A 56,243-nucleotide genomic window follows, 5' to 3' on the forward strand; every position below is an offset into this window, starting at 1 on the left:
GGCCACGCCCGCGCCCAGCGTGCCGGCCACCGGCGCGATCGCGGCGAAGACGTCGGCGCGGTCGCAACCGAGCCGGTTGGACATGAAGCCCCCGTTCGACATGCCGGTGGCGAAGACGCGCCCGGGGGCGATGTTGTAGTCGGTTTGCAGCTTGCCCGCCAGCGCGACCAGGAAGCCGACGTCGTCGACGTGGTGGCGGTCCGCCGGGGACGCGCCCCGCCCGTCGGCCCAGCTCTTGTCGTACCCGTCGGGATAGGCCACCAGCAGGTTGTTGGCGTCGGCGACGGCGTCGAAGTCGGTCAGGCCCTGCTGGCCCGTTCCGGTGCCGCCGCCGCCGTGCAGGCTGAGCACCAGCGCGACGGGATCGCCGGGCGGCACGTGCAACGTGTACGTGCGGTCCATTCCGCCGGAATGCAAGGTGCCGGGCAGGTCCCGGGCGCCGGCCGCCGAGACGTGGCGCACGTCACAGCCCACGACGCTCACCGCGCACACCGCCAGGACGACGAGCCAGAACCAGCGTGGGTACGCCGTGCGCGAACCATTGTTGCGTTGTTCGCAATATCCGCGATGATTAGATGACGGCGAGCTGTAACCTGCTTGCAACGTTGGCGGCCGAACCTTCAGTCGTCAAACAACGGAACTTCAGAACCTTGGGGGTATTAGAAATGACGAGTACCGGTACCCGCAAGCCTCGCCGGCTGCTCCCGCTGTTGGCCGCCGGCTTCATACCGGCGGTCGCGCTGCTCGGCCCGGTGACGGCGGCCCCGCGGGCTTACGCGGACGGCACCGACGACGCCTTCATCACCGCGCTGCACAACCACGGCATCGAGCACGAGTCGCCCAAATCCGCCATCGCGGCCGGCCATTTGGTGTGCCACCAACTCGATATGGGTAAGACTCAGGAACAGATCGCGACCGACGTGATGAACAGCAGCGGCATCGACGGCGACGACGCCGGATTCTTCGTGGCCCTGGCCGAACGCGCGTACTGCCCGCAATACGCGGACGTGCCGTCGTAACGGCGGAACACCGGGGTAAATCGCGGAATCCGGCCGGGCGAACGCCTTTCGTGTCGCCCTGATTTGAATTCGTTGATCGCCGCATTGTGCAAAGCTGTAAGGTGCGAAATTCCCGGCTCCGGCAATGGCGCTGACGAGGGAGGAGGCGAGATGACGATCACCCGGATCGCCCGGCTGGTCGTGCTGGCCGCGCTCGCCCCCCTGGCGGCGACGGCCGCGATCGCGCACGCCGACGCCGGCGACGACGCATTCCTCGCGGCGCTGACGGCGAAGGGCATCCACTTCGGTTCGCCCGAAAAGGCCTTGATCGCGGGCCACGAGGTCTGCGACGAGCTGGACACCGGCCGGACGGTGAACCAGGTCGCGTCCACCGTCATGAGCAACAGCAGCCTGGACGGCTACCACGCCGGCTACTTCGTCGGGGCCAGCATCCGGGCGTACTGCCCCAAGTACGCGTCCTGACCTCACAGCGAACGTGCTTTTTTCTTAACCTGACGGCAACGCGCGCGGTGGCTCTCACGAGATCTGCCGGTCATACACTCCCGCTATCACCTACCAGCTCGGAGAACTGATTACGTGGTATCGAGAATTTTAACCGGCGCCGCCCTCGCTGTCGGGATGGCGATTTCGATCGCGGCACCGGCCGGCGCTGACCCAAGCGTGTTCAACGACCTGTCCTGCAGCTGCCCGCAGACGGTCTCCAACGGCGGGTCCACCGTCGCGGACCAGATCAACCGCGGCATCCAGTCCGGCCTCGCCGGCGGCAACGTCGCCCGGGCCCAGCAGTAATCAGCGGCCTTCAGCCCGCGGCGCCCCGCCCGACGGCCTGCACCGCCGCGTGCTCGTGCAGCGCCTTCTCGGCTTCCGGGTGAACGGGTTTGAGGTCGAACACGACCTCCTTGACGGTGCCGGTGAACGCGTAGGGCGCCCGGTCCTCGTAATCGCGGTCCACGACCAGGCCGTTGTCGCGCCCGATGTCCATCCCCGCGTACGACGTGAAGGCCAGCGGCACGGTGTTGGCCATCGCGCCCTCGCCGATCAGCCGGTCGCCGGCCCACAGCGTGACCCGTCCGCCCGAGCCAGGCACGGGCTGATCGGATTCGAAGAGCATGCGCACCGTCACGTCCCCGGAGGGAATCGGCTCGGTGGACACCTGCTTGTAGGTGTCCACGCCGAGGAACGAATACGTGTGGCGCAGCCGCCCGCCCTCGTCGACCCATAGCGCGAACCCGCCGATGAAGTCGGCGTCGGCGACGATCACGCCCTGCGCGCCGCCCTCGGGAACGACCAGCCGAGCCTCGATGGCATACGAGCGGCCGAAGATCCGGGGCACCATGCCGCGCTGGATGTTCTGCACGTCCCCCTTGAAGGTGAAGCGTGTGGTGGTCGGCAGCGGCGGCAGGCTGCCGAACATCACCGCGAGCCCACCGAGCAGGGGCAGCGCCCGGTTTCGTTCGGCCTCCTGCCACCACAGCCGCGTGAGCTCGGCGACCTTGTCGGGATGCTCGGCGGCGACGTTGCGCGCCTGGGAGAAGTCGTCGGGCAGGTAGTACAGCTCCCAGACGTCGGCATCCGGGTCGTAGGTGCCGGGCGCGAACCGCGCCAGCGTCTGCGGGGATAGGTCCCACGGCGCCTTGTCCAGCCGGGTGCACGCCCACCAGCCGTCCTGGTAAATGGCCCGGCTGCCGAACATTTCGAAGTACTGCACGGTGTGGCGCTCTTCGGCCGCCGCGTCGTCGAAGGTGTGCGCGAAGCTGGTCCCGTCCATGACTTCCTGGTCGAAGCCGTCGACACTGACCGGCTGCGGTAAACCGATGGCTTCCAACACCGTCGGCGCGATGTCGATGCAATGGGTGAACTGGCCGCGAATGGCGGCGTCGGGCTTTATCCGGCTCGGCCAGGCGACCACCATCGGGTCGCGCGTGCCGCCCAGGTGGCTGGCCATCTGCTTGCCCCACTGGAACGGCGTGTTGTTGGCGTGCGCCCAGGCGCTCGCGAAATGCGGTGCGGTGAACTCGTTTCCGAGCGCCTCGATCCCGCCGTACTGCTCGATAAGCTCCAGTTGGTGGTCGGCGTCGAGCAGCACCCCGTTCAGGAAGGTCATCTCGTTGAACGAGCCGGTGACCGTGCCCTCCATGCTGGCGCCGTTGTCGCCCCAGATGTAGAAGACGAGCGTGTTGTCGGACTCGCCGAGGTCCTCGATCGCGTCGAGCAGCCGGCCGACGTTCCAGTCCGCGTTCTCCGAGAACCCGGCGAACACCTCCATCTGGCGGGCGTAGAGCTTCTTCTGGTTGTCCGACAGGCCGTCCCACGCCGGGAACAGGTCGGGGCGCTCGGTGAGCTCGGCGTCGGGCGGAATGACGCCGAGCTGCTTTTGCCGTTCGAATGTCTTGCGCCGGTAGGCGTCCCAGCCCTCGTCGAACTGGCCGCGGTACCTGTCGGCCCATTCGGCGAACACGTGGTGCGGCGCGTGGGTGGCGCCCGTCGAGTAATACATCAGCCACGGCTTCTCGGCGTCCTGCGCCCGCACGCCATGCAGCCACTCGACGGCCTTGTCGGTCAGGTCGTCGGGGAAGTAGTAGGGCCTGCCGTCCTCGCCCCGGGGCACGCCGGTGACGGAGTTGTCCTGGGTGATGATCGGGTCGTACTGGCCGGCGGCGCCGGACAGAAAGCCCCAGAAATGGTCGAAGCCCCAGCCCACCGGCCAGTTGTCGAACGGGCCCGCCGCGCCCTGGACGTTGTCCGGGGTCAGGTGCCATTTGCCGAAACCGCCCGTCACGTAACCGTTGTCGCGCAGGATGCGCGGCAGCGCGGCGCAACTGCGCGGCTTGACCGAGGAATAGCCGGGGAAGGGGCCGGGGAACTCGGTGACCGACCCGAACCCGACCCGGTGGTGGTTGCGCCCGGTGAGCAGGGCCGCACGGGTCGGCGAGCAGACCGCGGTGACGTGAAAGCGGTTGTAGGTCAACCCGTTCTGCGCCACCCGGGTCAGCGTGGGGGTCCGGATGGCGCCGCCGAAGGTGTCCGGGCCGCCGAACCCCGCGTCGTCGATGAGTACGATCAGCACGTTCGGCGCGCCGTCGGGCGCCTTGGCCCCGGGCACGATCGTCCAGTCGCCGACCGAGTCCGCCATGGTGCGGCCGATGGTGCCGCCGAAGGTGCGCTGCGGCAGCGGGAGCCGGGTGCGGTCGGGGTTGAACTTCCCCATCGCCTCTTCCAGCGCCGCGCCCAGGCTGCGCAGCGTCGAACGGCTCAGCTCGGCAACGGATTTCATCGGAGAGCCGGCACACGCCTGCTCCACGCCCAGGCGGCCCTCCGCCGGTGTCACGGCGATGATCAGGCCGCTGCCCGCGGCCAGCGCCTGCCCGATCTTGTCGCCCAGCCCCGTCTTGATCCGATGGTCGGCGAACGTGCCAGCCAGCGCGCCGGCCGCGGCACCGATGGCCGCGGTGGCCAGCAGCGCCGGCGAGAACAGCCCGACCGCCAGGCCGGCGCCGGCCCCCCACGCGGCGCCCCGGCGGCCCAGCCGGTTGCCCGTGTCGAGCAGTACGGCGCTGCCGTCGGCGTCCTTGCCGACGAGCACCGCGCCGCGCAGCGCGACGTCCTTGGCCTTGGTTCGCTCGGTCAGGGTTTCGAAATCGCGGCGTGCCGTGTCGAGGTCCTGGTAACCGGCCACAATGACCAGCGCTTGATCTTCGCTCATGACCTCGGAGCGTAGTGGAAGCGCGCGGCGCGGCGGCGGATTCGGTGGGCGTCCCCGCGGGTGCGGTGCGGCTGCCCGTTGTGGTTCATCGGCTCGGCGTAGAACATCAGCTTGGCGAGCTCGACCAGGACCAGGTAGACGCCGACGAACCCGCCCAGCACGGCGAAAAACTGCCACGGCAGCGTCGTGAATCCCAGCGTGTGGGCCAGCGGCGAAATGGTCAGCACGACGCCGACGGCGACGACCGTGAGGCTGGTGATGGTCAGCGGGACGCTGGCCCGGCTGCGGAAGAACGGCACCTTGCGGGTGCGGATGGCGAAGATGATCAACGTCTGCGTCGCAAGCGATTCCACGAACCAGCCGGTGCGGAATTCGACCGGGCCGGCGCCCAGCACGCCAAGCATCAACCCGAACGTCAGGAAGTCGAACAGCGAGCTGATCGGCCCGAAGATCAGCATGAACCGGCGGATGAACGCGACGTTCCAGTGCGACGGCGCGTGCAGCTGTTCCTCGTCGACCCGGTCGGTCGGGATCGCGAGTTGCGAGCTGTCGTAAAGCAGGTTGTTCAGCAGGATCTGGCTGGGCAGCATCGGCAGGAACGGCAACAGCGCCGACGCGGCGGCGGCGCTGAACATGTTTCCGAAGTTGCTCGAGGTGCCCATCAGCACGTACTTGATGGTGTTGGCGAATATCCGCCGGCCCTCGGCGACGCCGGTGGCCAGCACGCCGAGGTCCTTTTCCAGCAGCACCACGTCGGCCGCGTCCTTGGCGACGTCGGTGGCGCTGTCGACGGAGATCCCGACGTCGGCGGCGTGCAGGGCGAGCGCGTCGTTGACACCGTCGCCGAGGAAGCCGACGGATCGCCCGTGGCGGCGCAGCGAGACGATGAGGCGCGCCTTCTGCTCGGGGGAGATGCGCGCGAAGATCGTGTTGTTCCGGGCGGCCTCGACGAAGGCGTCATCGTCGAGGGCCTCGAGGTCGCCACCGGTGACCGTGCCCTTGGACGCCAAATCGAGGTCGGCGCAGACCTTTTCGGCGACCCGCGGATTGTCGCCGGTGGCGATCTTCAGTTCGATGCCCAGGGCCCGAAGCTGCGACAGGGATTGGCGCGCAGCAGGTTTGGGTTCGTCGGCGAAGACGAGGAAGCCGGCCAGGGTGAGGTCGCGTTCGTCGTCGGCGGTGACGGCACTCAGCTCGCCCGCGAGCCGGACGGCCACGGCCACCACCCGCCGGCCGGCGGCGAACAGGCCCGCCAGGGTCTCGTCCGCCGCCGGTGGGGTCGCGTCGCATCGGGCCAGCACCTGTTCGGGCGCGCCCTTGACCACCAGGACGCGTTTCCCGTCGTCGTCGACCAACACCGACGTCGCCCGGCGCTTGTGGTCGAACGGCAGGATCGCGACCCGGCGCACGGCGTCGCCGACCAACTCCTGCGCCTGCGGGGACTCCCACAGCGCGGCGTCGAGCGGATTGGCGCTGACGCCACCGGAATCCGGGTCGACGTCGGTGGCCAGCAGCCCGAGCCGGCGCACCGGGTCGGCGTGCGCGCCGGCCGGGTCGATCGCGTCGACCAGGCGGAGTTGGCCCTCCGTCAGGGTTCCGGTCTTGTCGGTGATCAGGATGTCGATGTCGCCCAGGTCCTCGATGCACACCAGCCGTTTGACGAGCACCTTCGACTTGGCCAGCTGCCGCGACCCCGTCGCCAGGCTGGTGCTGACCACCGCGGGCAGCAGCTGGGGCGTGATGCCGACCGCGATCGCCAGCGAGAACAGCACCGAATCGATGATCGGCTTGGCCAGCAGCAGGTTGCTGGCAAGGATGATGACCATCAGTGCGATCGCGACCTGCAGCAGCAGGTAGGAGAACTTGCGCAGTCCCACCTGGAAGTCGGTTTCGGGCTGGCGCTGGTCCAAACCCGCTGCGATGCGCCCGAATTCGGCGTTGCGGCCGGTGGCGTAGACCACGCCGACGCCCTCCCCGGCGCTGACGATGGTGCCCATGAAGGCCAGGTCGGACGATTCCGCCAGCGCGGCGCCGGGGGGCGCCGGCTGCGGCGACTTCTCCGAGCCCGTCGACTCCCCGGTCAGGATGCTTTCGTTGCATTCCAGGCCGGTGACCTCGATCAGCCGGACATCGGCGGGCACGGCCTCACCCAGCGACAGCCGGATCACGTCGCCGGGCACCAGGTCGGTGACGCTGACCGTGACGAATTTGGAGTCGCGGCGCGCCAGGGCGTTGTGGTGCACCCGGCCGTGCAGGTCGGCGGCGGCTCGCTCGGCGCGATACTCGTTGACGAAGCCCAAACCGATGCTGGCCGCCAGGATTACCCCGATGATGACCGCCTGCATGCTGTCGCCCAGGAAGTACGACACGATCGCGGTGCCGGCCAACAGGATCAGCACCGCGGAGCGCAGCTGGCGGCCCAGCACGGCGAGCGCGTTGACGTGATGGGTCCGCACGGCGTTGGGGCCGTGCCGCTCCAGCCGGGCGGACGCCTCGGCGCTCGACAGCCCGGCGGCCGAGCTGTCCAGCCATTCCAGGACCGCGTCGACGGGGGCCTCGGCGACCCGTTTGGCGGTCAGCGGCGCCGTGTCCGGCACATTGGTGACGGTCATCGGGTGCCGTCCTCCGCGGGCAGCACGCCGGTCTCCATGAAGACGACCCGCCGGCCGATCTCCACGGCGTGATCACCGAAGCGCTCGTAGAAGCGGCCCAGCAGCGCCGCCTCCACCCCGACGGAGATGCTGTGCTTCCACTCGTGATTCATCAGCACGGAGAACAACCGGCTGTACAGGTCGTCCATCGCCCGGTCTTGTTCGCGAAGCTGGCCGGCCTGCTGCGGGTCGCGGGAGATGAGTACCTGTTTTGCGCTGGCGCCCAATGCGATTGCCACCTTGCCCATTTCGGCGAAGCAGTCGCGGACCTCCCCGGGAAGCACGTGCCTCGGGTACTCGCGCCGGGCGATGTCGGCCACGTGCACGGCCAGGGCCCCCATTCGCTCGGTGTCGGCGATGATCTGTATCGAGCTGAAGATCGCCCGCAGCTCGCCCGCGACGGGTTGCTGCAAGGCCAGCAGGTCGAACGCGTCCTTTTCGGCCGCCGCCCGCATCGAAACGATCCGCTCCTGGCCGCGGATCACCTGTTCGGCGGCGTCGAAGTCCGCCTCCAGCAGGGCCTGGGTCGCGCCCTTCATCGCCACCCCGGCCAGGCCGCACATCTCGCCCAGGTGTGTCGCCAAATCGTCGAGTTGCTTGTGGTAGGCGGTTCGCATGCGGTAATCATGGCCAGGGCGGCGCCGATGCGACAGGGGCTTAAGTCGTCTCGCCGAGTTTGTCGATCCCCAAACCGGTTGGCGCTACCCGCCGTTCACGTCCGGTACACGCCGCGGTTACCTGCGGGCTCCGAGTCGCGGGCTGGTCGCTTTGGCCGTACCGTGGTCGCGTGGAGCACGAAAATCGCTTGCAGCTCAAGCCCTATCGGTCCGCGTCGGAGCATGTCGACGGCGCCTGGTGGCCGCGGTCGGCTCAATTGGCCGACGAGCTGCCGGACTTGGTGGCCTCGGTGTCCGACCGGCTCGGGCGGGTCGTGATGGTGGGCTACCGCCGCAACGGCTGGCACGAGACGCCGACGCTGGTCGAGATCGCCGGTCAGCCGGTCGAATTGCTGGGCTTCACCTCTGACGAGCCCACCAGCGTCATCCTGTTCGGCGAGGACGGCCATCACCTCACGCTGCATGTCATCCGGCCGGACACCGGCGAGGACGCCGCCCGCGAGGCGCTGCAGCAGGCCGCGGCCGCCGAGGCCGACGCCGTGCCCGCCAGCGCTTCGGCCGTGGCACGGTCGGTGGCCGAAGTCGCCGACAAGCTGGCCCGCCACGAGGGCCTCGGCGACGAGCAGCGCACCACGCAGATCAAGGACTGGTGCGAGCAGGCCGCCCAGCAGTTCGTCGACGCGCCCGTGCAGACCTTCGTCCCGATCCTCGTCGAGCACATCGTGCGCAACCGGATGATCGAGTCGCGCGCGGCGGCGTCCGCGGCGGCGGCCGGTTAGCCCATGAGTTCCGTGATCGCCGCGACGTCGGCCGGGCCGGGCACGCCCCAGCCGGGCCGGTAGTCGAGCAACTCGTCGGCCCGCACGGTCTTGAGGTCGACGTCGAGCAGCTCGATCGCGTCCAGCGGCACCAGGGCCGGGTGCACCTGGCCGCACGCGCGCGCCAGGCACAGCAGCTCGAAGCGCAGGGTGGCCAGATAGTTGGCGCAGCGCACCGATTTCAGCGCCGGGTCGAGACCGTGTTGCAGCCACGCGGACTGGGTGGCGACGCCGGAGGGGCAACGGCCGGTGTGGCAGCGCTGGGCCTGGATGCAACCGATGGAGAACATGGCGGTTCGCGCGACGTTGATCATGTCGCAGCCCGCGGCCAGCGCCAGTAGGGCGTTCTCCGGGATGCCCAGCTTGCCCGAGCCGATGAACACCACGTCGTGGTGCAGGCCCGCCTCGGCGAAGGCCCGGTAGACGCGGGGCAGCGCCCACTTGAAGGGCAGGGCGACGTGGTCGCTGAACACGAGCGGGGCCGCGCCGGTGCCACCCTCGCCGCCGTCGACGGTCACGAAGTCGACGCCCCGGCCGGTGCGCGCCATGCGCCCGGCCAGCTGGAGCCAGAACGCATCCTCCCCGACCGCCGACTTGATGCCGACCGGCAGGCCGGTCTCGGCGGCGATGGTCTCCACCAGGTCGAGCAGCCCGTCGACGTCGCGGAACGCGGAGTGGCCGGCGGGGCTCTTGCAGTCGACCCCGACCGGAATGCCGCGGATGGCGGCGATTTCGGGGGTGACCTTGGCGCCGGGGAGCATGCCGCCCAGGCCGGGCTTGGCGCCCTGGCTCAGCTTGATCTCGATGGCCCGGATCGACGGCGTGGCGGCGACCCGGTCGATCAGGCGGGGCAAGCTGAACGTGCCGTCGTCGTCGCGGCAGCCGAAGTAGCCGGTGCCGACCTGCCAGACCAGGTCTCCCCCGCCCAGGTGGTACGGCGACACCCCGCCCTCGCCGGTGGTGTGCAGGGCGCCGGCCAGGGCCGCGCCCTTGTTGAGGGCGGTGACGGCCGCGCCCGAGAGCGAGCCGAAGCTCATCGCCGAGACGTTGACCAGAGACGACGGCCGGAAGGCCCGCGCCCGGCCGCGCGCGCCGCCGAGCACCTTTCCGGCCGGCAGCGGCACCGACGGGTCCGGATGCTCGGATTCGCCGGCGGGGGTGGGCACCGGGAACGCCGCGTGCTTGATGATCGGGTAGTTGTGCACCCGCTCCAGGTCGTTGTCGGTGCCGAACCCGAAGTAGCGGTTGGTCAGCTTCGACGACGTGTACACCCAGCGCCGCTGGTCGCGGCTGAAGGGCCGTTCGGCGTCGTTGTCGGTGACGATGTACTGGCGCAGCTCGGGGCCGACGGCCTCGAGGAGGAACCGCAGGTGTCCGACGATCGGGTAGTTGCGCAGGATGGTGTGGCGGCGTTGCAGCAGGTCCCAGGCCGTCAGGCCGGCCAGGCTCCCGCCGACGAGGCCGGCCAGCCGGGATTTCACGCGCCGTAGGCGCCGTAGACGCCGAGCAGGTCGCGCGCCGAGACGATCCCGGCCAGCGCGCCGTCGCGCTCCACCAGGACGTGGCGGATGTAGTGATCCATCATCCGGGCCGCCACGTCGTCGACCGTCGCCTCGGCGTCACACCACACCAGCTTGGTGCTGGCGACGTCGGAGGCGAGGACGGTCGCCGGATCCTTGCCCGCGGCCACCACGCGGACGACGTCGCGCTCGCTCACCAGCGCCGCGGGCCGCTCGTCGTCGCCCACCACGACCGCCCCCACGTCGCAGTCCGCGATGGCCATGGCCACGTCGGCGACGGTGGCGTCGGCGGCCACGCGCGCCACCGGGTCGCCGGTGATGGTGGAGATCGGGAGCGAGCCGGGGGTGAGCCCCGGTGCAGAAAAGCCAGTCACGCCAGCAATGTTCACCGGAAGTTACCCAACCTTTCTAGTGACCTGAGTCCCTAGTTCAGGGACACCCGGCCCTATTTAACGAGGCGAGGCCGGTTCAGGCTGACTGCAGACCCGTCTCCCGAAGGGAATGGTGTGGGCGGTAGGGGATCTGCGATTTTGGTCGCGGGCAGCGTCGGCGCGCTGGCGTCGGGCGGGATCGCCTGGCTGGCCGGCGCGCAGCGCGTCGCCGATGGCTGCTGGATCGCCGGCACGGTGGTGGCGCTCGTCCCCGCGGTGGTCTGGGTGGTGGCCGGGCTGCGCCACGGCCGGTTCGGGGTCGACCTGATCGCGGTGCTGTCGCTGATCGGCACGCTGGCCGTCGGCGAGTACCTCGCCGGCGCACTGATCGCGGTGATGCTGGCCGGCGGGCGGGCGCTCGAGGCCGCGGCCGAGCGGCGCGCGTCCCACGACCTGCGGGCCCTGCTCGAGCACGCCCCGCGGTTCGCCCGCCGGCGCGTCGGATCCACGGTCGCCACGATCGGGCTGGACGAGGTCGCGATCGACGACCTGCTGGTCGTCGGCCCCGGCGAGGTGGTGCCCGTGGACGGGCGCGTGGTCGGCGCGGCCGCGGTGCTCGACGAGTCGGTGCTGACCGGCGAGCCCTTGCAGGTGGAGCGCGGCGCCGGCGAACCGGTCCGCAGCGGGGTGGTCAACGCGGGCGGCGCGTTCGAAATGCGCGCCACCGCCACCGCCGAGGCCAGCACGTACGCCCAGATCGTGCGGCTGGCCGCGGAGGCCGGGGCGCAGAGCGCGCCGGTGGTGCGCCTGGCCGACCGGTACGCCGCGTGGTTCCTGCCGTTGGCGCTGTCGGTGGCCGGCGCGGCATGGCTGGCCAGCGGGTCGCCGGTGCGGGCCGTGGCGGTGCTGGTGGTGGCGACGCCGTGCCCGCTGCTGCTGGCCGCGCCGGTGGCGATCGTGTCCGGGCTGTCGCGCGCCTCGCGGCACGGCGTGGTGATCCGCAGCGGCGCGGCCTTGGAAAACCTGGGGCGCGCAACGACTCTGGTGATGGACAAGACCGGCACGCTGACCATGGGGCGCCCGGTCGTCATCGACGTCGCGGCCGCGCCGGGGCGCGACGCCATGGAAATCCTGCGGCTGGCCGCCTCGGTCGACCAGCTGTCCCCGCACGTGCTGGCCGAGGCGATCGTCACCGAGGCGCTGGCCCGCGGCCTGCGGCTGGAGCTGCCGACCGACGTGGTCGAGGAACCCGGGCGCGGCGTCACGGCCACCGTCGGCGATCGGCGCATCCAGGTCGGCAAGCTGGGCGGCGACACCTCGACGGAATGGGCCCGGGCCGCCGCGAACCGGGCCCTGCTGGACACCGCCGCGATCGCGTGGGTGTGCGTCGACGGGCGACCGGCCGGTTCGGTGCTGCTGCGTGACCCGCTGCGCCGCCACGCCCCGCGCACCGTGCGGCGGCTGCGCGCCGCCGGCTTGCGGCGGTTGGTGATGCTCACCGGCGACCGCGCCGGGCCCGCCCGCGAGGTCGGCGCCGTGCTGGGGCTGGACGAGGTTTACGCCGAACAGAGCCCGACGGACAAGGTCGCCGCGGTGCGCGCCGAACAGGAGCGCGCGGTCACCGTGATGGTCGGCGACGGGGTGAACGACGCCCCCGCACTGGCCGCGGCCGGCGTCGGGGTCGCGATGGGTGCGCGCGGCGCCACCGCCTCCTCGGAGGCCGCCGACGTGGTGCTGACCACCGACCGGCTGGAGCGGCTGGCCGACGCGATGGACATCGCGCGGTGGTCGCGGCGCATCGCGGTGCAGAGCGCCGTCGTCGGCATGGGCCTGTCGCTGGTCGCGATGGCCGTCGCCGCGGTCGGCTGGCTGCCGCCCGCCGCGGGCGCGCTGCTGCAGGAAGGCATCGACGTCGCCGTCATCCTCAACGCGCTGCGCGCCCTGCGCGGCAACCCGGCGGTCGAGGTCGACCTGCCCGAGCGAACCGAACGGATGTTGCGCCGCTTCGACGCCGAACACGACGAACTGCGCGACGCCATCGGGCTGCTGCGCGAAGCGGCGGACCGCCTCGCAGAAGCACCCGATCAGGCTGCGCTGCAGGCGATTACCCGCGCACACGGCTTGCTGGTCGAGCGCGTTCTGCCGCACGAGCGCGCCGAGGAAACCGAGCTCTACCCCGCGTTGGCCCATCCTCTGGGCACCGGCGAGGCAACCGCGACCATGAGCCGGACCCACGCGGAGATACAACGGCTGTCGGACCGGATCGGCGCGCAGGTGGAGCTTGCTGCGGCCAACGGCTCCATCGGAGGAGACCAGGTCGACGACCTGCTCGCCTGCCTGTACGGGCTGTACGCCCTGCTGCGCCTGCACTTCGTGCAGGAGGAAGAGAACTACTTCACCCTGGCCGAGGACAAAGCCTCAGCCGGCTGAGGGCGGGCGGGTCATGAAGGTGCCCTTGATCTCCAGCCCGTATTCGATGTCGTCGTAGTCGCGGCCCCCCCGCTTGCCCTTGTCGCGCGCCGCCACCGGCGGCATCATCGGCGGCGGCATGAAAGGGAAGCCGGATTCGTCGGCGGCCAGCGGGGACACCGCCGCGGCGAGCGCCACCGCCGGCTTCGACGCGGACAGCAGCCCCACCATGGCGGGCGGCGCGGTCAGCTTTCCGAGCGAAACCCCGACGCCCACCGCCGCCGTCGGCGCCGTTCCGGCCGCCCGGACCGCGTCGGCGAGGCCGGCCTCCACCCCGCCCAGCGCGGCCTCCCCCTCCGCCAGGCCCTGACCCACGTCGGCGCCCACGCTCTGCAACGCCTGGGCCGACGTGTACTGCGCGAGGTAGCTGAGCAGGTTGATGGGAATGCCGCCCGCGATGAACTGGTCGCCGTACGCGTTGAGCAGGCCGAACCAGCCCTTCTGGGGGTTGAAACCGAAAGGAGTGCTGAGGACATTCGTCAAGAAATCCCCGAGCGGGGTCGACGCGGCCGGGGTGGCGGCGGCCGCGGACGTGGCGGTGGCCTGCGCGGCCGCCGCCGTCGGGCTGACGATCGCGGGTGGCGGCGAGAACTGCGGCAGCCGGGTGGCCTGCGCCGACGTCGCCGCGTAGCGATACATCGCCGCCGAGTTGTTCACCCACATGCCCTCGTACTCGGCGTCGGTCTCGGCGATCGCCGCGAAGTTGGTCCCGAGCCAGTTGGTGGCGATCAGCTGCGCCAACCGGGTCCGGTTGGCCGCGACCTGGACCGGGAAAACCACTGTGCGGCGGGTCAATTCGAATGCCGCCGCGACGGCCTGCATCGAGGAGCCGACCCGCTCGCACTGCTGCGCGGTGGCGGCCAGCCAGGTGAGGAAGGGGTCGACGGCCTGGGCCATCGCCGCCTCGGACGGGCCGCCCCAGGCCTCACCCAGCGTCGAGAGCACCGAGCCGTAGCCGGGCAGGGATTCCTCCAGCTCGACGCCCAACAGCTCCCACGCGGTGGCAGCCTCGATCAACGACTCCGCACCGGGTCCGGAGTGGATCAGCGCCGCACTAATTTCTGGGGGCAGCGTCCCGAAGTCCATGCTTTCATCCGGCCGATGGCGGTGTGCGGATCACTTTGCCCTTGACTTCGGCGCCCACCTGGAGGTCTTCGAGCTTGGTCTGCTTGCGCTTGCGCCAACCGCTGCCCGCCGAGACCGGCGGGGGCATCAGCGGCGGAAGCATGCCGAACCCGGCGTCGGCGCCGTCGAGCGGCGAGGCCGCCGAGGCGAGTTGGACCGGTGTCTGCGCGGCGGGCAGCAGCCCGACCACGGCGGGCGGCGCGGTCAGCTTGCCCATCGACACGCCGACGGCCATCGCCCCGGTGGGCGCCGATCCGAGCGACCGGACCGCGTTGGACAAGCTCGCCCCCGCCGCTCCCAGTGCCGACTCCCCCTCGGAGAGGCCCTGGCCGATGTCGCCGCCCACGCTCTGCAGCGCCTGGGCCGACGTGCTCTGCGCGAGGTAGCTGAGCAGGTTGATGGGGAACCCGGACGAGATGAACTGGTTCGCGTAGGTGTTCGCCAGCCCGAACCAACCCGCGTTGGGGTCGAAGCCGAAGGGGGTGCTGAGGACGTTCGTCAGAAAATCACCAATGGCCGATTGCGCTGGAGTCGCCGCGGCGGTGGACGTGGCCGTGGCCTGCGCGGCCGTCCCGGCCGGGTCGGTGATCGCCGGCGGGGTGGTGAACTGCCGCAGGTCGAGCGCCTGCGCCGTCGCCGTCTGATAGCGCGTCAGCGCCGCGGAGTTGGTCGCCCACATGGCCTGGTACTGCTCTTCGGTCGCGGCGATCGCCGGAAGGTTGCGACCGAACCCGTTGGTGGCTATCAGCTGTGCCAGCCGCGTCCGGTTGGCGGTCACCGTTGCGGGCAGGACCACGGCCGACTGGGCGGCGGTGAACGCCGTCGCGGCGGTCTGCGTCGAGGAGGCCAGCTGCTGGGCCTGCTGGGCGGTGTCCCGCAGCCAGGTGAGGTAGGGCTGGACGGCCTGAACCATCGCCGCGGCGGACGGGCCGTCCCAGGAGTCCACCAGCGAAGACAGCACCGACGTATAGGTGCTTACCGAGCTGTCCAGCTCGTTGCCGACGCGCTGCCAGGCGGCCGACGCCTCGATCAGCGAGCCCGCCCCCGGACCGGTATGGACGAGCGCCGAGGTGACCTCTGGCGGCAGCGCTAAAAAATCCACGACATCTCACATCCCTTATTCGGGAAACCACCCAGCAAAGTTGCGCTGACTGCGCCGCGACCAACGCGGAAACATTGCACGTCGACGCGTTTAACGTGCGGCCGGGGTGCTGCCCCGTTCACGTACCGCATGACACGAACAATACCGCTGGCGCTGGTCAGCGAAGAATTCCCCGCACAAGGCCGTCGGCCTTTTCGGGCAGCTAGGGGGCCGGTTTGAGGGCCACCGGCGTTGGTCGGTGCTAGGGACCGCCGCCGGTGCCGCCGTGGCCGCCGAGCAGGAGGGTGATCGGGGTGCCGAAGGCGCTGGCGAGGCCACCGCCGCCCCCACCGCCGATGCCGGCGGTGCCGCCCACGCCGCCGGGCGGTGACGGCAGGGCAGTACCGCCGGCCGTGCCGGCAGTGCCGCCTTGACCGGCACCGCTGTCGCCGCCGCCCGTTCCGCCGGTGCCGCCGGTGCCGCCGGTGATTCCGCCGCCGCCGCCACCCCCGCCCTCGCCCGAGGCGATTGTGCCTGCCGTCCCGACGACCGTCGCGCCGCCGCCACCACCGCCCCCGCCGGTCGGGTTGCCCTGACCGGACTGGCCCAGGGCGCCAGCGGCCGACTCGTTACCGAAGACGGCGGCGGCACCGCCTCCACCGCCACCGCCGGGGCCCCCGGTGGCACCGGCGGGACCGCCGCCATCGCCGCCGCCACCGCCGCCGGCCGAGGCGGTGGTAGTGGCGCCCACGGCATCGGCGTTCCCGCCGCTGCCGCCGCGGCCGCCGGTGCCGCCGGGACCACCGCCCGTGCTGTTGCCGCCGGCGCCGCCACCCCCGCCAGCACCACCGGACGCGCCGGCATCGGTGGCATGGACGATGGCCACACCACCGGCCCCGCCGGTGCCGCCGTCGCCGCCGATGACCCCGGTGCCGCCACGGCCGCCGGTGCCACCGTCGCCCCCGTTGAACGCGGCGGCGCCGCTACCAACGGTGAAGTTGGCGAAGCCGCCGTCGCCGCCCCGGCCCCCGGTGCCGCCGATGCCGCCGGGGCTGTTGCCGCCGGCGCCGCCGTTGCCGCCGGTGCCGGCCGTGCCGGTGGCGCTCGAGGCGCCCGCGCCGCCGCCCGTGCCGCCGGTGCCGCCGGTGCCCCCAGTCCCGGCGTGGCCGACCAGCAGCGCGTGGTTGGCGCCACCGTCCCCACCGGTGCCGCCAAGCCCGCCGTGCCCGCCGTTCACGGATGAGGCCCCGCCAAGCCCGCCGGTACCACCGGCCCCGCCGGACCCGGCCTGACCGCCGAACAGGTGCATGTTGGCGCCGCCGGCCCCGCCGTTGCCACCGGTCCCGCCGGTCGCGCCCGTCGGACCGACCACCAAACCGGCGGACCCGCCGTTGCCGCCTCTCCCGCCGGCGCCGCCGTTACCGCCGCCGAGCAGCCCGTTGGCCCCACCATTGCCACCGTTGCCGCCGCTTGCGCCCGTGCCGGCGAGGGCGTTACCGCCGGCCCCGCCGTTGCCGCCGTGGCCCCACAGGCCCGCCGACCCCCCGTTCCCGCCGTTTTGGCCCGTCGCACCGTTAGCGCCGTTGCCGCCGCTGCCGAACAAGATGCCGCCGTCCCCGCCGTTGCCCCCGGGCGTGGTCGCGTTGGCGCCGTCGCCGATCAGCGGGCGATTCAACAGCAGCTCAGTGGGCGCGTTGATCGCGCCCAGCACGTCTTGCTCGATAGTTTGCAGCGGCGAGGCGTTCGCCGCCTCGGTCAGCGAATACGCGTTCCCCGCACCGCTCAAGGCGCGCACGAACTCGCCATGAACCGCCGCCGCCCGCGCACTCAACGACTGGAAGGCCCGGGCGTGGCCGGAAAACAACGACGCGATCGCCGCCGACACCTCGTCATCAGCGGCGGCCATGACCGCGGTGGTCGGGGCCACCGCCGCCACGTTCGCGGCGGTCACCGCCGAGCCGATGTTTGCCAGATCCGTCGCCGCCCGAGCCAAGGACTCGGGGGCCGCCACCACATACGACATCGCTACCCTCCCGCCACGTCGTTGACGTCTCGATTAATTGGACGAGTTGAGGGAGGTAAAAGTTCACGCCGGTTCCGGCCGATAGTTCAGGGGTCCGGCAAACGTTCACGCCGTCAGAGGTGGGGCGGGTCACCGTCGGGAACTGCGGCGCACCACCCGGCTCGTTGAGGTCAGGATCAAGGCGCCGTCGCGCACGCTTTTAACCCACCTCAATCCCGAAGAGGTCCGCGCGGCCCCGACCTAGTTAGAGGTTCGGCAGATCAGCGAGAACCACCGCCAAACGCGGATCGGACACTTCAATCCTTCCGAAGAAGGCCAGTAGCAACTCGTCGGGTTCCGCGTCGATCGGCTCGTCACCGGCAGGTAGGGATCCGGAGGATGCCACGAATTCGACAGTGTCGTCTTCTCCCAGATGCACCCGATGCCGGGTCGAGGTCTTGCTCTCAACCTGCCGATTCATCGACTCAGCAGGGCCACGAATTGCCATGGATGCCTCCGCGGCCGGTATCGCCCACTCGTTTCCGGTTGCAGCGGCGATGTCGTAGCCGTGGACGAGGAGCTCGCACAAGATCCATCGCGCCCCACCGCCGGCGGAGATCGTTGATCCACCGTGGAAGGGATACAAACGGTCGAAGTCGACTTTGGGATAGACGTGGTCGATCACTGCACGCAGATTTGCCTCGAGCCGGTCGGCGATATCGTTGATTTCTCGGTCGGTGTACTCCGAGAGGCAAGTCGCATTCAGCTCGGCAACCCCCTCGTTTGTGGCGGCGCGTCGACGATCGCCAAGCAGCCTGCCGAGCACGGTTACCACGTGCGCCGCAGTCTCCACGGCCGTCCAGGCAAGCCCGGGCACCGGTCGCGCGGCGCGATCGGCATCGAGTCCCCGGACGATCGAGACGAGCCGCTTCCCTCTGTCATCCAGCGCGGCGAGGATGTCCGCTTTGGTCGCCTCTTGCATCCGCTAAGCGTACGGCGGGCCAGTACTCGGATTTCGCGGCCAACGGCCGGTACCTTTCGGTGTTCCTGGTAGGTTGACCCGCGGTCAAAATGGCGGCGGTTCGTCGTCGTCGCGACCGGGCGGGGCGACCCCAAAGTAGCTGGGCCACTCGACTTTGCGGGCCAGGAGGGTCTCGCGGTTGTGGCGGCGTTCGGTTGCCACCCGGTAGGCGCGGTCTTGGGCGCGGGTGCGGCGGCGTCGGGGCATCATCGCGGCGCGTTGGTCACAGTAATCGAGCGGCGGTTCCGCTTCGGGGGTCGGGAAGACACCGCCGACCCCGCGACACAAACTGGGCAACAGCAACGCACTGCCCGGGGTGGTGACATAGGTGCGCCCGGCCGGGGTGGCCTGCCGAAAGATTACCCACCGTACCGGCCCACGCGAGTTTTAGAACCGGGTGTGCCTAGCCATAAGACAGCAGATCAGGCGGCGGTGGCCTGCATCCGACGTTTTTGCCTAAGCATGGCTTTTGCGACGAGCATCGACAACGCGGGCGAGAACCGCTCCAGGTACCAGAATGCCTTCCACCACGTCGGCAACACAATGATCGCGTCTCCCTGCAACACGGCACGAAGGGCGCGCTCGGCGAACCGTTCGGGTGTTGACGTTTCTAGAAAGCGTTCTATTGGTCCTGGTGCCATCCCCCGATGTCTCTCCGTTAGCACCATCGGAGTCGAGACCATGCCAGGACACAGCACCGACACCTGCACGCCGTGGCGCTCGGCCTCGATGCGCAACGACTTGGAGATCCCGACAACGGCGTGCTTGGTGGCGGCGTAGCTTGCCGGCACTGCGCCGGTGGCGAGACCGGCGATCGAGGCTGTGTTCACGATGTGGCCGGAGTGCTGCCCGATCATGATCGGATAGACCGCCTGGATGCCGTGCACCACACCGCGCAGGTTCACATCGAACACGTCGTTCCAGTCATCGAGCGTGTACGAGTCGACCTCACCGTCGACCAAAATGCCTGCGTTGTTAAACAGGTAGTCGATCCGCCCGGACTGCCCTACCGCCTCGGCGACGGCACGCTCAAACGATGGGTAGCTGCGCACATCCAGCTCAATCGCGTGCGCCTTTGCGCCACCCCTGTCGAGGCGTTGCGCCAGATCCTGCGCGGGGCCGATCTGACGATCGGCGATCCAGACCTCGGCGCCCCCATCGACCAACTTGGTCGCCAACGCGGCGCCAATGCCGGACGCCCCGCCGGTAACGAATGCAACCTTGCCCGACACGCTCGATGCCATTGACGACCTTGCAGGGTAATTGCAAGCCTGTCCGTCAGATAGTGGCACCGTCGGCGGCCTCTCGTCCGAAGTTCACGATTCAGCGCACCTGTCCGGCTCGATGTGCTCGTCCGATGATGCGTGCCGTTCGTGGACCGGCAACGACGTCATCCGTGGATAGAGGATCGCTGGACCGAGCCATCGCGCAACAAAGCGGCGTAGTGCGATTCCGTCGCGCTGCCGCTGCCCTGGATCGGTCAGGAGAGAATGCACTGTGCGCAAGGTCATTTCGGCAAGCTCATTGAGCGCGGTGGTGTCGAAGCCGTGAAGCTTCCAATCGACGTCGAGGCGGTGGAAGGCCGACAAGCAGAAAATGATCGCTGTGTCGGAGGTGAGCGAGATGGCAGCTTCGCCCTCAGGGGTCTGGGTAAGCAAGCTCTCCAACTGTGGATCGCCGGTGAGGTTCTCGACCGCGAACGAAATTATTTCGACGATCGCAGTGACCGGGTCATTGAGGCCGCTGACGTGGTCTACAACTTGGTCGATGAAACCGTTGACCGCACGCATCGCGCTGGCAATGAGAAGCGCGTCGGCGTTGGGAAAGTACCGGTACACCGTCTGACGAGTGACTCCGAGCCTTCGGGCGACGTCGGCAAGTCGTAGCGCCGGTCCGTGTTCAGCGATCACGTCGTCTACCGCATCCAGAATGCGGGCGATTGCCTCCTCATCCGAGGCGGGTGTGACACCCGCCCAGCCGCGACTACGCATCCGCTGCCACAAGCTTTTCGCTGTCGAACTCGATCTCAAGCGTCGTCGGGCCGGTCATACCGAGCAGAGATTTCCACGGCACAGGAGCGATGCGATGGGGTGCGGTGAGACGTCGGGTGAGGACTATGAGTGCTTCCGCCAATTCCCGGCGTGCGAGGTTCGCCCCAAGGCAGTAGTGCGCACCACCACCGAAAGTCAGAATCGCAGGTGAGTCGTTGCGGGCGATGTCGAAGCGATCGGCATCGTCATAAATCGCTGGATCACGGTTGGCCGCAAAGGTGTTCACGACGACCAAGGTCCCCGCCGGGAACGTGTAACCACCGAACTCGGCATCCTCTGTGGCGGCTCGCACCGCGATACAGACCGCGGGCGAGTGCCGCATGCTCTCCTCAACCGCCTGCATCGCAAGCTCTGGTTGCTCACCGAGCTTCGCCCATTGATCCGGATGCTCGCACAGCACCTGCACCGACGCGGCCAGTTGGTTTCGCGTCGTGTCCGTCCCCGCCATCAAGAAGCCAGCCACCAGCATGCGCAGTTCATCCAGATTGAGCCTGTCGCCCTCGCTTTCGGCGAGTATGAGCTCAGACAACAGATCATCAGTCAGATGCCTCCGGCGTACGGCGACCATGTCATCGACGTAGGCGTCCAGTTCGCTCCACGACCGCATGATCGCGGCTTCATCGAAGGTGACGTCGGGCTGAAAGTTGAAAGCCTTGAAGATTTGGTCGGTCCACTGTGCGAAAAGATGCCAGTCTTCCCGAGGCGCACCGATCAGCGCACACATGATCGGGGTGGGATAGGGCCGCGCGATGTCGGTCACCACGTCGCAACGACCGGCCTCTACTACTTGATCGATTAGCTCGTTCACCACCTCATGAATCGTGTCTTGTAAAGGTGACGTCGCGCGGGGAGTGAACGCCCTGGACACCAGCTTGCGTAAGCGAGTATGTGGCGGACCTTCGAGACCGAGAAGGCTGCTCATCAGCTTGTCGTATAGCGGACCTGATGTGACGCCCTGCGCTGCCAGCGTGAGGCCGGGTGGCAACCGAAACCTGCTGTCGCGCAGGATATCCCGAGCCAAATCGTAAGCCAGTATTTCCGGACCGAGAGGGCCAATGGCAATGGGCGCACGCGATTGCGCAGTTCGAACGTCTTCGAGAATGTCCTGCGGAGTGGCGGCAAAGTCGTAGCTGAACGTGGGAAGGCCAGCTTCGAAGACGCTGGGAGCGGCAGTGTTCACGTTCATCGCGATGTCTCAGCTTCCACTAGGCCCTCGTTGCGAGCGTTCCCGACATACTTTCTAGAAGCGTATGACCATCACCTCAAACTAGTCAATGAGTAGCATATTTATGCAGTTAGGACAATGCGCCGCCTATGGTGATCATACAATTCATGTGGATACGTCCGTATTGCAAGCAGCGGTTCTAGCGAAGGGATCTAGCCGCAAGACACCGCCGAAGCGAACACAGCACTGGATACGGACTAGCATTGATCGAGTCTGCGTGGTCCTTGAATTGACGAGCGTGTGAGCGTATCGACTAGTTCCCTGGGCACCAGGTGAAGTGGTTGAGCGGCGCGGGGGCGGGTTGGGCGTGGGCGGCTCCCGCGGCGAGGCCGACGCCGGCCACGGCGAGGCCGCCCGAAAGGAGCGCCCCGGCAACGGCTTTCTTCAGTGTCTGCATGACGGCAGGCTAACCACGCGCGCATGCGAAATCCCTGCGCCTACGGCCCCGGCCGCCGGCTGACGAACTCGCGGCGCACACCCGACCGCGGGTCGTCGAACTCGATGCGCTGCGCCAGCAACCGCAGCGGCGTGCTGAAGTCGTCGGGGGCCACGTCAATGATGTTGGGGTACAAGGGATCACCCTCGATCGGCACGCCGAGCGAGGCCATGTGCACCCGCAACTGATGCGTGCGTCCGGTGCGCGGCGTCAGCCGGTACACGCCGTCGGCCAACAACTCCACCAACGTCTCCGCGTTCGGCACACCGGGCTCGCAAGAGGCCTGTAAAACCCCGCGGCGCTTGATGATCCGGCTGCGCACCACCCGCGGCCACTCCAAAGAGGGGTCGACGGCGGCCCGCGCCAAATACGTCTTGCGAACCAATCCCCGGGAAAACAACGTCTGGTAGGCGCCGCGCACCTCCCGCCGGGTCGTGAAGAGCAGCACCCCGGCCGTGAGCCGGTCGAGCCGATGCGCCGGGCTCAGCTCGGGCAAATCGAGTTCGCGGCGCAGCCGCACCAGCGCGGTCTGCGCGACGTGGCGCCCCCTGGGCATGGTGGCCAAAAAGTGCGGCTTGTCGACGACGACGATGTCGCTGTCTTGATGCAGGACCGGGATGCCGAAGGGCACCGGCACCTCGTCGGGCAGCTCGCGATACAGGTAGACGAAAGAACCCGCCGGCAGCACCGTCGTCTCGCCAACCGGGGTGCCGTCGGTGTCGACAACCTCGCTGGCCGGCGCGCCGAACCGGGCGGTCAGCTCGGCCAGCACCGGGCCGCCGCGCAGCCGCACCCGTGCCGGGCCGAGCCCGTCGCGCACGGGAAGGGGCGGAGGCCTCACCGGAGACTCAACTGAGCGGCACCGGCTCGAGGATTTCGGCGCGCGCCTCGGGCGCGCTGGCCCGCAATTCGTCCGCCGACACGTCGTCGGGCTGGGCCTGCGACAGGATTTCGGCCTCCACCCGCGCCGTGTAATTGGCGACCTCGCGGTCGACGTCTGCGGCGGACCACCCCAGCACGGGCGCGACCACGTCGGCCACCTCGCGGGCGCAGTCGACGCCGCGGTGCGAGTACTCGATGGAGATGCGCATCCGGCGGGCCAGGACGTCCTCCAGATGCAGGGCCCCCTCGGTGGTGACGGCGTAGAGGGCCTCCACCCGCAGGTATCCCGGCGCCTCCTTGATCGGGCTGAGCAGGTCGGGGGTCTCGGCCGCCAGCTCCAGGACCTCGCCGATCAGCGAGCCGTAGCGGTCCAGCAGGTGGCGCACCCGGTACGGGTGCAGACCCTTCAGCGTGCCGACGTGCTCGACCTGGTTGACCAGCGCGAAGTACCCGTCGGCGCCCAGCAGGCTCACCTTCTCGGTGATCGACGGCGCCACCCGGGCCGGCACGAATTGGGCCGCGGCGTCGATCGCGTCGGCGGCCATCACCCGGTAGGTGGTGTACTTCCCGCCGGCGATCGCGACCAGCCCGGGCGCCGGCACGGCCACGGCGTGCTCGCGGGACAGCTTGGAGGTTTCCTCGCTCTCCCCCGCCAGCAACGGGCGCAGGCCGGCGTACACGCCGTCGATGTCGGCGTGCGTCAGCGGTGTGGCCAGCACGGTGTTGACGGTGCCCAGGATGTAGTCGATGTCGGCCTTGGTGGCCGCGGGGTGGGCCAGGTCGAGGTTCCAGTCGGTGTCGGTGGTGCCGATGATCCAGTGGCCGCCCCACGGTATGACGAACATCACCGACTTCTCGGTGCGCAGGATGATCGCGACGTCGCTGACGATGCGGTCCCGCGGCACCACGACGTGCACGCCCTTGGACGCGCGCACCTGAAACCGCCCGCGCTGCTTGGACAGCGCCTGGATCTCGTCGGTCCACACCCCGGTGGCGTTGACCACGACGTGGCCGCGGACCTCGGTGATCGCACCGTCCTCGGAGTCGCGAACCCGCACGCCGGTCACCCGATCGCCCTCGCGCAGCAGCGCGACCACCTGGGTGGACGACCGAACTACCGCGCCGTAGTGCGCCGCGGTGCGCGCGACCGTCATGGTGTGACGGGCGTCGTCGACGACGGTGTCGTAGTAGCGGATCCCGCCGATCAGCGACGTCCGCTTGAGGCCGGGGCTCAGTCGCAGGGCGCCCGCCCGGGTCAAATGCTTTTGCGCGGGAACGGATTTCGCGCCGCCCAGGCGGTCGTAGAGGAAGATGCCCGCCGCGGTGTAGGGGCGTTCCCAGACGCGATGGGTCAGCGGGAACAGGAAGGGCATCGGCTTGACCAGGTGCGGCGCCAGCTTGGTCAGCGACAGCTCCCGCTCGTACAGCGCCTCGCGGACCAGCCCGAATTCCAGCTGCTCGAGGTAACGCAGTCCGCCGTGGAACATCTTCGACGACCGGCTCGACGTGCCCGACGCGAAATCGCGCGCCTCCACCAGCGCCACCTTCAGCCCGCGCGTGGCGGCGTCCAGCGCGCACCCCGAGCCCACCACGCCGCCGCCGATGACCACCACGTCGAACTGCTCGGCGCCCAGCCGCTCCCAGGCCAGCGTGCGTTGCTGCGGTCCCAGCGCGTCGATCGGGTCGCTCACTGCGGGGGCTCCTGTCCGGTTACTCGTCGGTAGGCGTGCGGTTCCCAGGCTAAGCCCTAATCGAGATCGTCGTGGGCCATCAGCCGGCGCGCGGCCTCGGTGATCGAGCCGGACAGCGACGGGTAAACGGCCAGCGTCTGCGCCAGCTCGTTGACCGTGATGCGGTTCTGCACGGCCACGGCGATCGGCAGGATCAGCTCGGAGGCGATCGGCGCCACCACGACGCCGCCGATCACCACACCGGTGGACCGCCGGCAGAAGACCTTGACGAAGCCCTGCCGCAGGCCCGACATCTTGGCCCGCGCGTTGGTGCGCAGCGGCAGCATGATGGTCCGCGCCGACACCGAACCGTCGTCGATCATCGATTGCGGCACCCCGACCGCGGCGATCTCGGGCCGGGTGAACACCGTCGCGGCGACCGTGCGCAACCGGATCGGGCTGACGCCCTCCCCCAGCGCGTGATACATCGCGATCCGGCCCTGCATGGCGGCGACCGACGCCAACAGCAGCAGCCCGGTGCAGTCGCCGGCGGCATAGATGCCGGGCACCGAGGTGCGCGAAACCCGGTCGACGGTCAGGTAATTGCCCGGCCCCAGCTCGATGCCGACCCGCTCCAGGCCCAGGCCGCCGGTGTTGGGAACCGACCCGATGGTCATCAGGGCGTGGCTGCCCTCGACGGTGCGGCCGTCGGTCATGGTGACCAGCACCCCGGCGTCGGTGCGGGTGACCGACTCGGCGCGCGCGTTCTTGAACAGCTGCACCCCGCGCTCGGCGAACGACTCTTCCAGCACCAACGCGGCGTCGGCGTCCTCGTAGGGCAGCACCCGGTCCCGGCTGGCCGCCACCGACACGCGCACGCCCAGCTCGGTGTAGGCGTGCACGAATTCGGCGCCGGTCACCCCCGAGCCCACGACGATCAGGTGCTCGGGCAGCGCCTCTAGGTCGTAGAGCTGCCGCCAGGTCAGGATCCGTTCGCCGTCGGGCCGGGCGGTCGGCAGGATCCGCGGGCTGGCGCCGGTGGCGATCAGCACGACGTCGGCCTCGTGCTCGCTGGTAACGGGGCCGTCTGGCCCCAAACCGGAATGCGTGGCCTTGATGCGGTGCTTGGCCAGGCCGGGCGTGGGGTCGACGAGCTCGCCGCGGCCCGCGACCACCTCGACGCCCACGGCCAGCAGCTGCGCGGTGATGTCCGCCGACTGCTCGGTGGCCAGCCGTTTGACCCGGGCGTGGATCTGCGGCAACGAGATCTTGGCGTCCTCGAAGTCGATGTCGAAGCCCAGCCGCGGCGCCCGGCGCAGCTCGGTGCGCAGCCCGGTGGAGGCGATGAACGTCTTGGACGGCACGCAGTCGTCGAGCACGGCCGCCCCGCCGATGCCGTCGGAGTCGATGACGGTGACGTGAGTGGTGTCGGGATGGGAGGTCGCGGCGACGAGCGCGGCTTCGTATCCGGCCGGACCTCCCCCGAGGATGACGATGCGGGTCACCACGGCCCCTAACCTATCGGGGCGGCCGGGACCCCGCGAATCGCTCGGGTGAATACCGCGCGAGCAGGCGACGTCTAAGCTTTCCCCGTGCCGCTCTACGCCGCGTACGGGTCGAACATGGATCCCGAGCAGATGCTCAAGCGCGCGCCGCACTCGCCGATGGCCGGAACTGGCTGGTTACACGGGTGGCGGTTGACGTTCGGCGGCGAGGATATCGGCTGGGAAGGGGCCCTGGCGACGATCGTCGAGGACCCCCAGTCGAAGGTGTTCGTCGTGCTTTACGACATGACGCCGGCCGACGAGATCAACCTCGACCGCTGGGAGGGCTCCGAGTTCGGCGTCCACAAGAAGATCCGGTGCCGGGTGGAGCGCATCTCGTCGGACACCACCACCGACCCTGCGCTGGCGTGGCTGTACGTGCTGGACGCCTGGGAGGGCGGCCTGCCGTCGGCGCGCTACCTCGGCGTGATGGCCGACGCGGCCGAAATCGCCGGCGCGCCGGAGGATTACGTGCACGATCTGCGAACCCGCCCGGCGCACAACATCGGCCCGGGAACCAGCGGCTGACTCCCCTTCCGCCGAGCGCGCTCATATGCACGCCGACACGCCGTCGCGGCCGGCATTTTGGGGGCACTCACGCTGCCCGACTTAATCGAGCGTTGAGCCGACGCACAAGTTGTGCGGGTTGATACCTGACATCCTCGGCGATGATCGGCACTACCACCCAACTCAGGTCCTGCAAGGCCGCGGACCTTTTGCGGTCCCGTCGAAATGCGTCGGGCCCGCTGTGCCAGTCGACTCCGTCGTACTCGGCAGCCACCCGAAACTCGGGCCAGGCGAAGTCGAGCCGCCAGAGGCGGCCGGTCAGGTCGATGACTTCGTACTGCAGCACTGGCCGCGGTAGGCCGCCATCGATCATGACCAGCCGAGCCTCGCTCTCCATCGGCGACTCGGCCAGCGGCGAAGCCAGGGAAAGGAGTTCCCGGACGTTGACGACGCCCCGACGACCGGACTGCAACCCGATGGCCCGCGCCCGCTCGCCGCGGCTGCACATCCTGCTGCGCAGCGCGGCATCGAGGGTCGCGAGTGCGCTAGGCCGCCGCAGGCTGCGGGCAACTGCGATCGCCGTCCATGAGGGTGCCGTGGCCGGCCGACCCCGCATCACAGTCAGAGGTGCCCCTTCTCGACGGTGCACCACCAGACCGCGAGCCGAGCGCAAGCGCCGACCGCCGGGGTTAAGCACATGCAGATTCGAGGTGTCTTCGGTGTCGAATCCATAAGCGGCCGCTGCGGTGTGCATGCACGCCGCGACCGTCGTGCCGGCCAGCAGGTCCAGGCCCCGCAATCGCAACGCAGCGGTCACTTCGCCGCGGCCGTATATGCCATGCCAAACCTTCTGCAATGCACCGGATTTGAGACTTGCCTCTAGGTTCCGGCGGGTCGCGAAAGCTAACACCTGGGCAGTGGTAACCACCCCGCCCTGTGCGGCTAGCACACGGTCGAGCTCAGCATGCATGCCGGATATCGTCAGTCCTCCGCGACGACCACGCCAGTCACTTGCCGAGCGTCCTCAAAATGCCGGCCTGGACGGCGTGTCGGCGTACAAATGAGCGCGCTCGCGGCCCTAGAACAGGGCCGCCTGCTCGACGATGTTGACCATCACGCGCAGCCCGATCGCCAGGGCCCGCTCGTCGAGGTCGAAGGTCGGCTGGTGCAGGTCCAGCTGCAGCCCCTCGCCCGACCACACCCCGAGCCGCGCCATCGCGCCGGGAATCTCCTCGAGATACCAGGAGAAATCCTCACCGCCGCCGGACTGCCGGGTGTCGGCCAGCGCGTCGGGGCCGACGGCCTCGATCGCGTGGGTCAGGATCCGCGTCGAGACGTCCTCGTTGACCACCGGCGGCACGCCGCGCCGGTATTGCAGCGTGTGCTCGATCGCCAGCGGGGACAGCAGCGCGGACACGGTCTCGCGGATGACCTCCTCGAGCGCGATCCAGGTCTGGCGGCTCGCGGTGCGCACGGTGCCGGCCAGCACGCCGGTCTGCGGAATCGCGTTGGGGGCCACGCCCGCGTTGACCGCGCCCCACACCAGCACCGTGCTGTTGCGCGGGTCGATGCGGCGCGACAGCACCCCCGGCAGCCCGGTGATCAGCGTGCCGAGGCCGTAGACCAGGTCGGCGGTCAGGTGCGGCCGCGACGTGTGCCCGCCGGGCGAGTACAGCGTGATCTCCATCTGGTCGGCCGCCGAGGTGATCGGGCCCTGCCGGACCGCGATCTTGCCGACCTCGAGGCGGGGATCGCAGTGCAGGGCGAAGATTCGCGACACCCCGGTCAGCGCCCCGCCGGCGATGGCATCGATCGCCCCGCCGGGCATCAACTCCTCGGCGGCCTGGAAGATCAGGCGCACCCCGACGGGCAGCTCCGGCACGGAACCCAGCGCCAGCGCCGTGCCCAGCAGGATCGCGGTGTGCGCGTCGTGCCCGCAGGCGTGCGCGACGTTGGGCATCGTCGAGGCGTATGGCGCGCCGGTCAGCTCGGCCATCGGCAGCGCGTCCATGTCGGCCCGCAGCGCGATCCTCGGCTCGTGCTCGGGACCCATGTCGCAGATCAGCCCCGTCCCGGGCAACAGCTTCGGCTTCAGCCCCGCATCGGCCAGCCGCTCGGCGACGAACTGGGTGGTGGCGAACTCCTGCCGGCCCAGCTCCGGGTAGCGATGGATGTGCCGGCGCCATTCCACCAGGTCGCCGTGGTGGGCGGCCAACCACGATTCGGCGGTGTCGACGAGGCTCATGCGCGCGCCCCGCCGGGTCGGCGCTGCTGCGCGGCCAGCACCCGGTCGCGCTGCTCGGGGGCCTGCGCGAGGTGAACCACCGTGCGCGCCAACATGATCGCGCCCTCGACCACCGCGCGGTCGGCGCTGGGGCCGGCGGCGGCCGCCGCGAAGGCGCGCTGGTGCACGGTGGCGCCGCCGGCGTCGACGCCGACGATCGGATGGATGCCCGGCAGCACCTGCGTCACGTTGCCCATGTCGGTGCTGCCCATCGGCAGCGACGCCTCCACCTCGCGGGCCACCGGCTCACGCCCCAGCCGGAGCATCTCGTCACGGAAGACGTCGGCCAGCCATTCGTCGGGCTTGAGCTCGTCGTACGCGGGCGCCGGGTTGTCGATCTCGTATTCGCAGCCGGTGGCGAGCGCGCCCGCGGCGAAGCACGCGTACATCCTGCCCTCCAGCTGTCTCAGCGATTCCGATTCGAGCGCTCGCATCGCATACTGCAGCGCCGCGTGCCCGGGGATGACGTTGACCGCCTGACCGCCGTCGGTGACGATCCCGTGCACCAGCTGGCCCGGCGCCAGTTGCTGCCGCAACAGCCCGACGGCCACCTGCGCGACGGTCACGGCGTCGGCGGCGTTGATCCCCTGATGCGGCGCGACGGCAGCATGGGATTCCTTGCCACGGTAGTGCACGGTCGCTTCCGACAGCGCCAGCGAGCGGGCCGCGGCGATGTCGGCGGGTCCCGGGTGCAGCATCACCGCCGCGGCGACGTCGTCGAACACGCCCGCCCGCAGCAACAGCGCCTTGCCGCCGCCGGCCTCCTCGGCGGGGGTGCCGATCAGCGCCACCCGCAGGCCCAGGTCGTCGGCCACCTCGGCCAGCGCCAGCGCGGTGCCCACCGCCGACGCCGCGATGATGTTGTGCCCGCACGCGTGGCCGATCTCGGGCAGGGCGTCGTACTCGGCGCACACCCCGACGGTCAGTGGTCCGCTGCCGAAGTCGGCGCGGAAGGCCGTGCCCAAACCGCCCGCGGACGCGGTGATCTCGAAACCGCGCTCGGCGACCAGCGCCTGCGCCTTGGCGCAGCTGCGATGCTCGGCGAACGCGAGCTCAGGCTCGGCGTGGATGGCGTGGGACAGCTCGACGAGGTCGGCACCGCGTCGCCGCACGACGTCCTCGACGCGACCTAACGGGTGGTCCAACGAGGGAGCGGGCACCATCGCAGTATCTCACCGCCGCGGTCGCGCCCCGGTACCAAACCGTTTAACTAGCTATCCCGCGTCCAACTGGACTTAAAGTATGTAATTCTGCTATCTATGTGACATGAGTTTTTTAGTCTTGCCGCCTGAGATCAACTCGTTGCGAATGTTCGTCGGCGCGGGGTCGGCACCGATGCTAGAGGCCGCAGCGGCCTGGGACGGCCTGGCCGCCGAGCTCGCGTCGGCGGCGTCGTCGTTCGCGTCCGTGACCTCCGGGCTGACTGCACAGGCGTGGCAGGGCCCGGCGTCGGCGGCGATGATGGCGGCGGCCACCCCGTACGCCGGCTTCCTCAGCGCGGCCGCCGCCCACGCCGAAAACGCGTCGGCGCAGGCCCAAGCCGTCGCCGCGGTGTTCGAGTCCTCGCTGGCGGCCACGGTGCACCCCACGATGGTGGCTTCCAACCGCACCGACCTGGTGTCCCTGGTGATCTCGAACCTGTTCGGCCAGAACGCCCCCGCGATCGCGGCCACCGAGGCCGAGTACGAGCAGATGTGGGCCCAGGACGTGGCCGCGATGGTCGACTATCACGCCGGCGCGTCCGCCGCGGCGACCCAGCTGGCGTCGTCCGGTCCCCTGGACTTCATCGAACAAAACATCTTCGCGCCGCTGGAAGCCTTGCCCGGCATCAACTTCGGGGGCATCGGCAACGCGCATTTGCTGACCCTCGGCATCGGGAACGGGCAATCGTGGAACCTGGGCAGCGGCAACCTGGGCGAGCTCAACCTGGGCAGCGGCAACCTGGGCAACGTCAACCTGGGCAGCGGCAATTTCGGCCACTGGGACCTGGGCAGCGGCAACATCGGCAGCTTCAACCTGGGCAGCGGCAACCTCGGCAGCTTCAACGCGGGCTTCGGCAACCTCGGCAGCTACAACCTGGGCTTCGGCAACAACGGCAGCAACAACTTGGGCCTCGGCAACGTGGGCTCGCTGAACTTCGGTTTCGGCAACACCGGCACCGGAAACATCGGCATCGGGCTCACGGGCGACCACCAGATCGGTTTCGGCGGCCTGAATTCCGGCCTCGGCAACATCGGGTTCGGCAACTCCGGCACCAACAACATCGGCCTCTTCAACTCGGGCAACGGCAACATCGGTATCGGCAACTCGGGCCAATTCAACTGGGGCCTGGGCAATTCGGGCGCCCTGAGCGCGGGGCTGTTCAACTCGGGATCGAGCGACACGGGATTCTTCAACTCGGGTGACTACGCCACCGGCGGCTTTAACGCGGGCAACTACAACACCGGTTTCTTCAACTCGGGCAGCACCAACACGGGGCTGTTCAACTCCGGCGACCTGAACACCGGCGTAGGCAACCTGTTCACCGGCTCCGGCACCAGTTCGGGCTTCGGCAACTCCGGCACGGGAAGCTCCGGGTTCAACAACACCGGCGACTTCGCCTCCGGCATCGGCAACACCGGCGACTACGTCTCCGGGTTCTTCCACGCGGGCGCCATCACCGGCAGCGTGAACGGGGCGTCGGCGGCCTTCACCGCGGGCATCACCGGCCTGCGCAACATCTTCGCGGGCCTGTAGCGGCGCGGGCCGGTCGCCAAGCTCGGGCGATTTACACCAGCCCGGCGATGAACGCCGCCGCTTGGCCGGGGAAGGGCGGCGCCTCGTAGACGTGGTGGGCGTCGCGGTCGCGGCCGCCGACGACGCAGACCGGATCGCCGTCGCTGCACAGGTCGATGGCGCGACCGGCCCACGCACCCGTCGACGACAGGGGCGTGTTGAACCGGTTGCCGGGATTGCCGAACACCGCGACCGCCCGCACCCGGTCGGCCAGCGCGGGATCCAGCGCGGGCGCCGACCCGAAGTCGCCGATGCGCTGCCCGAGGGGCGGCACGCCCGCCAGCATCGACACCGCGGCGGCGCCCTGCGAGAAGCCACCGAGCACCAGCCGCGTCGCCGGGCACTGGTCGACCATCGCGGCGATGTGGTCGCGCGCGTCGTTGGCGGCGTCGGCGGTGGTCAGGAAGTTGTAGCTGGCCGGATAGTTCACCGGGTACGCGTCGACGCCGCGCGCCCCGAGCGAGGACTGCAGCGCGGCGAACAGCGCATCGCCCACCGCGCCCAGGCCGGGCGGCTCGGCGGTGCCGCGGGCGAAGATGAGCTGGACAGCGGGACACGGGTCGGCCGCCGCCACCGGCGCGCGGCCGCACGCGATCGCGGCCACCGACACCGCAACGGCAACCACCAGAGGAAAATTCGACCACCGCGCACGACGCATACGGCAGATCCTGACACATGCGGGGCTAAGCTCGCCGACTGTGGCCGCACCCCTGCCCGATCCCGACGAGCTCGCGCGGCGGGCCGCGCGGGCGATCGCCGAGCGCACCGGGACCGCCGAGCACGACGTCGCCATCGTCCTGGGCTCGGGATGGCGGCCGGCGGTGGCGGCGCTGGGCCCCGCGACCGTCACGCTCGCTCAGGCCGACCTGCCCGGGTTCGCGCCGCCCACCGCCGTCGGACACACCGGTGAGCTGTTGTCGGTGCGCATCGGCGCGCATCGGGTGCTGGTGCTGGTCGGTCGCGTGCACGCCTACGAGGGACACCACCTGCGCCACGTCGTGCACGCGGTGCGCGCGGCGTGCGCGGCGGGCGTGCGCACCGTCGTGCTCACCAACGCGGCCGGCGCGCTGCGCCCCGAGCTGGCGGTCGGCGAGCCGGTGCTGATCAGCGACCACCTGAACCTCACGGCGCGCTCACCGCTGGTCGGCCCGCAGTTCGTGGACATGACCGACGCCTACTCGCCGCGGCTGCGTGAGCTGGCCCGCCTTGCCGACCCGGGGCTGACCGAGGGCGTCTACGCCGGCCTGCCCGGGCCGAACTACGAGACGCCCGCGGAGATCCGGGCGCTGCGGGCGCTGGGCGCCGACCTGGTCGGCATGTCGACGGTGCACGAGACGATCGCGGCCCGCGCGGCCGGCGCCGAGGTGCTGGGGGTGTCGCTGGTGACCAACCTGGCCGCCGGGCTCTCGGGAGAGCCGTTGAGCCACGCCGAGGTGCTGGCCGCCGGGACCGAATCGGCCAGCAGGATGGGCGCGCTCTTGGCCGACGTGGTGGCCCGGCTGTGACGACGTGACGCCGGCGCGCCCGCTGCGGTTCGGCACCGCCGGGTTGCGCGGGCCGGTGCGAGACGGGCCCGACGCGATGAACGTCGCGGTGGTGTCGCGCGCGACGTGGGCGGTGGCGCAGGTGCTGGGCGAACCGGGGCTGGTGGTCGTCGGCCGCGACGCCCGGCACGGCTCCGCGGCGTTCGCCACCGTGACGGCCGAAGTGCTTGCCGCCGAGGGCTTTTCGGTGCTGCTCCTGCCGGGACCGGTGCCGACACCCGTCGTCGCGTTCGCGGTCCGCCACACCGGCGCGGCCGCGGGGGTGCAGATCACCGCGTCGCACAACCCGCCGGGCGACAACGGCTACAAGGTGTACTGGCAGGACGGCATCCAGATCGTCTCCCCCACCGACCGCCGGGTCGAGGCCGCGATGGCCGCCGCTCCCCCGGCCGACCGGATCGCCAGGACGCCCGTCGCACCCGCCGAGACCGACCTCGTCGAGCGTTACCTCGAGCGCGCGGCGGCGGTGCGCCGCGGCGCCGGGTCGGTGCGGGTGGCGCTGACACCGCTGCACGGCGTGGGCGGCGCGGTGGCCGTGGCGGCGCTGCACCGCGCGGGATTCGACCAGGTGCACACCGTCGGGGCCCAGTTCGCGCCGGATCCCGACTTTCCCACCGTCGCCTTCCCCAACCCGGAGGAACCCGGCGCCACCGACGCGCTGCTCGCGCTGGCCGAGGAAACCCGCGCCGACGTCGCGATCGCGCTGGATCCCGACGCCGACCGGTGCGCCGTCGGCATCCCGACCCCCGCGGGCTGGCGGATGCTGTCCGGCGACGAAACAGGTTGGCTGCTGGGCGATTACATCCTGTCCCACGACAAATCCGGCGCGGCGGTGGTGGCCAGCACCGTGGTGTCGTCGCGGATGCTGGCGGCGATCGCCGCCGAACACGGCGCCACCCACGTCGAGACCCTCACCGGCTTCAAGTGGCTGGCGCGCGCCGATTCCGGCGTGCCGGGGGGCAGGCTGGTCTACGCCTACGAGGAGGCGATCGGCCACTGCGTCGACCCGGACGCCGTGCGCGACAAGGACGGCATCAGCGCCGCGGTGCTGGTGTGCGACCTGGTGGCCGCGCTGCGGGCCCAGGGTCGTTCGGTGCCCGACGCGCTCGACGACCTGGCCCGCCGCCACGGCGTGCACGACGTCGCCGCGGTGTCGCGAGGCGTCGCCGACGCCGACGAGGCCGCCGAACTGATGCGGCGGCTGCGGGCGGCCCCGCCGGGCCGGCTGGCCGGTTTCCCCGCGAGCACCACCGACATCGGCGACGCGCTGATCTTCACCGGCGGCGACGGCGAAACGTCGGCGCGGGTGGTGGTGCGGCCGTCGGGCACCGAACCGAAGTTGAAGTGCTACTTGGAGATTCGCTGCGCGCCGACCGGCGAGCTGCGGTCCGCCCGGGAGCGCGCCCGGGCCGTGCGCGACGCGCTGGCTTCCGAGGTGCGGGCCTGGTGAGCCGCTAGCGCGGCCCGAACTGGCGATCGCCCGCATCGCCGAGGCCGGGGACGATGTAGGCGATCTCGTTGAGCCCGTCGTCGACGGCGACCGTGAACAGCCGCGCGTCCGGCGCCGCTTCCTCAAGCGCCGCAACGCCTTCCGGCGCGGCGACCGCGCACAGCACCGTGATGCCCGACGCGCCGCGCCGCTGCAGCAGGCCGATCGTGTGGCACATCGACCCGCCGGTGGCCAGCATCGGATCGAGGACGATCACCGGCACGCCGGACAGGTCGTCGGGCAGCGACTCGAGATATCCTGTCGCGCAATGGGTTTCCTCGTCGCGGGCCATGCCGACGAAGCCCACCCGCGCCTCCGGCAGCAGCTCCAGGGCGCGCTCGAGCATGCCCAGGCCCGCGCGCAGCACCGGCACCAGCAGGGGCGGGTGGGCCAGGCGCACCCCGAGCGTCTCGGCCAGCGGCGTACGGATTGGAAAGGTCTCGCGGGCGGCGTCGCGCGTGGCCTCGTAGACCAGCATCGCGGTCAGCTCCCGCAGGCCGGCCCGGAAGTGGGCGTTGTCGGTGCGTTCGTCGCGCAGCGCCGTCAGCCGCGACAGGGCCAGCGGGTGATCAATGACGCGCACGTCCACGGCATTTGACCCTATATAACGATTGCGACTAGCAACGCCGACACGCTCGCGTTGCCGCCCTCGGGCGGGCGGATCCGCCCATATACTCCCGGCGTGCTGAGCACAATCAGAAGCCTGGCCGGCACGGCCGCGTTGGTCGGACTGGCGATTGTCCCGTCGGCGCCCCGGGTGGAGCTCGCGGCCGCCGCGCTCCCGCAGCCCGCGCACGTGGTGATCGTGGTGGAGGAGAACCGCTCCGCGACCAACATCATCGGCAACAAGTCGGCGCCGTTCATCAACGCGCTGGCCGCGGGCGGGGCGAACATGGTGCAGTCGTTCGCCGAGGCGCATCCCAGCGAGCCCAACTACCTGGCGCTGTTCGCCGGCAGCACCCTCGGGGTGACCAAGGACTCGTGCCCGGTCGACGGCGGCGCCACCCCCAACCTGGGCTCCGAATTGCTGGCCGCCGGCTACACGTTCGTCGGCTACGCCGAAGGGCTGCCCGCGCCGGGGTCCACCGTGTGCAGCGCCGGCAAGTACGCGCGAAAGCACGTGCCGTGGGCCAACTTCACCAATGTGCCGCCCGCCAACTCGCTGCCGTTCTCGGCATTCCCGATGGGCAACTACGCCGGCCTGCCGACCGTGTCGTTCGTCATTCCCAACAACGACGACAACATGCACGACGGCTCGATCGCGCAGGCCGACGCCTGGCTGAGCCGCGAGCTGTCGGGCTACGCCAACTGGGCGGCGGCCAACAACAGCCTGCTGATCGTGACGTGGGACGAGGACGACGGCGGCCCGCGCAACCAGATCCCGACGGTGATCTACGGCGGGCACGTGCAGCCCGGCAACTACGCCGAGCAGATCAACCACTACAGCGTGCTTTCCACGCTGGAGCAGATGTACGGGCTGCCCAAAACCGGTTACGCGGCCGGTGCCGCGCCGATCGCGACGATCTGGGCGGGCTAGCCCGGGGCCGGGCGCCCGCGCCGCCCGTCGCTATTGTGTGCCGCATGGCTGCTGACCTCGTGCCGATCCGCCTGAGCCTGTCCGCCGGTGACCGTTACACGGTGTGGGCGCCGCGCTGGCGCGACGCCGGGGACGAGTGGGAGGCGTTCCTCGGCAAGGACGAGGACCTGTACGCGTTCTCCTCGGTCGCCGACCTGGTCGCGTTCGTGCGCTCGGGCGCCGACAACGATCTGGCGGACCACCCGGGCTGGCAGGACCTGACGTCGGCGCACGCGCACGACTTCGAGCCCGGCGCGGACCGCCAGTTCGACCTGGTCGTGGTCGAGGAGCTGGTGTCGGAGAAGCCCACCGAGGAGTCGGTGAGCGCGCTGGCCGGGGCGCTGGCGATCGTGTCGTCGATCGGATCGGTGTGCGAGCTGGCGGCGGTGTCGAAGTTCTTCAACGGCAACCCGAACCTGGGCACGGTGGCCGGCGGCATCGACACGTTCACCGGCAAGGCGGGCCAGAAGCGCTGGAACGCGATCGCCGAGGTGATCGGCCGCAGCTGGGACGACGTGCTGGGCGCGATCGAGGAGATCATCAGCACCCCCGAGGTCGACGAGGACGCGTCCGAAAAGGCCGCCGAGGAGCTGGAAGAGGAGCGCGAGGAGCCCGCGGAAGAAGATGCGGAGGCCAAAGAAGAAGCCGACGAGGCCGACGAGGACGAGGACGAGGACGAAGACGCCGGGGACGACGAAGACACCGAGGATGACGAGGCCGAGGAGCAGGCGCGCGCGCCCGGCGACACCGTCGTGCTGGGTGGCGCCGAGGATTTCTGGGTGCAGGTCGGCATCGATCCGATCCGGATCATCACCAGCTCCGGCACGTTCTACACCCTGCGCTGCTACCTGGACGACCGCCCGATCTTCCTGGGCCGCAACGGCCGGATCAGCGTGTTCAGCTCGGAGCGGGCGCTGGCCCGCTACCTCGCCGACGAACACGACCACGACCTGTCCGACCTGAGCACCTACGACGACATCCGCACCGCCGCGACGGACGGCTCGCTGGCGGTGGACATCACCGACGAGAACATCTACGTGCTGAGCGGGCTGGCCGACGACTTCGCCGACGGGCCCGACGCCGTGGATCGCGACCAGCTCGACCTGGCCGTCGAGCTGCTCCGCGACATCGGCGACTACTCCGAGGAGAGCACGGTGGACAAGGCGCTGGACACCGGCCGGCCGCTCGGCAAGCTGGTGGGCCACGTGCTGGAGCCGGAGTCGGTCGCCAAGCCCACACCCCCGTACGCCGCAGCCGTGCGCGAGTGGGAGAAGTTGGAGCAATTCGTCGACGGGCGGCTCAGGCGGGAATAGGGCGAGAGTAGCGGCCGCGTTTGACGGGCCACCCAGACTGCTCTTTACTGGCGCAGGTGTCGCTTCCCGGCGTCGGCCCGTTGCCCCTGTACGGATTCCAGCGTCCGGGCATGCTCCTGTTCGGGTTGATCCCGCTGGCGCTGCTTGCCGTCTACGTCGTGGTGCAGGCCCGGCGCCGGCAGCGGCTGCGCCGGTACACCGAGGCCGAGGTGCCCCAGTCGTGGTGGCGGCACCTTCCCATCGCGGTGTCGCTGCTGTCCCTGTTCCTGCTGACCGTCGCCCTGGCCACCCCCACGCACGACATGCGCATCCCCCGCAACCGCGCCTGCGTCGTGCTGATCATCGACATGTCCAACTCGATGCGCGCCACCGACGTCGAACCGAACCGGCTCAAGGCGGCCGAGCAGGCGGCCAGCCAGTTCGCCAGCCAGCTGACGCCGGGCATCAACCTCGGGCTGGTCGGGTTCGCAGGGACGCCCTACCTACTGGTGCCCCCGACCCCGCAACACGAGGCGACGCTCGAGGCGCTGAAGAAGCTCGAATTCGCCGACGGGACGGCGACCGGGGAGGCGATCTTCACCGCGCTGCACGCGGTCGGCGCCGCGGCCATCACGGGCGGGGACACCCCACCGCCGGCGCGCATCGTGCTCCTGTCCGACGGCGGCGAGAACAAGCCGACCGACCCGAGCGACCCGCACGACGGCGCCTTCACCGCGGCCCGGCTGGCCAAGGACCAGGGCGTGCCCATCTCGACCATCTCATTCGGCACGAAGGGCGGCGAGATCGAGATGGACGGGCAGCGCGTCGCCGTCCCCGTGTCCACCGACCAGATGCGCAAGATCGCCCAGCTCTCCGGTGGCCAGTCCTACACCGCCACCAACATCAACGAGCTGAACAAGAGCTACAACGCCATCGAAAACGACATCGGGTTCCGCACGGTGCCCGGACCCGGCAGCGCCGGCTGGCTGCGCCTGGGCGTCGTCGTCGCGCTGATCGCCGCGGCGCTGGCCCTGGTGATCAACCGGCGCCTGCCGGTCTGACCGCTCAGGCGGGCAGTCGCCGGTTCAGGAACTCACCCGCCAGCACGGCGCCGGCCAGGAGCACCGCGCCGAGCAGCATCCAGGCGAGGCTGGCGTCGCCCTTGACCGTCTGATAGCCGATCTGGCGCTGCAGCGTCGAGTAGACGCTCTCGAGCGATTCCAGGCTGTCCGCGTGGAACGCCTGGCCGTCGGTGATCTTGGTGATCTCCTGCAGCGTCTGGTCGTCGACGGGGACCGGGATGGTGGCGCCCTCGTACTCGACGGTGCCGTAGGGCGTGCCGAAGGAGATCGTCGAGATCTGCACCTCCTCGGCCTTGGCGGCCCGCGCGGCGGTGAACGCCCCCTGCGGGGCGTTGGGGTCCAGCGGCACGTTTTCGGCGCCGTCGGATTCCAGGACGATGCGTGCGGGGGGCGGCCCTTCGCCGCCGCCCAGCACCGAGCCGACCGTGGCGATCGCCTGCAGCGCCGTGAAGAGGCCTTCGCCCGTCGCCGTTTTCGGCGCCGGCTTCAACCCGTCGATCGCCGCCTTCACCGCGGCGCGGTTCGTCGTCGGGGAGACCAGCAGGGAGGCGTTGGCGGCGAATTCGACCAGGCCCAGGTTGATGGCCGGCGTCAGCTCATCGGCGAACTTCTTGCCGGCCTCCTGCGCGGCGGCCAGCCGGTTGGGGGCGACGTCGGTGGACGCCATGGATTCCGAGACGTCGATGACCAGCACCACGACCGCGCGGTTGAGCGGGATCCGGATGTCCGACGTCGGCCCGGCCATGGCGGTGGTCAGCAGCGCCAGCGACGCGGCGAGCAGGATCGTCGGCACGTGCCGCCACCGGCCGGAGCGCAGCGGCGCCACCCGCTCCAGCACCTCCATGTTGGCGAATCGCAGCACCCGGCGGCGCCGGGCGAACTGCACCACCACGTAGATCCCGATCAGCAGCGCCACGACCAGCAAGAACAGGAAGAACCAGGCGTTCTGGAAGCCCGTGAGCGACACGGGTCCCAGCAGCGGCAGCTTCATGTCCAGCCACCCTATTCGTCAAACGACGAGCCTGCATGGGCCGCCCGGTCAGGGCCGCTGGGGCGCGACCGTGGTTCCGTACAGGCAATCGTGAAGTTCCTGGCTGCCCGGGGCGAAGTCGAATCCGCAGTTGCACTCGCGGGCGTCCCGGGGAGGAAGCGAGTCGCAATACGGGGTGCCCGCCGAGGCCGACGGCGCGCTCCACAGCAGACCGGCGGCCAGGGCCGCCGCCGCCGCGCCGACCGCGGCCCGCGCCGCTTTCGGTTTCATGTTCAGTCCTTTTCGGTACGACGTCATGGACAACTCATATCAGTGTCGAGCGCAACGCGCAGCGCAGCGTTCGCGGGGACTTCGGACCCGATCGAGTTGTGTTACAAGCCCGGCGGTTCGGGGAACTCATGTCCGAGATGGCGCCCGCACGGGGCGCCGTAGAAGACAACAGGAGCTGCAAATGATCGGATCAATCATCCTGGCGATCATCGTGGGTGCTGTCATCGGTTTGGTGGCGCGTCTGGTCATGCCGGGCAAGCAGAACATCGGCATGATCATGACGGTCGTACTCGGTGCCGTCGGTGGCCTGATCGGCTCGGCGGTGGCCGCGCAGTTCGGATACCACAACGCCAACGGTGGGATCGCGTGGATTCCGTTCTTCGTGGGGGTCGGCGCCGCCGTCGTCCTGATCGCGATCTGGGAGGCCGTGACGGGCCGTCGCAGCCACACCGGGCTGCCCCGCTAACCGGGGCTAGCCGATCAACACCGCGTAGCGCGGCTTGATCACCTCGTCGATGATCGCCAGCCGCTCGTCGAACGGGATGAAGGCCGACTTCATGGCGTTGATCGTGAACCGCTCCAGATCACTCCACCCATAACCGAAAGCCTCGATGAGCCTCGACATTTCGAGGCTCATCGAGGTGTCGCTCATCAGCCGGTTGTCGGTGTTGACGGTGACGCGGAAGCGGGTGCGGGCCAGCAGGTCGAACGGGTGCTCGGCGATGCTCTTGACCGCGCCGGTCTGCACGTTCGAGCTTGGGCACAGTTCCAGCGGAATTCGCTTGTCCCGCAAGATGGATGCCTGCTGGCCCAGCCGGACGCGGCCGTCCCCGAGGACCTCGATGTCGTCGACGATGCGCACCCCGTGGCCGAGCCGGTCGGCGCCGCAGAACGCGATCGCCTCGTGGATGGACGGCAGGCCGAACGCCTCACCGGCGTGAATCGTGAAGCGCGCGTTGTGGTCTCGCATGTACTCGAAGGCGTCCAGGTGACGGGTCGGCGGGTTGCCGGCCTCGGCGCCGGCGATGTCGAATCCCACCACACCCTTGTCCCGGAACCGGATCGCCAGCTCGGCGATCTCCCGGGACACCGCGGCGTGGCGCATCGCGGTGACCAGCAGCCGCACCTTGATGGGGCGCCCGGCCGCCGCGCAGGCCTTCTCGCCCGCGGCGAAACCTTCCAGCACGGCGTCGACGACCTCGTCGAAGGACAGCCCGCGGTCGATGTGCAGTTCGGGGGCGAATCGCACCTCGGCGTAGACCACCGAATCCTCGGCCAGGTCCTCCACGCATTCGTAGGCGACCCGGTACAGGGCATCGGGAGTCTGCATCACCGCCACGGTGTGCGAGAACGGTTCCAGGTAGCGCTCCAGGGAGCCGCTGTGCGACCGGGTGCGAAACCACTTCGCCAGCTCGTCGACGTCCGTGGCGGGCAGCCCGTCGTAGCCGGTCGCACCGGCGATGTCGATCACGGTCGACGGCCGCAGCCCACCGTCGAGGTGGTCGTGCAGCAGGGCCTTGGGCGCCTTCCTGATCTGGTTGAGGTCGATCACTGCGCGATCCGATCGATGATCAGCGGCCGGGAGGCCGGGGGCGTGTCGTCGACGCTGTAGCCGCCGGCCAGCTCGGCCATCGCGGCGTCGAAGCGCTCGGGGGTGTCGGTGTAGAGGGTGAACAGGGGCTCGCCGGCGGCGACCGGCTCCCGGGGCCGGCGGTGGATCCGGATTCCCGCGCCCAGCTGCACCGGATGGCCCGGACGGGCCCTGCCCGCGCCGAGCCGCCAACTCGCCAGCCCCACCGCCATCGCGTCGATATCGCCCATTGTGCCGCCCCGGTGAGCGGTGACGGTCTCGGAACATGAACCGATCGGCAACGGTACCGACAAGTCGCCGCCCTGGGCCGCGACCAGCCGGCGAAAGCGGTCCATCGCGGTGCCGTCGCGCAGCGTCCGGGCGGGATCGCGGTCGGCGACGCCGGCGAGGTCGAGCATCTCGGCGGCCAGCCGCAGCGTCAGCTCCACCACGTCGGGCGGCCCGCCGCCGGCCAGCACCTCCAGCGACTCGGCGACCTCGAGCGCGTTGCCGACGGTCGATCCGAGCGGGCGGTTCATGTCGGTCAGCAGCGCACGGGTGGGCACCCCGTGCGCCGCGCCCAGCTCCACCATGGTCCGCGCCAGCTCCCGGCTGGCCGCCTCCGAGCTCATCAGCGCCCCGGATCCGACCTTCACGTCGAGCACCAGCGCGCCGGCGCCCTCGGCCAGCTTCTTGCTCATCACCGAGCTGGCGATCAGCGGCAGCGACTCGACGGTGGCGGTGACGTCGCGCAGCGCGTACAGCTTGGCGTCGGCCGGGGCCAGCTCGCCGGCGGCGAAGATGGCGGCGCCCACGTCGCGAAGCTGCTCGCGCACCCGCCGGCCGGACAGCTGGGCGGTGAACCCGGCGATGGATTCCAGCTTGTCCAGGGTGCCGCCGGTGTGCCCGAGCCCGCGGCCCGACGCCTGCGGCACGGCCGCCCCGCAGGCGGCGACGACGGGCACCAACGGCAGGGTGATCTTGTCCCCGACGCCGCCGGTCGAGTGCTTGTCGACGGTCGGGACGCCCAGGTCGGCGAAGTCCAGCCGCTCGCCGGAGGCCAGCATGGCCGCCGTCCACCGGGCGATCTCGCCGCGGTCCATGCCGCGCCACACGATCGCCATCAGCAGCGCCGACATCTGCTCGTCGGCGACGCGGCCGTGGGTGTAGGCGTCGACGACCCAGTCGATGGCGGCGTCGGACAGCCGCCCGCCGTCGCGCTTGGTCCGGATCACCGTCGGCGCGTCGAACGGGGCGTCGAAGTCCCAGTCGCTCAAGGCCGTTCCCGCGGCAGGTCGGCGGCGAACGCGTCGGGCAGCAGCTCGCCGAGGCGGCGCGGCCCCGCCGGATGGTCGATCAGCATGTCGGGGCCGCCGTGCTCCAGCAGCAGCTGGCGGCATCGCCCGCACGGCATCAGGGTGGCCCCCCGGGCGTCCACGCACGCCAGCGCGACCAGCCGGCCGCCGCCGGTGGAGTGCAGGGCGCACACCACACCGCACTCGGCACAGAGACCAAGGCCATATGAGACGTTCTCCACATTGCACCCGGTGACCACGCGGCCGTCGTCGACCAGCGCGGCCGCCCCCACGGCGAACCGCGAGTAGGGCGCATAGGCCCCCGCCGCAGCGCCGATCGCCTTGTCGCGCAGCACATTCCAGTCGACGTCGGGCACACGCACCTCGCTCACCAAAGGGCCGACTTGCCAGCGTCACCCTACTCTGACACGACATTTCGCTTGGCGACTGTTCGGCACGACCCGCCGGCTGGCAGGGTTAGGCTGAACCCCCGGCTGACTGTTCGGAGAAGGCGGGTGAGGACATGGTGAGCACTGCCGCCGCGCGCAAGCGGCGACCACCCCGGACCCTGTATCGGGGCGACCCGGGCATGTGGGCGTGGGTGCTGCACCGCATCAGCGGCGCGACCATCTTCTTCTTCCTGTTCGTCCACGTGCTGGACGCCGCGATGCTGCGGGTGAGCCCACAGACCTACAACGCGGTGGTGGGCGACTACAAGACCCCCATCGTCAGCCTGATGGAATACGGCCTGATCGCCGCAGTGCTGTTCCACGGCCTGAACGGGATCCGGGTCATCCTGATCGACTTCTGGTCGCAGGGCCCGCGCCATCAGCGGCTGATGTTCCTGATCGTCGTCATCGTCTTCTTGCTGCTGATGGTTCCCGCCGGCGTGGTGACCGGCATCCACGTCGCCGAGCACCTGCGATGAGCAGCCCGGACCTTCAGCTCGGGCGCGGCCAGACCGCGCCGGTCAAGCAGCGCTTCTACGACCGCCCCGCCAGCCTGGACAATCCCCGCTCCCCGCGCCGGCGCGCCGGCATCCCGAACTTCGAGAAGTTCGCGTGGCTGTTCATGCGGTTCTCCGGGATCGCGCTGGTGTTCCTGGCGATCGGGCACCTGTTCATCATGCTGATGTGGGACGACGGCGTGTACCGCATCGACTTCAACTACGTGGCGCAGCGCTGGCACTCGCCGTTCTGGCAGATGTGGGACATGGCGCTGTTGTGGCTGGCGCAGCTGCACGGCGGCAACGGGCTGCGCACCATCATCGACGACTACAGCCGCAAGAACTCCACCCGGTTCTGGCTCAACAGCCTGCTGCTGTTGTCGATGGGGTTCACGTTGGTGCTGGGTACCTACGTGCTGGTGACCTTCGACCCGAACATCTCGTGAGAGGCCGGAGAGGGGAGCCGTGATCCAGCAACACCGATACGACGTGGTGATCGTCGGCGCGGGCGGTGCCGGGATGCGCGCCGCCGTCGAGGCCGGGCCGCGGGTGCGAACCGCGGTGCTGACCAAGCTCTACCCCACCCGCAGCCACACCGGCGCCGCCCAGGGCGGCATGTGCGCGGCGCTGGCCAACGTCGAGGACGACAACTGGGAGTGGCACACGTTCGACACCGTCAAGGGCGGCGACTACCTCGCCGACCAGGACGCCGTCGAGATCATGTGCAAGGAAGCCATCGACGCGGTGCTCGATCTGGAGAAGATGGGGATGCCGTTCAACCGCACCCCCGAGGGCCGCATCGACCAGCGCCGCTTCGGCGGGCACACCCGCGACCACGGCAAGGCGCCGGTGCGCCGGGCCTGCTACGCCGCCGACCGCACCGGCCACATGATCCTGCAGACGCTGTACCAGAACTGCGTCAAGCACGACGTGCAGTTCTTCAACGAGTTCTACGCGCTGGACCTGGTGCTCACCCAGACCCCGAGCGGCCCGGTGGCGACCGGCGTGGTCGCCTACGAGTTGGCGACCGGCGAGATCCACGTCTTCCACGCCAAGGCCGTCGTGATCGCGACCGGCGGCTCGGGCCGCATGTACAAGACGACCTCCAACGCGCACACCCTGACCGGCGACGGCATCGGCATCGTGTTCCGCAAGGGACTTCCCTTGGAGGACATGGAGTTTCACCAGTTCCACCCGACCGGCCTGGCCGGCCTGGGCATCCTGATCTCCGAGGCCGTGCGCGGCGAGGGCGGCCGGCTGCTCAACGCGGACGGCGAGCGGTTCATGGAGCGCTACGCCCCGACGATCGTCGACCTGGCGCCACGCGACATCGTCGCGCGCTCGATGGTGCTCGAGGTGCTGGGTGGCCGCGGTGCGGGCCCCAACAAGGACTACGTGTACATCGATGTCCGCCACCTCGGCGAGGACGTGCTGGAGGCCAAGCTGCCCGACATCACCGAGTTCGCCCGGACCTATCTGGGCGTGGACCCGGTGCACGAACTCGTCCCGGTCTACCCGACGTGTCACTACGTGATGGGCGGCATCCCGACGACCGTCACCGGACAGGTGTTGCGGGACAACACCTCCACCGTCCCGGGCCTGTACGCTGCCGGCGAGTGCGCGTGCGTGTCGGTGCACGGCGCCAACCGGCTGGGCACCAATTCGCTGCTGGACATCAACGTCTTCGGCCGCCGGGCCGGCATCGCTGCGGCTTCGTATGCGCGGGGCCACGACTTCGTCGACATGCCGGCCGAGCCGGAGGCGATGGTCGTCGGGTGGGTGGCCGACATCCTCTCCGAGCAAGGCAACGAGCGCGTCGCCGACATCCGTGGCGCCCTGCAGCAGTCGATGGACAACAACGCCGCGGTGTTCCGCACCGAGGAGACGCTCAAGCAGGCGCTCACCGACATCCACGCCCTTAAGGAGCGTTACTCGCGAATCACCGTGCACGACAAGGGAAAGCGCTACAACAGCGACCTGCTGGAGGCCATCGAGCTGGGCTTCCTCCTGGAGCTGGCCGAGGTCACCGTGGTGGGCGCGCTGAACCGCAAGGAGTCGCGCGGGGGCCACGCCCGCGAGGACTACCCGAACCGCGACGACGTCAACTACATGCGCCACACCATGGCCTACAAGCAGGGCACCGACCTGCTGAGCGATATCGCGCTGGACTTCAAGCCCGTGGTGCAGACCCGCTACGAACCCAAGGAACGGAAGTACTGATGACGGCCGAAACGCAGGACCCGCCATTGCCGCCGATCCCCGAGGGCGCGGTGATGGTGACCGTGAAGATCGCCCGGTTCAACCCCGACCAGCCCGACGCCTTCGCGAAAACCGGTGGCTGGCAAAGCTTTCGGGTGCCCTGCCTGCCCAGCGACCGGATGCTCAACCTGCTGATCTACATCAAGAGCTACCTGGACGGGACGCTGACGTTCCGGCGGTCCTGCGCGCACGGCGTGTGCGGCTCCGACGCCATGCGCATCAACGGCGTCAACCGCCTGGCCTGCAAGGTGCTGATGCGCGACCTGCTGCCGAAGAAGCCCGGCAAGTCACTGACCATCACGGTCGAACCGATCCGCGGGCTGCCGGTGGAGAAGGACCTGGTCGTCGACATGGAGCCGTTCTTCGACGCCTACCGGGCGGTGAAGCCCTACCTGATCACCACCGGCAATCCGCCGACTCGGGAACGCATCCAGAGCCCGACCGACCGCGCCCGCTACGACGACACGACCAAGTGCATCCTGTGCGCGTGCTGCACCACCAGCTGCCCGGTGTTCTGGCACGAGGGCAGCTACTACGGGCCGGCGGCGATCGTCAACGCGCACCGCTTCATCTTCGACAGCCGCGACGAGGCGGCCGCCGAGCGCCTCGACATCCTCAACGAGGTCGACGGCGTGTGGCGGTGCCGGACCACGTTCAACTGCACCGAATCCTGTCCGCGGGGCATCGAGGTCACCAAGGCGATCCAGGAGGTCAAGCGCGCGACCATGTTCTCGCGCTGAACGCACTCCCTTGACGCCGAGCGTCGCGCCAGCGTGGCGTTCGGCGTCGAACGTCACGCCAGCGTGACGCTCGACGGTGTCTCAGCAGAGTTCGTGGTGATGGCTCCGGTTGCCGCCCAACCGCTTGGCCTGATACATCGCGGCGTCGGAGGCGCTGACCAACTCCTGCAGCACCAATTGCGGGTCGGCCGCGGTCTCGTCGAGGCGCGCGCAGGCGGTGCCGATGCTGGCGGTGACCCCCGCCGCCGAGGCCGCGATGGCCCGGCACATCTGCGTGGCCAGCGACTCGGCGTTGCAGCCCGAAGACGTGCCGGCCAGCAGGAACTCCTCACCGCCGCTGCGCGCCACCACCGCCTGCTTGTCGGCCGCGGCCAGCAGCGCCTGGGCGACCTGGACCAGAGCGTGGTCCCCCGCGGCGTGGCCGCAGCGGTCGTTGAGGGCCTTGAAGTGGTCGAGATCGATCAGCATGACCACCAGGTGGGAGTCGATGCCCCGGCGGGCCAGGATCATCCCCAGGGCCTCGTGCGCGAACGCGCGCCTGTTGAGCAGCCCCGTCAGCGGATCGCGGTCGGCCCGCAGCAGGTCGCCCGCCAGCGCGCGCACCAGGATCAGAATGGCCACCGGCAGGGCGATGTTGACCTCGATCACCAGCCACAGGTCCACCCCCGCGAGGCTGGGGTGTCCGGCCCGGGCCAGCGACAGCGCCTCCCAGGAGCCGACGGCGGCGGCCACCGCGAAGTTGTACAGCACGAAGCCCACCGTGTGAAAGAACGCCATGTACGCGCCGAAGGTCGCGAAGGCGACACACCCGATCAACGCGGCAAGCGGATTCGGGTGCGCCAGGCACGCCAGGGCGACGGAGGCGTTGCACGTCACGGCGAAAATGAGTGACTGCGTGCGCGTCGGCCAGCGGCATACCCACAGCACCACCCCCGCCACCCCGCCGCCGACGGCGGCCCACATCATCGCCACCGGCACCGCCCCGCGGGGACCGTCCGAGCCCGCCAGCAGCGCGAGGAGGCACAACACCATGGACGCCGAAATGGCCGCCAACACGGCCCGGGTGGCACCGCTGATGCCCCGCGACGCCAGGTAACCGGAGAGCCAGTCATATTGATCGGCCCGCCACCACCGGCTAAACAGCGCGGTCATCGTCAATTTCCAATCGCCCCCACAGGTCGTGAGACTAGCCGCATACCGGAGGTATTTGTCACACTTTCGCGCGCCATCCCGTCTGACCGGTATGACACAGAAAACCCGCATCGAGCCCCTGCCCCCCAACCGCGCCGGACTGCTGACCCGCGCCATGTACCGGGTGGCCAAGCGGCGTTACGGCCAGGTCCCCGAGCCGTTCGCCGTGTCCGCGCATCATCGCAAGCTGATGATCGCGGGCGCCGTGCACGAAACCATGGTCGACCGTGCGTCGAAGACGCTTCCGGTCAGCGTGCGCGAGCTCGCGGTGTTCTGGACCGCGCGCCAGATCGGCTGCTCGTGGTGCGTCGACTTCGGCTCCATGCTGCAGCGCCTTGACGGCCTCGACATGGAGCGCCTGAAGGAGATCGACAACTACGCCACCTCGCCGGCGTTCAGCGACGACGAGCGCGCGGCCATCGCCTACGCCGACGCGATGACGGCCGACCCGCACACCGTGACCGACGAGCTGGTCGCCGACCTGCGGGCCCGCTTCGGCGACGCCGGCGTGTTCGAGCTGACCTACCAGATCGGGCTGGAGAACATGCGCGCGCGGGTGAACTCCGCGCTGGGCATCACCGAGCAGGGCTTCAATTCCGGTGACGCGTGCCGCATCCCCTGGGCTAGCGAGTCTGAGACGGCTCCCGAAGCGGCGAGCCGGTGAACTTGTCCGGGTTGGCGACATCCCATAGCGCGCGGACCTTTCCGTCGCGCACCGTGATCGCCAGGATCCGCGGCCGCATCTCCCAGTGCCCGTCGTCGCCGGGGCTGCCCTCGGTGTAGGCGCCCAGCTCGCCGTTGACGAGCCCAAGCTGATTCGCGGTAAAGAACGCGTCGCCATAGCGGCGGGCCAGGCCGAAGATGAACCGGGCCACCTTGTCCGCCCCTTCGATGACGTGAATAGCCGTGGGCGCCTTGCCATTTGAATCGCCGATGAACGTCACGTCGGGATGCAGCAACGACACCACGGCCTCCAGGTCGCCGGCAGCGATGGCGGCCATCAGCCGGCCGACCACCTCGTTGTGCGAGGGATCGGGTTCCGGCGGTGGCGGCGCCCCTTCCCTTTTCAAGGCCGCGCGCGCCCTGGACGCCAGCTGCCGCGCGGCGGCCTCGCTGGTGCCCAGCACCTCGGCCACGTCGGCGAAGGGCACGGCGAAGCCGTCGTGCAGCACGAATGCGACCCGCTGGTCGGGCGACAGGCGCTCCAGCACCACCATCGCCGCGAACCGGGCGTCCTCGCTGGCCACCACCGCGGACAGCGGGTCGGGTTGGTCCAAGCGGGTGACCACCGGCTCGGGCAGCCAGTTGCCGGTGTAGGTCTCGCGGCGATGCGCGGCCGACCGCAACCGGTCCAGGCCGAGCCGGCTCACCACGGTGGTCAGCCAGGCCCGCAGGTCCGAGATGCCCTGGTTCTGCCCGTGCCAACGCAGCCACGCCTCCTGAACGATGTCCTCGGCGTCGGCCACCGTGCCGGTCAGCCGGTAGGCCACCGACATGAGATGCGGTCGCAGCGACTCGAACTCGCTAACCTGCTGCGCCGCGGTCATAGCGCGAGGCTACGCTCGCGAACGAGATGACTGACAACCTGTGGCTGCACTTCGCCCGGCACGGCCCGGGCATCGCGGCGCCGATCATCACCCGCGGCGAGGGCGTCACCATCTTCGACGACCGCGGCAAGAGCTACCTCGACGCGCTGTCCGGGCTGTTCACGGTCCAGGTCGGCCACGGGCGCACCGAACTCGCCGAGGTCGCCGCCCGGCAGGCGAGCACGCTGGCGTATTTCCCGCTGTGGGGGTATGCCCACCCGACGGCGATCGAGCTCGCCGAGCGCCTCGCCCGCCATGCGCCGGGCGAGGTGAACCGGGTCTTCTTCACCACCGGCGGCACCGAGGCCGTCGAGACCGCCTGGAAGGTGGCCAAGCAATACTTCAAGCTCACCGGCAAACCCGGTAAGCACAAGGTGATTTCGCGGGCGGTCGCCTACCACGGGACCACCCAGGGCGCGCTGGCGATCACCGGGCTGCCGCGCTACAAGGCGCCGTTCGAACCGGTGACGCCCGGCGGGTTCCGGGTGCCCAACACGAACTTCTACCGCGCGCCCGAGCCCTTCAACACGGACCTCAAGGCCTTCGGGCGGTGGGCCGCCAACCGGATCGCCGAGGCGATCGAGTTCGAGGGACCCCAGACCGTCGCGGCGGTGTTCCTGGAGCCGGTGCAGAACGCCGGGGGCTCGATCCCGCCTCCCCCAGGCTATTTCGAGCGGGTGCGCGAGATTTGCGACGAATACGACGTGCTCCTCGTTTCCGACGAGGTGATCTGCGCGTTCGGGCGGATCGGGTCGATGTTCGCCTGTGCGGACTTCGGCTACGTGCCCGACATGATCACCTGCGCCAAGGGGCTGACGTCGGGCTACTCACCGCTGGGCGCGATGGTCGCCAGCGAGCGGTTGTTCGAGCCGTTCAACGACGCCAAAACCATGTTCCCGCATGGGTATACGTTCGGCGGGCACCCGGTGTCGGCCGCGGTGGCGCTGGCCAACCTCGACATCTTCGATCGCGAGGGTCTCAACGAGCGCGTCAAACGCAACGCGCCGGCTTTCCGCGCCACCCTGGAGAGGCTCTACGACCTGCCGATCGTCGGCGACGTGCGCGGCGAGGGGTATTTCTACAGCGTCGAACTGGTCAAGGACCAGGCGACCCGGCGGACCTTCACCGACGACGAACGCGGGACGCTGCTGCCCCGGGTCTCCGCGGCCCTGTTCGAGGCCGGGATGTACTGCCGCACCGACGACCGCGGCGATTCCGTCATTCAGCTGGCGCCGCCGTTGATCAGCGGCCAACCCGAGTTCGACACCATCGAGGCCATCCTGCGCGGCGTGCTCAGCGAGGAGTCGGGCCGGCTGTAGCGAGGACCCGCTTGACCTCGTAGGCGGCCAGCAGCACCTCACGGGAATGCGCCGTGCTCGGGTCGCTGCCCAGCCGGGTCTGCGCGTTGCACAGCCAGACGAGCGCGGATTTCAGGTCGGCGTCCTGCGCGTTGTCGCGGTGCGCCTTCAGCTCTTCCAGCACGCGGTCAAGCCCGGAATTCCGGACCTGGGTGCCCTTCTCGATCTGCTTGAGCAGCTGCTCCAGCGACCGCGGACCGTCACCGTCGCGCCGCCACCGAGACCAAAAGCCGTTGTTTTGAATGGTGTCAGCGTAGTGGTTCGGCTGCGTGCCCGTGCGGGCGGGCCGCTTTGTAACATCTGTCCCATCAGTCACAGCGCGGCTCCCGGGAATCTAGCCGCCGATCGCCTAGTCTGCTGACACAATGTCCCTGTTACGTTCCGCGTCATGCCTGGCAGCGACGCTTTTCCTGGTCGCCGCGCCGGTGGCCGCCCCGCTCGCGTCCGCCGAACCGGCTCCGGGCCCCAACGCGGGGCCGCCGAACTGCCCGTACCAGGTGAACACCCCGCCCGCCGTCGACTCCTCGGAGGTGCCTGCCGCCGGCGATCCGCCGATCCCGCTGGCGGTGCCCCCCAAGCCGGTCGGCGGCGAGGCGCTGGGCGGCTGCGGCGTCGTCGCGGCACCCGGGACGCCGCCCCTGCCGGGCGACGTCTCGGCCGACGCGTGGCTGGTGGCGGACCTGGACAGCGGCGCCGTCATCGCCGCCAAGGACCCGCACGGCCGCCACCGCCCCGCCAGCATCATCAAGGTGCTGGTCGCGATGGCCTCTCTCAACGCGCTGCCGCTGAACAAGTCCGTCGAGGGCACCGTCGACGACGCGGCCGCCGAGGGCACCAAGGTCGGCGTGACCGACGGCGGCGTCTTCACCGTCAATCAGCTGCTGCACGGCCTCTTGATGCACTCCGGCAACGACGCCGCGCACGCGCTGGCCATGCAGCTCGGCGGGATGCAGCAGGCGCTGGAGAAGATCAACGTGCTGGCCGCCAAGCTCGGCGGCCGCGACACCCGGGTGGCGACCCCGTCGGGGCTGGACGGCCCCGGCATGAGCACGTCGGCCTACGACATCGGCCTGTTCTACCGCTACGCCTGGCAGAACCCCACCTTCGCCGGCATCGTCGCGACGCGCACCTTCGACTTCCCCGGCCACGGCGACCACCCCGGCTACGAGCTGGAAAACGACAACCAGCTGCTCTACAAGTACCCCGGCGCGCTGGGCGGCAAGACCGGCTACACCGACGACGCCGGGCAGACCTTCGTGGGCGCGGCCAACCACGACGGGCGGCGGCTGGTGGCGGTGCTGCTGCACGGGACGCGCCAGCCGATCGCGCCGTGGGAACAGGCGGCGCACCTGCTCGACTACGGGTTTTCCACGCCGCAGGGCACCCAGGTCGGCACGCTGATCGAGCCCGACCCGTCGCTGCTGGCCACCAAGCACGACGGCGCCGCCGACCGGACGGGCGCCGGCCCGCAGGCCGCCGGGCTGATGCCGTCGGCGGACGCGCTGCCGGTGCGGGTGGGCGTCGCGGTGATCGGAACGATCATCGTGTTTAGTTTGATCATGGTCGCACGCTCGATGAACCGCCGACCGCAACACCGGTGACGGCACGGCGCGCCCCGTCGCGGCGCGGCCTGCTGCTCGGGCTCACCGCCGCCAGCGTCGGCGTCATCTACGGCTACGACCTGTCCATCATCGCCGGCGTGCAGCTGTTCGTCACCGAGGACTTCGGGCTGACGACTCGGCAACAAGAGCTACTGACCACCATGGTGGTGATCGGTCAGATCTTCGGGGCGCTCGGCGCCGGCGTGCTGGCCAATGCGATCGGCCGGAAGAAATCGGTGGCGCTGATCCTGGTCGCCTACGCTGCGTTCGCGCTTCTCGGCGCGTTCTCGGTGTCGCTGCCGATGCTGTTGGCGGCGCGCTTCCTGCTGGGCCTGACGATCGGCGTGACCGTGGTGGTGGTGCCGGTGTACGTGGCGGAGTCGGCCCCCGCGGCGGTGCGGGGCTCGCTGCTGACGGCCTATCAACTGGCGATCGTCAGCGGACTCGTCGTCGGCTACCTGACCGGCTACGCGCTGGCCGGCGCGCACGCCTGGCGGTGGATGCTGGGGCTGGCCGCCGTGCCCGCAATGCTGCTGCTGCCCTTGCTGATTCGGATGCCCGACACGGCCCGGTGGTACGTGCTCAAGGGCAGGTCCGACGACGCGCGCGCCGCGCTGCTGCGCGCGGACCCCACCGCGAACGCCGACGAGGAGCTGGCCGAAATCGCAAGCGCCTTGAACGAAGGCAGCGGCGGCTTCTCCGAGATGCTGCGCCGACCGTACTTGCGGGCGACCGTGTTCGTGATCACGCTCGGCTTCCTGATACAGATCACCGGAATCAACGCGATCATCTACTACAGCCCTCGGATATTCGAAGCGATGGGCTTCACCGGCAATTTCGCCCTGCTGGCCCTGCCGGCGCTGGTTCAGGTCGCCGGACTGGCGGCCGTGGGCACGTCGCTGCTTCTGGTGGACCGGCTGGGCCGGCGCCCAATCCTGTTGTGCGGCATCGCCATGATGATCGCCGCCGACGTCGTCCTGATGGCCGTGTTCGCCCAGGGCCGTCTCGGCGGCGCCGGCCTGGTGTTCGGGTTCGCCGGCGTCGTGGTGTTCATCTTCGGCTACACCGCGGGTTTCGGCTCGCTGGGCTGGGTGTACGCGAGCGAGAGCTTCCCGTCGCGGCTGCGGTCCATCGGCTCCAGCACGATGCTCACCTCCAACCTGGTGGCCAACGCGATCATCGCCGCCGTGTTCCTGACGTTGTTGCATTCACTCGGCGGCGCAGGCACTTTCGCGGTGTTCGTGGCCCTCACGCTGGTCGCATTCGTGTTCGTCTACCGGTACGCCCCCGAAACCAAGGGGCGCCAACTCGAGGACATCAGGCACTTCTGGGAAAACGGCGGTCGATGGGACTGATCGGTTCGGGGACGATGGTTCTCGACGGGCAGGTCTGCCGGCCGGGGTGGCTGGAGACGGCCGGCCGGCAGATCCGCGCCTGCGGCGCCGGGCCTCCGCCGGGTCCGGCCGACCGGGACTTCCCGGATTGCGTTGTGGTGCCTGGCTTTGTCGACATGCACGTGCACGGCGGCGGCGGCGCCTCCTACACCGAGGCCGACACCGACCCCGACGCCATCGACGCGGCCGCGGATTTCCACCGGCGCCACGGCACCACCACCACGCTGGCCAGCCTGGTCACCGCCGCGCCGGCGGAGCTGATCGCCGGCGTCCGCGCGCTCGCAGCGGCCACAAGGCGGGGCGCGATCGCGGGCATCCACCTGGAGGGGCCCTGGCTGAGCCCGGCCCGCTGCGGGGCGCACGACCCCACCCGGATGCGCCACCCGGACCCCGCCGAGGTCGACGCCGTGCTGGCCGCCGGCGAGGGCGCCGTCCGGATGGTCACGCTGGCGCCCGAACTGCCGGGGGCCGACGACGCGATCCGGCGCTTCCTGGACGCGGATGTCGTTGCGGCGGTGGGCCATACCGACGCGAGCTACGAACAGACCCAACGGGCCATCGCCGCCGGCGCCACGGTCGGCACCCACCTGTTCAACGCGATGCCGCCGCTGCACCACCGCGAACCGGGGCCCGCGCTCGCATTGCTGCGCGACCCCGGGGTCACCGTCGAACTCATCGCCGACGGCGTGCACGTGCACCCGGAGGTGGTGCGCGCGGTAATCGCGGCCGCGGGGCCCGACCGGGTCGCCCTGGTCACCGACGCGCTCGCCGCGGCCGGCTGCGCCGACGGGACGTTTCGGCTCGGCGCGGTGCCCGTCGACGCCGTGTCGGGCGTGGCGCGGGTGCATGGCACGTCGACGATCGCCGGCAGCACCGCCACCATGGATCGAGTCTTCCGCGCCGTGGCCGCCGACGCGGGGCTCTCCGCCGCGGTCGCGATGACGGCGGCGACGCCGGCGCGGGCGCTGGGCCTCGAGCGGGTGGGCGGCCTGCGGGCGGGCCACGACGCGAATCTGGTTGTGCTGGACGGCGCCTTGGCTGTGACGGCCGTCATGGTCCGCGGCGATTGGTGTCACGTCTAGGCCCGCCGCCCCGTCATACCTCTGAGTAGCCAACAACTCAGGAGGACATGATGAACGTCTTGCTCTGGACACTGCAGGCGGCGCTCGCCGCGGTCTTCACCGCGTCCGGCCTGGCGAAGATCAGCCGGCCCAAGGACCGGCTCATCGCGAGTGGGCAGACCGGCGTCGCGCCGTTCCCGCTTCCGGTTATCCGCGTCACCGCGTTTTGCGAATTGCTGGGCGCCGTCGGCATTCTGCTCCCGCGCCTGCTGGGGGTGGCCGCGTTCCTCACGCCGCTCGCCGCGGCCGGCTTCGCCGTCGTCATGATCGGCGCCATCGGATCGCACGCCTACCTTCGCGAACCGCGCAACGTGGCGCTCACGGCGCTGATCTTCGTCGCCGCCGTCACCGTCGCCGTCGGCAGGACCGTCGGGCTGTGAAACCTGCGAGGGCTAGCGGAGCCGGCGGGTCAGCCGGGAAAACGCCAGCGCCCCAACGGCTCCCACGCCCATCGCGGTCAGCGTCTGGCGCGTGGACAGCCCCTCGTCCACCTGCACCCGTGGGGCGATGATCGCCGGCGGCGGGGGCTCCACGTGCTTAGCGCGCGGATCGCGGGACGCGGTGGCGGCCCAGGCGGCGGCGAACAGCACCAGATACGCGGTGACGTAGGAGAACACCATGAGGCCGAGCACCGGCCCGAAGACCACGCCGGCGGGGCTGCGCAGCACCGCCTTCAAGTACAGCGACGCCACCTGCTTGAACAGCTCGAAGCCCGTCGCCGCCAGGAGGCCGGCCCGCAGCGCGGCTACCAGGTCCACCTTCTCGCGGGGTAGCCGGGCGATCATCCACGCGAACAGCAGCCACGACACGAACAATGAGATCAATATCGAGAACAGCCGGAAGAGCCAGTCGAACACCGAAAACTCCGGTATGCCAAGCCATCTCAGGACGGCGCCCATCGGCGCCTCGTGACCCAACGTGCTCAGCACCACGGTGGCCACCATGACCGTGAACGTCCCCAGCATCGCCACCAGGTCGGACAGCTTGTTGCGCAGGAACCCCGGCGACTCGACGCGCTTGTCCCACCACATCTCGGTCACCGCGCCGCGCAGGTGCGAGATCCAGCCCACGCCCGCCCAGGCGGCGGTGGCCAGCCCGATGACGCCGACGGAGGTCCGCGCGTCTATCGCCGAATTCATCAGGTCGACCAGCTGCTGCGAAAGCGCG

The 56,243-nt window shown here is 70.0% G+C and carries 52 protein-coding genes and 3 pseudogenes (2 of these 55 only partly in view); 23 read left to right on the forward strand and 32 right to left on the reverse strand.

The window, feature by feature from the left end; all coding sequences use genetic code 11:
* Positions 1-462 carry the 5' portion of an extracellular catalytic domain type 1 short-chain-length polyhydroxyalkanoate depolymerase gene (locus tag AC5Y5E_RS03065; protein ID WP_499901862.1) on the reverse strand. Its footprint begins 396 nt before the window's first position, so 462 of the gene's 858 nt are visible here — the first part of the coding sequence; the start codon lies at positions 460-462; the stop codon falls past the left edge of the window.
* 203 nt (positions 463-665) lie between these two features.
* Here AC5Y5E_RS03065 and AC5Y5E_RS03070 point away from each other — a divergent pair, with 203 nt between their 5' ends.
* From AC5Y5E_RS03070 to AC5Y5E_RS03080, 3 genes are all read left to right on the forward strand, one after another.
* Positions 666-1,019, forward strand: coding sequence for a DUF732 domain-containing protein (locus AC5Y5E_RS03070; RefSeq protein WP_499901498.1), 354 nt, complete (start codon positions 666-668; stop codon positions 1,017-1,019).
* Between the two features lie 150 nt (positions 1,020-1,169).
* Positions 1,170-1,481, forward strand: coding sequence for a DUF732 domain-containing protein (locus AC5Y5E_RS03075; RefSeq protein WP_499901499.1), 312 nt, complete (start codon positions 1,170-1,172; stop codon positions 1,479-1,481).
* 156 nt (positions 1,482-1,637) lie between these two features.
* The gene (locus tag AC5Y5E_RS03080) at positions 1,638-1,808 is read left to right on the forward strand and encodes a hypothetical protein (RefSeq protein ID WP_499901500.1); all 171 of its coding nucleotides are present in this window, start codon (positions 1,638-1,640) and stop codon (positions 1,806-1,808) included.
* A gap of 10 nt (positions 1,809-1,818) precedes the next feature.
* Here the strand turns inward: AC5Y5E_RS03080 and AC5Y5E_RS03085 are convergent, their stop codons facing one another.
* Genes AC5Y5E_RS03085 through phoU form a run of 3 tightly spaced genes read right to left on the reverse strand, consistent with a single transcriptional unit; the run spans position 1,819 to position 7,990 of the window.
* Positions 1,819-4,722, reverse strand: coding sequence for an arylsulfatase (locus tag AC5Y5E_RS03085; RefSeq protein ID WP_499901501.1), 2,904 nt, complete (start codon positions 4,720-4,722; stop codon positions 1,819-1,821).
* Positions 4,719-7,334 carry a magnesium-translocating P-type ATPase gene (mgtA, locus tag AC5Y5E_RS03090; RefSeq protein ID WP_499901502.1) on the reverse strand — a complete coding sequence of 872 codons (2,616 nt, stop codon included), beginning with the start codon at positions 7,332-7,334 and terminating at the stop codon, positions 4,719-4,721. Before mgtA ends, AC5Y5E_RS03085 begins: the two co-directional genes overlap by 4 nt.
* Complete coding sequence (gene phoU / locus AC5Y5E_RS03095; RefSeq protein ID WP_499901503.1) at positions 7,331-7,990, reverse strand: phosphate signaling complex protein PhoU; 660 nt, start codon at positions 7,988-7,990, stop codon at positions 7,331-7,333. Before phoU ends, mgtA begins: the two co-directional genes overlap by 4 nt.
* Before the next feature lie 170 nt (positions 7,991-8,160).
* Between phoU and AC5Y5E_RS03100 the strand changes: the two genes are divergently transcribed.
* The gene (locus AC5Y5E_RS03100; protein WP_499901504.1) at positions 8,161-8,769 is read left to right on the forward strand and encodes a DUF5994 family protein; all 609 of its coding nucleotides are present in this window, start codon (positions 8,161-8,163) and stop codon (positions 8,767-8,769) included.
* Here the strand turns inward: AC5Y5E_RS03100 and AC5Y5E_RS03105 are convergent.
* Positions 8,766-10,289, reverse strand: a complete 1,524-nt coding sequence (locus tag AC5Y5E_RS03105; RefSeq protein WP_499901505.1) for a glutamate synthase-related protein — start codon at positions 10,287-10,289, stop codon at positions 8,766-8,768. The genes AC5Y5E_RS03100 and AC5Y5E_RS03105 overlap by 4 nt on opposite strands.
* Positions 10,286-10,702 (reverse strand): CBS domain-containing protein, encoded by a 417-nt coding sequence (locus tag AC5Y5E_RS03110; protein ID WP_499901506.1) that lies wholly within the window; start codon positions 10,700-10,702, stop codon positions 10,286-10,288. The genes AC5Y5E_RS03105 and AC5Y5E_RS03110 overlap by 4 nt, the downstream gene beginning before the upstream one ends.
* Before the next feature lie 132 nt (positions 10,703-10,834).
* Here AC5Y5E_RS03110 and AC5Y5E_RS03115 point away from each other — a divergent pair, with 132 nt between their 5' ends.
* The gene (locus tag AC5Y5E_RS03115) at positions 10,835-13,129 is read left to right on the forward strand and encodes a heavy metal translocating P-type ATPase (RefSeq protein ID WP_499901507.1); all 2,295 of its coding nucleotides are present in this window, start codon (positions 10,835-10,837) and stop codon (positions 13,127-13,129) included.
* Here the strand turns inward: AC5Y5E_RS03115 and AC5Y5E_RS03120 are convergent.
* The 12 genes and pseudogenes from AC5Y5E_RS03120 to AC5Y5E_RS03175 all read right to left on the reverse strand — a co-directional run bounded on the left by AC5Y5E_RS03120 (position 13,118) and on the right by AC5Y5E_RS03175 (position 26,169).
* Positions 13,118-14,254: a PPE family protein gene (locus tag AC5Y5E_RS03120; protein ID WP_499901508.1), complete on the reverse strand. Its 1,137-nt coding sequence runs from the start codon at positions 14,252-14,254 to the stop codon at positions 13,118-13,120. The two genes, AC5Y5E_RS03115 and AC5Y5E_RS03120, sit on opposite strands and share 12 nt — an antisense overlap.
* Before the next feature lie 4 nt (positions 14,255-14,258).
* Positions 14,259-15,395 carry a PPE family protein gene (locus AC5Y5E_RS03125; RefSeq protein ID WP_499901509.1) on the reverse strand — a complete coding sequence of 379 codons (1,137 nt, stop codon included), beginning with the start codon at positions 15,393-15,395 and terminating at the stop codon, positions 14,259-14,261.
* Positions 15,396-15,636: 241 nt separating this feature from the next.
* Positions 15,637-17,397: a PE family protein gene (locus AC5Y5E_RS03130; RefSeq protein ID WP_499901510.1), complete on the reverse strand. Its 1,761-nt coding sequence runs from the start codon at positions 17,395-17,397 to the stop codon at positions 15,637-15,639.
* A gap of 244 nt (positions 17,398-17,641) precedes the next feature.
* Positions 17,642-18,358 carry a maleylpyruvate isomerase mycothiol-dependent enzyme family protein gene (locus AC5Y5E_RS03135; protein WP_499901511.1) on the reverse strand — a complete coding sequence of 239 codons (717 nt, stop codon included), beginning with the start codon at positions 18,356-18,358 and terminating at the stop codon, positions 17,642-17,644.
* Positions 18,359-18,442: 84 nt separating this feature from the next.
* A pseudogene (locus AC5Y5E_RS03140) lies at positions 18,443-18,742 on the reverse strand (hypothetical protein); the annotation flags it as partial.
* Between the two features lie 77 nt (positions 18,743-18,819).
* On the reverse strand, positions 18,820-19,641 hold the full coding sequence (locus AC5Y5E_RS03145; RefSeq protein WP_499901512.1) for an SDR family NAD(P)-dependent oxidoreductase: 822 nt from the start codon (positions 19,639-19,641) through the stop codon (positions 18,820-18,822).
* Positions 19,642-19,713: 72 nt separating this feature from the next.
* Entirely contained in the window at positions 19,714-20,388 is a 675-nt protein-coding gene (locus tag AC5Y5E_RS03150; protein ID WP_499901513.1) for a TetR/AcrR family transcriptional regulator, read from the reverse strand.
* Entirely contained in the window at positions 20,381-21,634 is a 1,254-nt protein-coding gene (locus AC5Y5E_RS03155; RefSeq protein ID WP_499901514.1) for a cytochrome P450, read from the reverse strand. The genes AC5Y5E_RS03150 and AC5Y5E_RS03155 overlap by 8 nt, the downstream gene beginning before the upstream one ends.
* A 292-nt stretch (positions 21,635-21,926) precedes the next feature.
* A complete protein-coding gene (locus AC5Y5E_RS03160) occupies positions 21,927-22,070 on the reverse strand; it encodes a hypothetical protein (RefSeq protein WP_499901515.1) in 144 nt (47 codons plus the stop codon).
* A 40-nt stretch (positions 22,071-22,110) separates the two neighbouring features.
* Positions 22,111-22,950 carry a pseudouridine synthase gene (locus tag AC5Y5E_RS03165; RefSeq protein ID WP_499901516.1) on the reverse strand — a complete coding sequence of 280 codons (840 nt, stop codon included), beginning with the start codon at positions 22,948-22,950 and terminating at the stop codon, positions 22,111-22,113.
* Between the two features lie 7 nt (positions 22,951-22,957).
* Complete coding sequence (locus AC5Y5E_RS03170) at positions 22,958-24,682, reverse strand: glycerol-3-phosphate dehydrogenase/oxidase (protein ID WP_499901517.1); 1,725 nt, start codon at positions 24,680-24,682, stop codon at positions 22,958-22,960.
* Positions 24,683-24,738: 56 nt separating this feature from the next.
* The gene (locus AC5Y5E_RS03175; RefSeq protein WP_499901518.1) at positions 24,739-26,169 is read right to left on the reverse strand and encodes an NAD(P)H-quinone dehydrogenase; all 1,431 of its coding nucleotides are present in this window, start codon (positions 26,167-26,169) and stop codon (positions 24,739-24,741) included.
* An 84-nt stretch (positions 26,170-26,253) separates the two neighbouring features.
* On the opposite strand from AC5Y5E_RS03175, the gene AC5Y5E_RS03180 reads away from it, so the two are divergent.
* Positions 26,254-26,733, forward strand: a complete 480-nt coding sequence (locus AC5Y5E_RS03180) for a gamma-glutamylcyclotransferase family protein (RefSeq protein WP_499901519.1) — start codon at positions 26,254-26,256, stop codon at positions 26,731-26,733.
* A gap of 67 nt (positions 26,734-26,800) precedes the next feature.
* On the opposite strand, the gene AC5Y5E_RS03185 is transcribed toward AC5Y5E_RS03180, so the two are convergent.
* The 3 genes from AC5Y5E_RS03185 to AC5Y5E_RS03195 form a co-directional block, all read right to left on the reverse strand.
* The gene (locus AC5Y5E_RS03185) at positions 26,801-27,682 is read right to left on the reverse strand and encodes a type IV toxin-antitoxin system AbiEi family antitoxin (protein ID WP_499901520.1); all 882 of its coding nucleotides are present in this window, start codon (positions 27,680-27,682) and stop codon (positions 26,801-26,803) included.
* Positions 27,683-27,790: 108 nt separating this feature from the next.
* Entirely contained in the window at positions 27,791-28,957 is a 1,167-nt protein-coding gene (locus AC5Y5E_RS03190; protein WP_499901521.1) for a M20 family metallopeptidase, read from the reverse strand.
* Positions 28,954-30,141 (reverse strand): M20 family metallopeptidase, encoded by a 1,188-nt coding sequence (locus AC5Y5E_RS03195; RefSeq protein ID WP_499901863.1) that lies wholly within the window; start codon positions 30,139-30,141, stop codon positions 28,954-28,956. Before AC5Y5E_RS03195 ends, AC5Y5E_RS03190 begins: the two co-directional genes overlap by 4 nt.
* 121 nt (positions 30,142-30,262) lie before the next feature.
* On the opposite strand from AC5Y5E_RS03195, the gene AC5Y5E_RS03200 reads away from it, so the two are divergent.
* The gene (locus tag AC5Y5E_RS03200) at positions 30,263-31,732 is read left to right on the forward strand and encodes a PPE family protein (protein WP_499901522.1); all 1,470 of its coding nucleotides are present in this window, start codon (positions 30,263-30,265) and stop codon (positions 31,730-31,732) included.
* Between the two features lie 31 nt (positions 31,733-31,763).
* On the opposite strand, the gene AC5Y5E_RS03205 is transcribed toward AC5Y5E_RS03200, so the two are convergent.
* The gene (locus tag AC5Y5E_RS03205; RefSeq protein ID WP_499901864.1) at positions 31,764-32,381 is read right to left on the reverse strand and encodes a cutinase family protein; all 618 of its coding nucleotides are present in this window, start codon (positions 32,379-32,381) and stop codon (positions 31,764-31,766) included.
* Between the two features lie 88 nt (positions 32,382-32,469).
* On the opposite strand from AC5Y5E_RS03205, the gene AC5Y5E_RS03210 reads away from it, so the two are divergent.
* Both AC5Y5E_RS03210 and AC5Y5E_RS03215 read left to right on the forward strand, forming a co-directional pair.
* Entirely contained in the window at positions 32,470-33,276 is an 807-nt protein-coding gene (locus AC5Y5E_RS03210) for a purine-nucleoside phosphorylase (protein ID WP_499901523.1), read from the forward strand.
* Between the two features lie 13 nt (positions 33,277-33,289).
* Positions 33,290-34,765 (forward strand): annotated as a pseudogene (locus tag AC5Y5E_RS03215) (phospho-sugar mutase); the annotation flags it as partial.
* 4 nt (positions 34,766-34,769) lie between these two features.
* On the opposite strand, the gene upp reads toward AC5Y5E_RS03215, so the two are convergent.
* A complete protein-coding gene (gene upp, locus AC5Y5E_RS03220) occupies positions 34,770-35,393 on the reverse strand; it encodes a uracil phosphoribosyltransferase (RefSeq protein ID WP_499901524.1) in 624 nt (207 codons plus the stop codon).
* 105 nt (positions 35,394-35,498) lie between these two features.
* On the opposite strand from upp, the gene AC5Y5E_RS03225 reads away from it, so the two are divergent.
* From AC5Y5E_RS03225 to AC5Y5E_RS03235, 3 genes are read left to right on the forward strand one after another with little or no spacing between them, the layout of a single operon-like run.
* A complete protein-coding gene (locus AC5Y5E_RS03225; protein ID WP_499901865.1) occupies positions 35,499-36,341 on the forward strand; it encodes an alkaline phosphatase family protein in 843 nt (280 codons plus the stop codon).
* A 44-nt stretch (positions 36,342-36,385) separates the two neighbouring features.
* Positions 36,386-37,693: a protein export chaperone SatS gene (gene satS, locus AC5Y5E_RS03230; RefSeq protein ID WP_499901525.1), complete on the forward strand. Its 1,308-nt coding sequence runs from the start codon at positions 36,386-36,388 to the stop codon at positions 37,691-37,693.
* Between the two features lie 56 nt (positions 37,694-37,749).
* Positions 37,750-38,733 carry a VWA domain-containing protein gene (locus AC5Y5E_RS03235; RefSeq protein WP_499901526.1) on the forward strand — a complete coding sequence of 328 codons (984 nt, stop codon included), beginning with the start codon at positions 37,750-37,752 and terminating at the stop codon, positions 38,731-38,733.
* Positions 38,734-38,737: 4 nt separating this feature from the next.
* On the opposite strand, the gene AC5Y5E_RS03240 is transcribed toward AC5Y5E_RS03235, so the two are convergent.
* Both AC5Y5E_RS03240 and AC5Y5E_RS03245 read right to left on the reverse strand, forming a co-directional pair.
* Complete coding sequence (locus AC5Y5E_RS03240) at positions 38,738-39,745, reverse strand: VWA domain-containing protein (protein ID WP_499901527.1); 1,008 nt, start codon at positions 39,743-39,745, stop codon at positions 38,738-38,740.
* Between the two features lie 48 nt (positions 39,746-39,793).
* The gene (locus AC5Y5E_RS03245; protein WP_499901528.1) at positions 39,794-40,015 is read right to left on the reverse strand and encodes a hypothetical protein; all 222 of its coding nucleotides are present in this window, start codon (positions 40,013-40,015) and stop codon (positions 39,794-39,796) included.
* 181 nt (positions 40,016-40,196) lie between these two features.
* On the opposite strand from AC5Y5E_RS03245, the gene AC5Y5E_RS03250 reads away from it, so the two are divergent.
* Positions 40,197-40,481: a GlsB/YeaQ/YmgE family stress response membrane protein gene (locus tag AC5Y5E_RS03250; protein ID WP_499901529.1), complete on the forward strand. Its 285-nt coding sequence runs from the start codon at positions 40,197-40,199 to the stop codon at positions 40,479-40,481.
* 6 nt (positions 40,482-40,487) lie between these two features.
* Here the strand turns inward: AC5Y5E_RS03250 and AC5Y5E_RS03255 are convergent, their stop codons facing one another.
* The 3 genes from AC5Y5E_RS03255 to AC5Y5E_RS03265 are packed head-to-tail and all read right to left on the reverse strand — an operon-like array spanning position 40,488 to position 43,257.
* Positions 40,488-41,567: an adenosine deaminase gene (locus AC5Y5E_RS03255; protein WP_499901530.1), complete on the reverse strand. Its 1,080-nt coding sequence runs from the start codon at positions 41,565-41,567 to the stop codon at positions 40,488-40,490.
* On the reverse strand, positions 41,564-42,862 hold the full coding sequence (locus AC5Y5E_RS03260) for a thymidine phosphorylase (RefSeq protein WP_499901531.1): 1,299 nt from the start codon (positions 42,860-42,862) through the stop codon (positions 41,564-41,566). Before AC5Y5E_RS03260 ends, AC5Y5E_RS03255 begins: the two co-directional genes overlap by 4 nt.
* The gene (locus AC5Y5E_RS03265) at positions 42,859-43,257 is read right to left on the reverse strand and encodes a cytidine deaminase (protein WP_499901866.1); all 399 of its coding nucleotides are present in this window, start codon (positions 43,255-43,257) and stop codon (positions 42,859-42,861) included. Before AC5Y5E_RS03265 ends, AC5Y5E_RS03260 begins: the two co-directional genes overlap by 4 nt.
* 212 nt (positions 43,258-43,469) lie before the next feature.
* Between AC5Y5E_RS03265 and sdhC the strand changes: the two genes are divergently transcribed.
* From sdhC to AC5Y5E_RS03285, 4 genes are read left to right on the forward strand one after another with little or no spacing between them, the layout of a single operon-like run.
* Positions 43,470-43,808: a succinate dehydrogenase, cytochrome b556 subunit gene (gene sdhC / locus AC5Y5E_RS03270; protein ID WP_499901867.1), complete on the forward strand. Its 339-nt coding sequence runs from the start codon at positions 43,470-43,472 to the stop codon at positions 43,806-43,808.
* Positions 43,805-44,272: a succinate dehydrogenase hydrophobic membrane anchor subunit gene (locus tag AC5Y5E_RS03275; RefSeq protein ID WP_068106762.1), complete on the forward strand. Its 468-nt coding sequence runs from the start codon at positions 43,805-43,807 to the stop codon at positions 44,270-44,272. Before sdhC ends, AC5Y5E_RS03275 begins: the two co-directional genes overlap by 4 nt.
* Positions 44,273-44,291: 19 nt before the next feature.
* Positions 44,292-46,046 (forward strand): succinate dehydrogenase flavoprotein subunit, encoded by a 1,755-nt coding sequence (gene sdhA / locus AC5Y5E_RS03280; RefSeq protein ID WP_499901532.1) that lies wholly within the window; start codon positions 44,292-44,294, stop codon positions 46,044-46,046.
* Complete coding sequence (locus AC5Y5E_RS03285) at positions 46,046-46,825, forward strand: succinate dehydrogenase iron-sulfur subunit (protein ID WP_499901533.1); 780 nt, start codon at positions 46,046-46,048, stop codon at positions 46,823-46,825. The genes sdhA and AC5Y5E_RS03285 overlap by 1 nt, the downstream gene beginning before the upstream one ends.
* An 81-nt stretch (positions 46,826-46,906) precedes the next feature.
* Here the strand turns inward: AC5Y5E_RS03285 and AC5Y5E_RS03290 are convergent, their stop codons facing one another.
* A complete protein-coding gene (locus AC5Y5E_RS03290) occupies positions 46,907-47,977 on the reverse strand; it encodes a GGDEF domain-containing protein (RefSeq protein WP_499901534.1) in 1,071 nt (356 codons plus the stop codon).
* A 37-nt stretch (positions 47,978-48,014) separates the two neighbouring features.
* Here AC5Y5E_RS03290 and AC5Y5E_RS03295 point away from each other — a divergent pair.
* Positions 48,015-48,680: pseudogene (locus AC5Y5E_RS03295) on the forward strand (carboxymuconolactone decarboxylase family protein); the annotation flags it as partial.
* Here the strand turns inward: AC5Y5E_RS03295 and AC5Y5E_RS03300 are convergent.
* Positions 48,640-49,563, reverse strand: a complete 924-nt coding sequence (locus tag AC5Y5E_RS03300) for a sigma-70 family RNA polymerase sigma factor (protein ID WP_499901535.1) — start codon at positions 49,561-49,563, stop codon at positions 48,640-48,642. The pseudogene AC5Y5E_RS03295 and the gene AC5Y5E_RS03300 overlap by 41 nt on opposite strands.
* 26 nt (positions 49,564-49,589) lie before the next feature.
* Here AC5Y5E_RS03300 and AC5Y5E_RS03305 point away from each other — a divergent pair, with 26 nt between their 5' ends.
* Complete coding sequence (locus tag AC5Y5E_RS03305; RefSeq protein ID WP_499901536.1) at positions 49,590-50,921, forward strand: aspartate aminotransferase family protein; 1,332 nt, start codon at positions 49,590-49,592, stop codon at positions 50,919-50,921.
* On the opposite strand, the gene AC5Y5E_RS03310 is transcribed toward AC5Y5E_RS03305, so the two are convergent.
* Positions 50,896-51,147 (reverse strand): hypothetical protein, encoded by a 252-nt coding sequence (locus tag AC5Y5E_RS03310; protein WP_499901868.1) that lies wholly within the window; start codon positions 51,145-51,147, stop codon positions 50,896-50,898. The two genes, AC5Y5E_RS03305 and AC5Y5E_RS03310, sit on opposite strands and share 26 nt — an antisense overlap.
* A 178-nt stretch (positions 51,148-51,325) precedes the next feature.
* On the opposite strand from AC5Y5E_RS03310, the gene dacB1 reads away from it, so the two are divergent.
* Genes dacB1 through AC5Y5E_RS03330 form a run of 4 tightly spaced genes read left to right on the forward strand, consistent with a single transcriptional unit; the run spans position 51,326 to position 55,456 of the window.
* Positions 51,326-52,561, forward strand: coding sequence for a D-alanyl-D-alanine carboxypeptidase DacB1 (gene dacB1 / locus AC5Y5E_RS03315; RefSeq protein ID WP_499901537.1), 1,236 nt, complete (start codon positions 51,326-51,328; stop codon positions 52,559-52,561).
* The gene (locus AC5Y5E_RS03320) at positions 52,558-53,916 is read left to right on the forward strand and encodes a sugar porter family MFS transporter (protein WP_499901538.1); all 1,359 of its coding nucleotides are present in this window, start codon (positions 52,558-52,560) and stop codon (positions 53,914-53,916) included. Before dacB1 ends, AC5Y5E_RS03320 begins: the two co-directional genes overlap by 4 nt.
* Entirely contained in the window at positions 53,907-55,037 is a 1,131-nt protein-coding gene (nagA, locus tag AC5Y5E_RS03325; RefSeq protein ID WP_499901539.1) for an N-acetylglucosamine-6-phosphate deacetylase, read from the forward strand. Before AC5Y5E_RS03320 ends, nagA begins: the two co-directional genes overlap by 10 nt.
* Positions 55,038-55,087: 50 nt before the next feature.
* Entirely contained in the window at positions 55,088-55,456 is a 369-nt protein-coding gene (locus AC5Y5E_RS03330; RefSeq protein ID WP_499901540.1) for a DoxX family protein, read from the forward strand.
* 12 nt (positions 55,457-55,468) lie between these two features.
* On the opposite strand, the gene yhjD is transcribed toward AC5Y5E_RS03330, so the two are convergent.
* Positions 55,469-56,243, reverse strand: partial view of an inner membrane protein YhjD gene (yhjD, locus tag AC5Y5E_RS03335; protein ID WP_499901541.1) — the 3' portion only. 254 nt of this gene lie beyond the right edge of the window; only the last 775 of its 1,029 coding nucleotides appear in the window; its start codon lies beyond the right edge, outside the window; the stop codon is at positions 55,469-55,471.

It is taken from the genome of Mycobacterium sp. NGS54 (genome assembly GCF_059812465.1).

What these genes read in the sequence shown, in the direction of transcription:
- AC5Y5E_RS03070 (WP_499901498.1), top strand. Translation starts at nt 666, where the DNA reads ATGACGAGTACCGGTACCCGCAAGCCTCGCCGGCTGCTCCCGCTGTTG.
- AC5Y5E_RS03075 (WP_499901499.1), top strand. Translation starts at nt 1,170, where the DNA reads ATGACGATCACCCGGATCGCCCGGCTGGTCGTGCTGGCCGCGCTCGCC.
- AC5Y5E_RS03080 (WP_499901500.1), top strand. Translation starts at nt 1,638, where the DNA reads ATGGCGATTTCGATCGCGGCACCGGCCGGCGCTGACCCAAGCGTGTTC.
- AC5Y5E_RS03085 (WP_499901501.1), bottom strand. Translation starts at nt 4,722, where the DNA reads ATGAGCGAAGATCAAGCGCTGGTCATTGTGGCCGGTTACCAGGACCTC.
- mgtA (WP_499901502.1), bottom strand. Translation starts at nt 7,334, where the DNA reads ATGACCGTCACCAATGTGCCGGACACGGCGCCGCTGACCGCCAAACGG.
- phoU (WP_499901503.1), bottom strand. Translation starts at nt 7,990, where the DNA reads ATGCGAACCGCCTACCACAAGCAACTCGACGATTTGGCGACACACCTG.
- AC5Y5E_RS03120 (WP_499901508.1), bottom strand. Translation starts at nt 14,254, where the DNA reads ATGGACTTCGGGACGCTGCCCCCAGAAATTAGTGCGGCGCTGATCCAC.
- AC5Y5E_RS03130 (WP_499901510.1), bottom strand. Translation starts at nt 17,397, where the DNA reads ATGTCGTATGTGGTGGCGGCCCCCGAGTCCTTGGCTCGGGCGGCGACG.
- AC5Y5E_RS03135 (WP_499901511.1), bottom strand. Translation starts at nt 18,358, where the DNA reads ATGCAAGAGGCGACCAAAGCGGACATCCTCGCCGCGCTGGATGACAGA.
- AC5Y5E_RS03145 (WP_499901512.1), bottom strand. Translation starts at nt 19,641, where the DNA reads ATGGCATCGAGCGTGTCGGGCAAGGTTGCATTCGTTACCGGCGGGGCG.
- AC5Y5E_RS03150 (WP_499901513.1), bottom strand. Translation starts at nt 20,388, where the DNA reads ATGCGTAGTCGCGGCTGGGCGGGTGTCACACCCGCCTCGGATGAGGAG.
- AC5Y5E_RS03155 (WP_499901514.1), bottom strand. Translation starts at nt 21,634, where the DNA reads ATGAACGTGAACACTGCCGCTCCCAGCGTCTTCGAAGCTGGCCTTCCC.
- AC5Y5E_RS03160 (WP_499901515.1), bottom strand. Translation starts at nt 22,070, where the DNA reads ATGCAGACACTGAAGAAAGCCGTTGCCGGGGCGCTCCTTTCGGGCGGC.
- AC5Y5E_RS03185 (WP_499901520.1), bottom strand. Translation starts at nt 27,682, where the DNA reads ATGCATGCTGAGCTCGACCGTGTGCTAGCCGCACAGGGCGGGGTGGTT.
- AC5Y5E_RS03190 (WP_499901521.1), bottom strand. Translation starts at nt 28,957, where the DNA reads ATGAGCCTCGTCGACACCGCCGAATCGTGGTTGGCCGCCCACCACGGC.
- AC5Y5E_RS03200 (WP_499901522.1), top strand. Translation starts at nt 30,263, where the DNA reads ATGAGTTTTTTAGTCTTGCCGCCTGAGATCAACTCGTTGCGAATGTTC.
- satS (WP_499901525.1), top strand. Translation starts at nt 36,386, where the DNA reads ATGGCTGCTGACCTCGTGCCGATCCGCCTGAGCCTGTCCGCCGGTGAC.
- AC5Y5E_RS03240 (WP_499901527.1), bottom strand. Translation starts at nt 39,745, where the DNA reads ATGAAGCTGCCGCTGCTGGGACCCGTGTCGCTCACGGGCTTCCAGAAC.
- AC5Y5E_RS03245 (WP_499901528.1), bottom strand. Translation starts at nt 40,015, where the DNA reads ATGAAACCGAAAGCGGCGCGGGCCGCGGTCGGCGCGGCGGCGGCGGCC.
- AC5Y5E_RS03250 (WP_499901529.1), top strand. Translation starts at nt 40,197, where the DNA reads ATGATCGGATCAATCATCCTGGCGATCATCGTGGGTGCTGTCATCGGT.
- sdhC (WP_499901867.1), top strand. Translation starts at nt 43,470, where the DNA reads ATGTGGGCGTGGGTGCTGCACCGCATCAGCGGCGCGACCATCTTCTTC.
- AC5Y5E_RS03275 (WP_068106762.1), top strand. Translation starts at nt 43,805, where the DNA reads ATGAGCAGCCCGGACCTTCAGCTCGGGCGCGGCCAGACCGCGCCGGTC.
- AC5Y5E_RS03285 (WP_499901533.1), top strand. Translation starts at nt 46,046, where the DNA reads ATGACGGCCGAAACGCAGGACCCGCCATTGCCGCCGATCCCCGAGGGC.
- AC5Y5E_RS03290 (WP_499901534.1), bottom strand. Translation starts at nt 47,977, where the DNA reads ATGACCGCGCTGTTTAGCCGGTGGTGGCGGGCCGATCAATATGACTGG.
- AC5Y5E_RS03300 (WP_499901535.1), bottom strand. Translation starts at nt 49,563, where the DNA reads ATGACCGCGGCGCAGCAGGTTAGCGAGTTCGAGTCGCTGCGACCGCAT.
- AC5Y5E_RS03305 (WP_499901536.1), top strand. Translation starts at nt 49,590, where the DNA reads ATGACTGACAACCTGTGGCTGCACTTCGCCCGGCACGGCCCGGGCATC.
- dacB1 (WP_499901537.1), top strand. Translation starts at nt 51,326, where the DNA reads ATGTCCCTGTTACGTTCCGCGTCATGCCTGGCAGCGACGCTTTTCCTG.
- nagA (WP_499901539.1), top strand. Translation starts at nt 53,907, where the DNA reads ATGGGACTGATCGGTTCGGGGACGATGGTTCTCGACGGGCAGGTCTGC.
- AC5Y5E_RS03330 (WP_499901540.1), top strand. Translation starts at nt 55,088, where the DNA reads ATGAACGTCTTGCTCTGGACACTGCAGGCGGCGCTCGCCGCGGTCTTC.